The sequence below is a fragment of the Caballeronia sp. PC1 genome, assembly GCF_021353155.1.
GTDB classification, from domain to species: domain Bacteria; phylum Pseudomonadota; class Gammaproteobacteria; order Burkholderiales; family Burkholderiaceae; genus Caballeronia; species Caballeronia cordobensis.
This window is the reverse complement of sequence record NZ_JAJUBH010000003.1, coordinates 1,373,794-1,429,159: the sequence shown is the minus strand read 5'-3', so window position 1 is coordinate 1,429,159 and position 55,366 is coordinate 1,373,794. Positions and strand designations below refer to the sequence as shown.

Genomic DNA, 55,366 nt, shown 5'->3' with positions numbered 1-55,366 from the left:
CTCTATATTCCCGGCGGCGGCGTGGGCGGCGTCATTCGCGCGTTGCGCGAGGAAGCCGCGGGACGGCGCATCGTCACCGTCTGCAGCGATCTCATGCCCGACCGGTACGAGGCGCTCGTCGAAGGCGTCATCGATCTGGTGATCGACACGCCGCTTCAGCGCATCGCCGAAACGGCCATTCAGGCGATGCTGCGCGCCCTGCAAGCGCTGCCGGGCGAAAGCGCGCAGGCGAGCCAGTATCCGCTGCCGGCGCAACTCTATACGCCGGAGAACGTGTGAGCGCCGCAAAAGCTCACGCTCGTCTAATTCTTCGGGCCTAGTCTCCTTATCGAGTTCCACGCTCGTTCAAAGGAGAACCATCATGAAGAAGCTCATTGCCAGCCTGCTTGCTGCCGCCGTCATGTTGCCGATGCTGTCCTACGCGCAGTCTGACCCGAACCGTGCTTCACAACCCTCCGGAAACCGCGCGTACGACCACGTGTACGATCGCGACTACGGCGCAAGCGGCGAAGGTTCGGTGCAAAGCGGCTGGACGACACAGCCTTCTCCCCAGGCGCTGGGGCAATCGCTGTACAAGCACCATTGAACAAGCGTTCATTGGGTGTGGCACCCTGTGTCATCAGCGCGTTTTTTTGAGGCGCTAAGATAGAGGCGCTGGGAACCCCCGCCGCGAAATCGGCTCTTAGCGGTTGATCCACCGTCGACATGCAAGTCAGGCCGGACGACCGGGACCGGCCTTATGACTGGCATGCTCCAACAATAAGCGGGCGATCGAGCCTGCACATCCATCAGACCAATTGCATGACGGCTCTTCGCGGTCAATGTGCGAAGAGAGACAGACCCAATCATCCGACCGGAGCGTCATCCATGCCGTTTGAGAGTGACTCCTTGAGAGACACGAGCCCGCTGCTCAGCATCGTCGTGGCGGCGTACAACATCGAGGGATACATCGAGGAAGCGCTCGAATCCCTGCTTTCGCAGCCGCATATCGACGCGATCAAGATCATCGTGGTCGATGACGGCTCGCGCGACCAGACCTATGCCGCCGCGCGCGCGATCGTCGAACGCGACCGGGGCGTGCATATCGAGTTGCTGCGCCAGGAAAACGCGGGCCTGAGCGCCGCGCGCAATACGGGTCTTGCCGCCGTGCGCACGCCTTATGTCGGGTTTCTCGACGGCGACGACATCTATCTGAACGGCTTCACCGAAGCAGTCGTGCCCGTGCTCGCCGAGGGCAAGTGGGATCTGGTCGAATACAACGTCAGGATCATCGACGACGACGGGCGCGAGCTCGAAGAAATCGCGCTCGTCGAGCAGGGCGAACGCGGCGGGCATCCCATGAATCGCGCAACGCTGCAGCAATTCGCCGACAAGTTCCATACCTTCGCGTGGGCGCGCGTGTATCGCACCAGCCTCTTCGATGCCGCTTCGTTCCCCGTGGGACGGCATTACGAAGACGCGGCCGTGGTGCCCTCGATCTACCTTCGCGCGAGCAGTATCTATCGCATTCCAACGCCATTGATCGGTTATCGCAGGCGCTTTGGCAGCATCACGCAGACGGCGTCGCTGCGCGACGTGCGCGATCTGCGCGCAAACGGCCAGGAAGCGCTCGCGCGCTGCGAAGGCAACGAGATGGACGAGTTCTGGCTCACCGTCTTCGACAAGACGTTCCGACGGGCATGCCACGTCTGTGCGCGCGTGGATCGGGCGTCCTTCAAACAGGCATCCGAGACGCTCGAAGGGATGGCCCTCGATCATCGGCAGACGCGCGAGAAACTCGCCGGGCGCGGCGGGCGCGAAGTCGTCGCACTCGCGCCGTTCGATCTGAACGTGCGCGCGGACCGCTCGATCCACTTCCTCAAAGGCCTCGTCAAGAAGATGTTGCGGCGCAGTCTCGATCATCATCAGCGCGAGCGGCGCACAAGCGCGTCGAATCAGTTGAGCGGCTGAGCAAGCGCGCTTTTCAGGCCTCTTCGATGGCCCGCAAGCTCATCCGCTTGTAGGCGTCGACGAGGAGCGCGCCCTCGCCTCGCTTATGCGCGACGGCGAGGCGCATCGTTTCCTCCCCCATCTGCCAGATCAGGAACGCGAGCGCATTGACGCGCTTGCTGTCCGCGCCCGGCGTCACGCGCCGGATCGCCGCCGCGAGCAGCGCGCCGCACGCCTTGCTCTCCGCAATCTCGATGCTCGTCAGTTCCTTGTCCGACCGCAGCGCCGAAGAAATGTCGCGCATCACGGGCTTGTCCAGCACGATCTCGTAGTACTGGTCGACGAGCGACGCGAAGGCGTCGAGCAATTGCGCCCTGTTCTGCACGGCTTCGAGCGCTTCGCGCACGCAACGGCGGCTCTCGGCCGCGTATAGCCCGGCGAGTGTCCGCACGATCGCGCGCTTGTCGGGGAAATACTGATAGAGCGAGCCGATCGATATCTCCGCGAGTTCGGCGATCTCGCTCATCCTGACGTGCTCGCTGCCCTTCTCCGCAATCAATTGCTGCGCAACCTCCAGGATGCGATCGAGACGTTCGCGGCTGCGCTGCTGCGCGGGCTGCCTGCGCACCGCGCTCTTTTCTCCCTTCCCGGACGGCGGCTTCTCTTGCATATCGATTCCTTTGTGCCCTGAAAGCACGCTCAAAAAAACTTGACAGTCAAATGTGAGTATCTATCATGTTTAAAACGTGAGCAACTCTCACGTTTTAAACTTCGGAGACGGTCATGACTCGATTGGATTTCGACAAGGCGCCCATTCTCGTTCTGGGGGCAAATGGCAAGACGGGGCGGCGCGTGGCCAAGCGGCTCGATGCAGCAGGATTTAGCGTGCGTGCGTGTGCGCGCTCGACGCAACCGCGCTTCGACTGGAACGATCGCTCGACATGGGAGACGGTACTCGCGGGGGTGCAGCGCGTCTATGTCACCTATCAGCCCGATCTCGCGATTCCCGGCGCGCTCGATACGGTCAGCGCATTTTTCGACACGGCGCTTGCAAACGGCACGGAGCGAATCGTGCTGCTCTCGGGACGCGGTGAAGAAGAGGCGCAAGCCGCCGAAAACGCATTGCAGCGCTCGGGCGCGACGTGGACCATCCTGCGTTGCAGTTGGTTCATGCAGAACTTCAGCGAAAGCTTCCTGCTCGACCCCATTCGCGAAGGCACGCTTGCCTTGCCCGTCGGCGATATTGCAGAGCCGTTCATCGACGCCGAAGATATAGCCGATGCAGCCGTCGCGGCGCTCACGCAACCGGGTCATGAAAACAGGCTGTACGAGCTCACCGGCCCTCGCGCGATCTCGTTCGCCGAAGCGCTCGCGTGCATCGCGCACGCATCGCGGCGCGATCTGCATCTTGCACCCGTGCCCGCCGATGCGTTTCGCGTGGGTCTGATCGAAGCGGGCGTGTCGAAGCCGGAAACCGATCTGATTCTTTACCTGTTCACGACCGTACTCGACGGCCGCAACGAAAAGCCCGCCGATGGCGTGCGTCTCGCCCTGCATCGCGAAGCGCGCTCGTTCGAAGACTATGCGCGGCGAACCGCGCAAAGCGGCGTCTGGAACGCTTGATGCAGGCGAGCGCCGCCAACGTTTCGCGGTAGACTCTGGGAATGGAACAATGTCCCTACTGTGATCGAATCCGTGACGAATGGGATTGTCACGGTCAGGAATGCCGCACCCACATCGCCCGCGCGCTGCGCAGACAGCGCATGGGACTGCCGATGGTGCCGAAGGTCATTCGCAATGAGATTCCGCCGGGCGCATCGACCGGCGAAGTGATCGCCCAGCTATCGCGTCAGCGATTGCGCGCGCGCCGCGCTAACGAAGAACGCCGCGCGCGCAAGGCCGAAGACGAGCTCGATCTATAACTTCCGCACGCCGCATCAGACGCGCGCGGGCGGATCGGCATTCGATTCCTCGCGCCATGCGCGCCGCGATTCGCGCATCTTCGCGAGCGCCATGCGCGTCACCTTCAACCAGCCATAAGGCCGCGGGTCGGCGACCATGCTGAGCGAACGCGCATAGTCGAGCGTGAGGCCAGGCGTCCATGCCATCGTCACGGCGCGCTTGCGCACTTGCGCGGCGACCCATAATTCCGGCGTCGCGATCATTCGAAAGAGCGCGCCCCAGCCCGCGCGTGCGCCATACAAGCGCCCCGCCGCGCCTTCGAGCGCCGCATCGAGCGCGCGCGACACGCTGCTCGAACAATTGCGGTGCGTGAGGTTATACGTCGTGTCCTCGCGATAGCTGCGCCAGAAGCTATCCAGGCGAACGGGATCGTAATTGCGGATGCGCACGCGCGTCGTCGACGGGCACCACGCCTTCGACTCGATCGCATAGCTCGGTTGAAACATGCCGGGCACGTCGTTCTCGCGCGTGGCGCGCAAGAGGCGCGCGAAGTCGTCCGGTGAGCGGTCGATCTCGACGGCCGGATAAAGACTCAAGTAAATGCCTTCCGGCGATTCGAGCGCGGCGTGTCCCGTCGAGATCACGCCATTGCGATCGACGGCCGCGATATAGCGATCGACGATCGGATGCCATTGCGTCTCCGCCTTCGACGATCCCACCGGCGTCCATACGTGCACGGTCAGCGCGGGTTCATCGTCGGCGGGCGGGCCGTCCCATTCGCGCGTGCGCGGTTCCAGATGCGCGCCTGTTTCGCTCGCGGCTTCCGCGCTCCTGTCGCCCCATACGGCCGGATTGCTCGTCAGCTTGCGCACGCGCGTCGCGATCAGCATCAGGTTCCATCCGGCGAAGATGAAGAATGCGCCGATGCAATAAGGCACCGTGCCTTTGTAGTGCGTCGGATACGGCTGGATCATGAAGATGCCGATGAGCATTTCGAAGATCGCAAAGCCGAGCGCCACGCGATAGCGCCGGTATCGCACGACGAGCGCCGAGGTCGCCTGCAAGAGACCATCGAACAGAAACGCGAGGCCGATCAGTATCGAAAGAACGAAGTGACCGTGATGATTCCCTTCGAAGATCAGCGCCGCCGTGAGCACGAACGCGATGCCTTTCGCGTAGCGCAGCCTGCGCTGTCCGCCAACGCCGGCCCACGCGACGGCAAGCGTGAGCGCGCCCTCGATCAGCAGCAGCCAGCCGACGAAGGCGATTGGAAAGCCGAGCGCACCGTCGAGCGCATCCGCAAACACGCCGATGCCGACGACCAGAAGCAGGCAGCCCGCCACCATGAGGCTGCGCCAGCGACTGCGCAAGTAGTCCACGCCCAGCAGGATCATCATCAGCTTGACCATCGTGCTTCCTTTTCGCGAAAGGACGATACATGGTAGTGCAGCGGCGCATCGAGATTTTCGTACGATCATCGCATGAACTCGCTATGACATACTTGCCCTGCCCCTCACGCGACGGAGACACCATGTTCGATCAATGCCAGTGGATCAACGAGCCCGCGCAATGGCGCGTCGAACATGACACGCTCTTCGTCGCCACCGACGCGAACACGGACTTCTGGCGCAAGACGCACTACGGCTTCGTGCGCGACAGCGGACACGTCTTCGCGGCGAGCGTGAATGGCGATTTCACCGCCGAAGTGACGGTCGATGGCGATTTCTCCGCGCTCTACGATCAGGCCGGCCTGATGGTGCGTGAAAGCGAGGCACGCTGGGTCAAGGCCGGCGCCGAATACAACGACGGCGCGCTGACCTTCAGCACCGTCCTGACAAACGAGCTCTCCGACTGGTCGCTCGGATCGCGCGCCGGCGCGAACCGCTTTCGTGTGCGCATGACGATCGCGGAGGGCTTGCTGAAAGTGCAATGCAGCGCCGATGAACACACCTGGACGCTCATGCGCCTCGCGCCATTCGCCGCAAGCCGCGACGACGCGCGCTGGCTCGTCGGCCCGATGTGCTGCACGCCCGAGCGCGGCGGCCTCGACGTGCGCTTCTCGGACTTCAGGATGGGGCCGCCCATCGTCGGGGACTTGCACGATATCTCGATGTAAGGCGGCGCGTCCGGGTCGATCTGGCGCACTTTTATTCGGCTTCCTAACCAATACTTGCAGCAGACGGATATGGGAAAGCGAGGGGTGGATCAGGCGCATCCTTCCCCGCAAGTAATCACGCTTCGAACGCGATTCCGCGCGCGCGCAACTGCCGCATCCCGCTCTCCAGATGCGCCCGCGCGCTTTCGGCATCGCCCGCGCGCATCTGTTCATAGGTCCGCTGCGCGATTTCGTGCGGCACCGGCTTGAGCGGCCGGTTCGCGCTCATTGCGCGCAATTGCACTTCCGCCGCGCGCTCCAGATAGTAGAGATCGTCCCATGCTTCGGCGATGCTCCCGCCCGCGACCATCACGCCGTGATTCTTGAGGAAGAGGATATCGGCATCGCCCATCGCGCTGGCGATGCGGTCGCCTTCGGCGTCGTCGAGCGCGAGGCCGTTGTACTGCTCGTCCACCGCGGTGCGGCCATAAAACTTCAATGCGGTCTGCCCGAGCCACAAGAGCGGCGGACCTTCGAAGAGGCATAGCGCGGTCGCGTTCGGCATATGCGTGTGAAAAGCCGCTTTTACGCGAGGCATCAGCTTGTGCAGGCGCGCGTGAATATAGAACGCGGTCGCTTCGGGCTTGCCTTCGCCCTCGATGACATTGCCGTCGAAATCGCAGATCAAAAGACGCGACGCCGTAATCTCGCTGAACGCATAACCATAGGGATTCACGAGAAAGAGATCGTCATGGCCCGGCACTACGGCCGAGAAATGATTGCAGACGCCCTCCTCGTAACCGTAAAGCGACGCGAGCCGAAAACAGGCCGTAAGTTCGCGGCGCGCTTGCGCGATCTCCGGCGCGTCGAGCCGCACGGGTTCGGATGTCATGCGTTGCCGGGCGCTGGAAAGCGTATGTGCCATGTTAGGATGCCTTTTGTCGTTTGGCTGACCGATTTGTCGAGGATAATCGATCGGCCAGGCGAAGTAAGTCCGATCAAAAAACATTCCGCGCGGTCGGGCATTCGAGCTCGCGAGTATGACGTGCTTATGTCTCGTCTCTTAGCAAAAACGCTTATTTGAACTCGGCGTTCTGGCATGGTAAAACTCTATGCCGCTCGACAATTCGAAGCGCAACTTCAACGAAATTCGGCTCAAAGGGTTTGGAAAAAATGGCAACAGGTACGGTCAAGTGGTTCAACGATGCAAAGGGTTTTGGTTTCATCACGCCGGACGACGGCGGTGAAGACCTGTTTGCACATTTCTCCGAAATCCAGTCCAAGGGTTTTAAGTCGCTCCAGGAGAACCAGAAGGTGAGCTTCGAAGTCAAGCAAGGCCCGAAGGGCAAGCAAGCTTCGACGATCCAGCCGCTGTAAGTCAGGCGCACTCGCCAATGGCACGAAACGGCCCGAATGGGCCGTTTTGCATTGCTGCGATAAAAAGGCAAAACGTGAATCCGTTTTTCCGATAGCTTTTTTGCCTCGGATCGGCGTTTTAAGTAATCGATACACTTCAGAGCTTATTCAATGCCGCTCTGTTTGCGCACGCAAATATTTCCTCTTATTCGTGTGAACCCGGCTAGCAATCGGAAAAAATGCCGCGCATTGGTCCGGCAGAAAACAAAAGCATTGCTCGTCTCGCTCTGGTTCCTCAGTTGCGATGCGCATGCGCAATCGTTTGCGGTCAACGCCAAAGCGGCGCGCTTCGTCACCGACGTCGTCATGAACGACTTTCACACGGCGCAGGCCGGTGGAGGCTATGTCTTTTCCTACGACAGCCACGAAACCGAAGCGTCCCTCTCGAACAAGCTCGGACGCTGGTTTTCCGGCACCGATCCGCAGGCGCTCGTCATGGAAGCCGCCGAGAAACAGGTGCTCTTCGGCTTTTACTGGGCGGCGAGCATGATGCCCGCCAGTTCGCCGTGCTTCCACGACATCGGCGATCCGGCTTGCGGCGAAGATCTGTCGAAGTGGATGGCGCGTGAAATCGACGACGACCCGCGCTTCATCCGTGCTTACGAGTCCGCGCGAAAACCCCTCGGCCTGCCGCCGCTCGAGCGCACCGCGCACTGAACGCCGCGCGCACGCGACGCTCGCGATGCACGCATCGGCGAAAACACGCCGCGCGCCCGGGCGCGACAGGCGCATCCTCCGCGCCAGTCTCGTGCGGCTCGCGCAAGAGCATGATCTTCGCCACGACGCTTGCGAGCAACGACAGCGCGCCAAGGGTTTCGAGCAAGGCCGGAAACATGAGGGTCTCCCAGAACGTCGATGTGCGCGTCATCGATGCGACAGCATCGGCCCGTAAGTCTTCACAAAAAAAGCGATCGTAATGCCGGCGCTGACGACCAACGTGCCCGCGCGTATCCACTGCGGCGGCGCGCGCCGGCCGATTTGCGCCCCGCCATAGCCACCCGCGATGGCCGCGACGAGCATCGCGATCGTTTCCGGCCAGCGCACCGCCTGCGCCGCCGCGAAGGTCAACACCGCGACCGAGTTGGCCGCGCTCACGAGCAGCGTGCGTGGCGCGTTCAGGCTTTTCAAGTCGCGCGCGTCGAGCAGGCCCCAGACGGCCATCATCATGATGCCCACCGCGCCGCCGAAGTAGCCGCCGTACACGCCGAGCGCGAACTGGATCGACAGGACGGCTCCCGCGCCGATACGCCAGCGCCGTCGCAGCGCCTCGCCCAGTTTGCGGCCGAATGCGAGGGTGAAACTCGCGCACAGCAGCAGCCACGGCAGCACGAAAGAGAATGTTTTCGACGACGTAGACAGCAAGAGCGCCGCGCCGACGAACCCGCCGACGAGCGTCGTAACGAGCATCTTGCGGATCGGCACGGAGCCGACCGGACCGAGCCCGTCGCGATACGCCCACGCGCTCACCACGCCGCCCGGAAACAGGGCGACGGTGCTCGAAGCGTTCGCCTGAACCGGTGGCAAGCCGGCGGCGATCATCGCGGGCAGGCTCACGAACGAGCCACCGCCCGCCAGCGCGTTCATCGCGCCCGCGAGAAATCCCGCGCCTGTGACCAGAATAAGGGGTTCCATGCGACAGATGCTAACGACGCGGCCTGCCGCTTACAATCTGGCATTTCCAATGCGAGGCTTCGGGAAAACCGAAAGAAGCGGCATGCGATTCGATCTCACCGACATGCGCCTCTTCCTGACCGTGGTCGAGCGCGGCAGCATCACGGCGGGCGCGCAGGCGATGCATCTCGCGCTGGCCTCCGCGAGCGAGCGCATTGCGGGGATGGAAGCCGCGCTCGGCGCGCCGCTCCTGGAGCGCAACCGGCGCGGCGTGCAGGCGACCGCAGCAGGCGACGCCTTCGTGCGCCACGCGCGCGCGATACTCGGCCAGGTCGAGCAGATGCGCGGCGAACTGCGCTCCTTCGCGACCGGCCTCAAAGGCCGCATCCGGCTGATGTCGAACACGGCCGCGCTCGCCGCCTTTCTGCCGCCGAGACTCACGCAATTTCTCGCGGCTTTTCCGGATCTTTCGATCGATCTCGACGAGCGCCCGAGCGTGGAGATCGTGCAGGCGATCGCCGAGGGCCGCGCCGATCTGGGCGTGGTGTCGGACACGGCGGACCTCGGACGGCTTCAGACGCATTTGCTCGCCCAGGATCAGCTCGTGGTCATCGCGAACCGCGCGCACCGGATCGCGGGGCAAAGCGCGGTCGCGTTCGCGGATATTCTGGGCGAGGCGTTCGTCGGGTTATCGGATGCCGCGCTCGAAATGCATCTGGCCGAGCGCGCGTCGCGGCTTGGCAGGCAGATCGGCTATCGCATCCGCATGCGCAGCATCGACAATCTCGGCATGCTCGTGGAGGCCGGCATCGGGCTCGTGATCTTGTCGGAAGCGTCGGCGCGCATGCTCGAACGGCCGGAGCTTGCGATCCTGCCGCTCTCCGAGCCGTGGGCGATGCGCCGTCTGCATCTGTGCGCACGCGATTTCGACGCGCTGACGCCGCACGCGCGCCTGCTTGCTCACGCGTTGACCGAAGGCGTGAGCGCCGCCTAAAACGGCCGTCCGACGATAAACGGATCGACCGCGCCGACCGACTTCAGATCGCGATTCGCGTAGGGCAGCCGGTGCAGTACGTAGCGCATGGCGTTCAGACGCGCGCGCTTCTTGCAATCGGAGCGCACGACGGTCCAGGGCGTGTCGGCGCTGTCGGTATGCGCGAACATCGCTTCCTTGGCTTCGGTATAGGCGTCCCACTTGTCGAGCGAGGCCAGATCGACCGGACTCAGCTTCCACTGCTTGAGCGGATGAATCTCGCGCTCCTTGAAGCGGCGCCGCTGTTCGGCGCGGCTCACCGAGAACCATAGCTTGATGACGTGCGTGCCGCTCGTCGACAGATGCCGTTCGAACGCGGGCACCTGCTGCATGAAATGGTCGTACTCGCCCGGGGTGCAGAAGCCCATCACGCGCTCCACACCGGCGCGGTTGTACCACGAGCGATCGAAGAGAACGATCTCGCCCGCGGTCGGCAGGTGTTCGACGTAGCGCTGGAAATACCACTGGCCGCGCTCGCGCTCGCTCGGCTTTTCGAGCGCGACCACGCGCGCGCCACGCGGATTCAGGTGCTCCATGAAGCGTTTGATGGCGCCGCCCTTGCCCGCCGCGTCGCGTCCTTCGAAAACAATCACGACACGCTGGCCGGTGTCTCTCACCCAAGCCTGCAACTTCAGCAACTCGACCTGAAGACGATATTTTTGTTTTTCATACGCGCGCCGCGACATCAGATGACGATACGGATAGCCGCCTTCGCGCCAGGACGGCGATAGCTCGTCGTCGGGGTCGAGCGCGCCGCTGGCCGAGCGCAGCACGGTGTCGCCATCGAAAAGATGGGCGCGCAGCACGGCGATTTCGTCTGGCGACATACCGCCGATCAGCGTTTTCACGCTATCGACGAGCGAATCCGTGCCTTCCTGCTCCCGCGCGTCGAGCCGGCCGAGTATGTGATCGACGCTGTTCGTCAGCAGCCCGTGCGCCGCCTCGAACGCGCGACGCGTTTCTTCACGTTCGATGTCGGCCGCCGCCGTGCGAGCGGCGAGGTTGTCATCTTTGGCTTCGGCGGCATCGTCCGGTGTTATCAACTTCATCGGTTCCTCTTGGTTGTTGCGCGTGCGGCTACCTGTGCGCTCATTCTGCTCAGGCGGCTTCGTGCGCTTTTTTCAGAACCGCGTAAAGCTTGTCTTTAAGCAACAGCTTTTCCTTTTTCAATGCTTCGATGGCGAACGTGTCGGCAGGCGTCACGCCCGTCTCCATGTTGTGAATCTGATGATCGAGCTCGTTGTGACGCTCGAACAGACGCGAAAAATGGCCGTCTTCGGTCTTGAGGCGCGAGATCAGGTCGCGATATTCGGGAAACATGCGGGTGGTCCTCCAGGCGATTGATATTTGGCAGTTCGAATTACATGTTACCGGCCGAAACCACCTTTTTGTTAGACGAATATCAAAGATTCGTAAGGTGATAACGCCGGATCGCGCTGAGCGAACCTAGGCTAAACCCTGCTCCACGCGGGCATCGTCGTTGCACACAATGTAAGTGCTGGGCGCGCATCCGCGCGGGCCGGCACGACCAAGGAGGCCGTCATGAAGAAAATCCGCAATCGCACGCAACGGCGCGTCATGCACATTGCGTTGATCGCCGGCGCGGCCGGCCTGTGCTTTGCCACGGCGGCCAGCGCGGACAGTCAGGCGGCGAAGAAACTGGGGCAAATGGGCGTCATCAATCAGACGTTGCAGCCGAAGCCGCTGCCGAATCCCGCGGCGCCCGCCCCCAGCTATTCGAACACGCCGAACGCCACCACGCCGAACCCGAGCTATAACGTCAGCCCGAACTACAACGCCGCGCCCACCTACAACGCGAACGCGGTCAACGCGGCGAATGCCGCCAACGCTGCGAATGCCGCGCGCGTCAACGCGATTCCCGGCGCGCCGCCGCCGAAAAAGTAACGCTTGATCTGTTCGCGCCTTTTACGCCGCTGCTCGACACCACGAGTAGCGGCGTCGCTTTCTTTGCAGACTTTGGGGGATTCGCCGCGCGCATGCGCACATTCGCGCACGTGCGATCTTTTATACTTGGAACCAGGCACAGCGCGCAGGCGCACACTTCTGAGTCCATGAAAAAGATCAAGCCCGGTCTCGTGCTCGAACTCGCCGCGAATCTGCTGCTTCCCTGGCTCGCGTACCGGTTGGCGCTGCCCTATTGGGGCGATGTCGGCGCGCTCTATGCGTCGGCCGCGCCGCCGCTCGTGTGGAGCATCGCCGAGTTCGCGCGCTCGCGGCGCGTGGATGCGCTTTCCGCGCTCGTGCTGTTCGGCATCGCGTTGTCCATCGTGATGCTCGCCATGGGCGGCAGCCCGCGCATTCTTCTCGTGCGCGAATCGCTCGCGGCGGGCGCAACGGGCATCGTTTTTCTCGTTTCGCTCCTGTTCGAGCGCCCGCTCATCTTCTATCTGGCACGTGCGACCGTCACGCGCGAGCAGGAAAACGGCGCCGAGCGCTTCGAGGCGTACTGGCGCGACAGCGCGATGCTGCGCGCGTCGTTGCGCCTCATGACGCTCGTGTGGGGCGTCGGGCTTTCGGTCGAAACGATGCTGCGCTTCTGGTTCGCGTGGACGTGGCCGGTGGAGCGCTATCTCGTCGTGTCGCCGGTCGTGAGCTACGTGATTTACGGCGGCTTGCTCGCATGGACCTTCTGGTTTCGCGCGCGGCTCATCGAGCGTCAGGGCGAAAGCGCCCCGTCGCGCGATGGACTACTCGGCTAGGCATGCCGTGCGCGCGTCGCATTCGGCGATATGGCGCGCAATCGCCGCATTCACCGCCTGCGCGTGCGTGAGCGGGCCCATGTGCCCGGCCTCGGGCACGACGATCAGCTTCGCGGCCGGCAGCAAATCAGGCAGCGTTTCCGCGATCAGGCGCGTCGGCGCGGGCGCGTGCTCGCCGCGCATCACGAGCGTGGGAATGCGCAGGTTCGCGTAGGCGCTCATCGGCGTCGGCTCGTGAATCAGCGCGCGAAAATCGAGCGGCGCTTTCGGCACCCAGCGTGTGAGCATCGCCTGCACGGAAGGCCGCAACGCGGACCACGCGCCACGCCCGCTCCAGTAATCGACAAAAGAACTCGCCGCGCCGCGCAGGTCGCCCGCGACGACGCCCTCCGCCGTGCGCGCCGCAATCGCCTGAATCTCGGCGAATTCGGCGGCGCCACGCGCGCCCATGCGCTTGAGCAGATGAAACGCCGACGGCTCATAGAGCGTGATGCTCGCGACGCCGTGCGGCCGTTCGAGCGCCGCGCGCAATGCGACGCCGCCGCCATACGAATGACCGACGAGGTGCACCTTGCCGCGCTGGCGATCGATGATCTCGACGGTTCTCGCCGCTTCGTCCGCGAGCGTGAATGCGTGCGCGCCGCTCCAGGGACCGACGCTGTCGCAGCCGTAATGCTCCGGCGCGATCAGCGTGTAGCGCGACGTTGGCGTGTCGAGCGCGGCGAGCATGTCGCCGAGCGTGCGCCATTGATTCGCGCCCGCGCCCGAACAATGCAGCGCGATGACCGGCGCGTCGGCGTGTTCGTCGTTCAGAGTGATCATGTTTGTTTTCCGATTCGTGAGCATCAGGCTTCGGTATCGCACTCGCGCATGCGGCGTTCGAGCTCGCCGATATCGGCGGACGACGCGAGATACGTATCGCGGCGGCCATGCTCGGCGCGATCCAGCAGCGTCTCGGTCCGGTCCATCAGGATCGGCAGCACGAGGTCTCTTGCGATATTGATTAGGTATCCCAACATGATTCGCTCCTTCTTCACCAACGGGTCGTTCGATGACATTGCCGGCTGAGCGATCGTGCAGCGAGATTGAGTCCGGGGTTCGCTGAGGCGGCGGTGCGGGCTTCTAATGCAGACACCGTGCCAGTTATTCAAATCCCTTATGCAGCAAGGAAGAGCGCGCATTCACCCCGCGCCGGACGACATTGAAGTCGGGCGCATACCAACGCTTTCGGCGCGGAACGGTGGCGCGGCGCAAACACCTGCCTGAGCTTCACCGCGAACGATCTCCGCCTTCTATACGGGCGAAACATCGAAAATATTCCCGCCGCCGGGCTCAAGTCCACACGCCAGCGTGCCGTTAATGTGTCTGATCGCCCGCGCCTTCCCTTCGGCGGCTGCTTCCGGACGGCGCGATAAGATACGGCAGCGTTGAATCTCGACTTCGCCCATTCGGAGACCCGGCGTGCTCAATCGCCATTCGCTCACTTTCAGGATGACGGTGTTCATCGTCGTCGTCTGCCTGCTTCTGGTCGCAACCGACGTATGGCGCAGCCTCGCCGCGCGCCGCGTGCAGCTCGACGAAATGACGACGGCGACCTACAACCTCGCGCGCGCGATGGCGCAGCACGCGAACGACACGTTCAAGGAAGCTGACACCACGCTCATCGGCATGGTGGAGCGCGTCGAAGAGGACGGCATGTCGCCGGACTCGCTTGCGCGCATTCATCGCGCGATGGTCTCGCGCGTGCAGCACTTGCCGCAGCTGAACGGCCTTTTCATCTACGACAAGAACGGCGCCTGGATCGTCAACTCGCAGCCGAAGCTCGACTCGCGCTTCAACAACTCCGACCGCGAGTATTTCGAATATCACCGCACGCATACCGATCAGGGCACGCACATCGGCCCGCCGGTGCAAAGCCGCTCGACAGGCAAATGGATCGTGCCGGTGTCGCGCCGCATCGACGCGCCCGATGGCAGTTTCGCGGGCGTCGCGCTCGCGACCATCGACGTCGGTTTCTTCTCGCGCTTCTATGACAGCCTCGACCTCGGGCAATCGGGCGCGGCGGTGCTCGTGCTGAACTCGGGCGTGATGGTCGTGCGCCGCCCTTTCGAAGACCGTTTCGTCGGCAAGAACGTGATCGACACGGCGCTGTATCGCGCGCATCTCGAACAGCACAGTTCGGGCGTGTTCACGACGAGTTCGTCGCAGGACGGCGTGACGCGGCTCAATAGCCTGCGCGAACTGCAGGACTATCCGCTCTTCGTCGCGGCGGCGCTCGCGCGCGATGAAATCCTCGCGCCGTGGTGGCGCGACACGCTCTGGCACGCATGCGTGACGGCCGTGCTCGCGTTCGTGCTGGCGATGTTCGGCTCGACGCTCGTGCGCCAGATCAACGCGCGCAATCGAATCGAACAGGAACTGGAGCGCAGTCTCGCGACGACACAGACCGTGCTCGACACCGTGCTCAGCCCGATCATCACCGTGGACGAGCGCGGCGCGATCCGCTCGTTCAATTCGGCGGGCGAGAAAGTGTTCGGCTACAAGGCAAGCGAAGTCATCGGCCAGAACATCCGCATGCTGGTGCCGCCGCCCTATCAAAATGCGTATGACGAATACGTCATGCAGTTCAAGTGGCCGAATGGCACTGCGACCACCGACTTCGAACTCGCGGGCCAGCGTAAAGACGGCACGTCTTTCCCGGCGCATGTGACCACGGGCGCAATGCGTCTGGATGGCCTCTCGCATTTCGTCTCCGTCATCACGGACATCTCGCGGCAAAGAAAGGAGCGCAGCGAGTTGGCCCACGCGCGCGATCAGTTGCTGCTCGCCGCCGATATCGCCGAACTGGGCATCTGGTCGTGGGATCTCGCCACGGGCAAGCTGCACTGGAACGCGCGCATGTTCGAGCTGTATCAGTACCCGCCCGCGTTGCTGGACAACGGCCTGCATATCGAGCACTGGCGCAGGCGCATTCATCCCGACGATCACGACGAGATTATGGCGCGCCTGCGCGCCGCGGCCGCGGGCGAAACCGAGGCGTTGCCGCCGTTTCGCATCGTCCTGCCCGACGGCACGACGCGGCGCATCCAGAGCGGCCAGCGCACGCAGCGCAACGCGCAAGGCACGCCCGTCGCGATGACCGGCGTGAACTACGACGTCACGGATCAATACGAGCTCGAATACCATCTGCGCAATGCGAAGGAACAGGCCGACGCGGCGAGCGCGGCGAAATCGACGTTTCTCGCGAACATGAGCCACGAAATCCGCACGCCGATGAACGCCGTGCTCGGCATGCTGCATCTCGTGCAGATGACGTCGCTCGATCATCGGCAGCATGACTACGTGAGCAAGGCCGTGACCGCCGCGAAGTCGCTGCTCAGCCTGCTCAACGACATCCTCGACTATTCGAAGATCGAGGCGGGCAAGCTGCAACTCGACAGCCATCCCTTCGAGCCGGAAAAACTGATGGAAGAGCTCGGCATCGTGCTGTCGGGCAATCAGGGTGCGAAAGACGTCGAGGTGCTTTTCGATCTCGATCCGTCGTTGCCGGCCGTGCTCGTCGGCGATAGCTTCCGCCTTCAGCAGGTGCTCATCAATCTCGCGGGCAACGCGCTCAAGTTCACCTCCGCGGGGCAGATCGTCGTGAGCGTGCATCGGCTCGACACCGTGAGCGCCGCGCCGGAAGAAACGGTGCGCGTGCGCATCGCGGTGAGTGACAGCGGCATCGGCATCAGCGAGGAACAGCTCGGGCGCATCTTCGAGGGCTTCACGCAAGCCGAGGCGTCGACGTCGCGCCGCTATGGCGGCTCCGGCCTTGGGCTCGTGATCAGCAAACGGCTCGTCGCGATGATGGGCAGCCAGCTCGAAGTCGAAAGCCGGCTAGGTGAAGGAAGCCGCTTCTGGTTCGATATCACGCTCGGCGTGGACACAGCGGACGCGCCCGCGCGGAACCAGCGCGCGTTCCCCGATCATGGCGCGCGCATTCTCATCGCCGACGACAACGCCATCGCGGGCGAAATCCTCTCGCGCACGGTGCGCTCGCTCGGCTGGCACGCGGACGTCGTCACGAGCGGCACCGAGGCGGTCGCGCGCATCGCCGACGCCGCCCACAGCGCAGCGCCCTACGATATCGCCCTGCTCGACTGGCGCATGCCCGGCCTCGACGGCCTCAACGCCGCGAAACAGGTCAGCGCGATGAACGGACGCGTCGCGCCGCCGCTCGTGCTGCTCGTCACCGCATTCGGACGCGAGGTGTTGCGAGAGTCGCAGGAACACGGCGCCGCGCCTTTTGCGGGCTTCCTGACGAAACCCGTGACGCCGAAGCAGCTCGTCGCGGCGATCCGCGCCGCGCTGCCGTCTCAGACCGCACCCGCGCCGCACGAGACGCAGCCGGTTACAGCCCGCGCGCAGCGCCTCGAAGGGCTCGCCCTGCTCGTGGTGGAAGACAACGCGCTCAACCGGCAAGTCGCCGAAGGCGTGCTTCGCGCGGAAGGCGCGAACGTGACGCTCGCCGAGAGCGGGCGCGAAGGCGTCGATCGCATCATGGCCGCGCAGGGTTCGTTCGACGCGGTGCTGATGGACGTGCAGATGCCCGATCTCGACGGGCTCGAAGCCACACGCCTCATTCGCGCGGATAGCCACTTCGACGCACTGCCGATCATCGCCATGACGGCCAATGCTTCGGGCGCGGATCGCGATGCGTGTTTGCAGGCGGGCATGAACGATCATGTCGGCAAGCCGATCGACGTCGAGCGTCTCGTTGCCGTGCTGCGCGCGCAAATCGAACGCGCGCCGATGAAAGCGCAGCCACCGGGCGCGAACGCGATGTCGATAATCGAGCCGCGCGATTCGATCATCGCGCGCTTCGGCGGCAACATCGATCTGATTCGGCGCACGGCCGATGGATTCGGCGGGCAGGCGCACAAGCACCTGAACGGCCTCGTCGAAAGACTCGCGGCGCAGGACGCGCAAGGCGCGGCCTCGGTGCTGCATTCGATCAAGGGCAGCGCGGCCACGGTCGGCGCGGCGGCGCTCGCGCAACTCGCGGGCGCACTGGAGAAAGAACTACTCGATCGCGGCCACGATGCGCATGCGCTCGATGAAACGCGCGCGCAATTGCCGCGCATGGAGCAGTTGCTGGCAGCGAGCGTCGAGCGGCTCGTCGATACGTTCGGGCCGCCGGCCTCTTCCGCAAGGCAGGAGACGAGCGCACAGCCGCTTCGAAACGAAGACTGGCGCGCGCGTCTCAACGCGATCGTCGAATTGCTCGATGCCTCGAATCTGCAAGCGATCGCGCTATCCGAAAGCCTTTCGCCGCACGCACCGAATGGCTATCGCGAGGACTTCGAGCACTTCCTCGCGCGTGTGCGCGCGCTCGATTTCGCGCGCGCCTCGAAGATGGCGCGCGAGATGCTCGAACAGGCTTGAAACGAAGCGGCCGATCAGCCGGTGCGCACGTCTCGAGCGGACACGGGAAACGGATGAACGCTCGCGCCGCCAGATGCTTCCAGCCATGCGCGCACTTCCTCGCGCGCCTTGCGCGCGGAATCGAGCGCGCCCTGCACGCGCGCCTCCAGCACGACGGACTTGGCCGGCTTCGCGATGACATCCGCGGCGCCGGCATCGAGCGTGCATTGCTCGGTTTCGACATCGCGCCCGTCTGCAAGCACGACAATCGGCACGTGACCGTACTGCGCCAGCAATGAACGCACGCTCGCGCATGGGTTATCGCAGCACGCGGTATCGAGCACGATGACGTCCGGCTCCTTGCGCTCGGCAACGCCCAGCGCGGCTTCGCAATCGGCGGCGACATCCACCGCGCCGATCGCGGCGAGCGCATGACGGTGCGCCTCGGCGGTATCGCTCGCGAGAATGCCGAGCACGCGCACGCCCGTAGGTTTCGACACGGGCTTCACGCCTTCGCGATGCAGGCGCGCCTGCGTTTCCATCACTCGGCGCCGCAAGCGAAGCTGTGCACGCACGCGCGCTTGCAGGCGCGGCGCGACGAGCGGCTTGATGACGTAATCGGCCGCGCCCATGCGAAACGCATCGACTTCGAGGGCGGGCGCGTCGTGACTGGTGACGAAGATCACCGGCACGCGCGCGAGCTTCGCATCTTTCTTGAGAATCTCGCAGACATCGAAGCCCGTCATGTTGGGCAGGTTGGCGTCGAGAAGAATGAGATCGGGCGTCGCTTCACGCGCCAGCGCGAGCGCGGCCTCGCCGGTGGTGGCAAAGCGCTGATCGGGGAATTCCGCGAGCATTTCGCCGATGACGCGGATCATGGCCGGATCGTCGTCGACGAGAAGCAGTCGTGGCTGATGCGTTGAAGTGGAGTTCTCTGCTTTATCCATGTTCGAACGGGGTATTCGTCAGACGAGACGCACGCACAAACTCTACCCTTGCTGCGCGCGCGTCGCAATTCGGTTTCGCGAGGTATTTATTATCTGATATTTCAGCGTGCTCCAATTTAGATCACGCAGATAATTCGCGACAAAAACATATTCATAAGCAGATAAGTAAATTGTGCTGGGTTTGTTTTGACGTTCGAGCGCGCCTGCCAAAGCGTCTGCGCGATTAAAGCACGCGCGTGCATCAAATTATGCACGTTCGTTTCGCAAAAAATGCTCTGACATTTTCAATCGATTCCGCCGATCAATGTAAACATTCAAAATCGGCTTATCGTTTGCGAGGCTTTTAGCACTGACAGTTCCGGGCGCATACTTGTCGCTAACATTAAAAAAGCCGGGAAAGAGCCATGTACGGGGAAGCCAGAACACTCTATTTCGCTGGGCGCGCGGTTTCCGAGGATCTCTCCGAGCGCCTGCATGCGCGCGGATGGACGATCGAGCGCATCGATCCAGCCAAGCCGCCGAAATCCAGCAAGCACGGCAAGCGTGCTGCCGCAGGCATCGTCGATCTGACGAGTCGAGGTTTCGCCAAGGAAGCCGCGACGCTCACGGAAATGCTGGCGAGCTATCAGATCGGCTGGGTTGCGGCAGTGGATGCCGAGCATGTCGATAGCCCCGAGATATGCCGCCTGATTCGCGACTTCTGCTTCGACTTCGTGACCGTGCCCTCTTCGGCGGACCGTCTCGTCGATGCGGTTGGGCATGCCTACGGCATGGTGTCGCTGCACGATGCGGCCAGCAACGATCCGCGCAAGGACGACTGCAAGGAAGACGGCATGGTCGGCTCATGCGATGCGATGCAGGCGCTCTACCGCTCGATCCGCAAAGTCGCGATGACCGATGCGCCCGTGTTCATCTCCGGCGAATCGGGCACGGGCAAAGAGCTTACCGCGGTAGCGATCCACGAGCGCTCGGTGCGGCGCGATCATCCGTTCGTCGCGATCAACTGCGGCGCGATTCCCCCGCACCTGCTGCAATCCGAACTCTTCGGCTATGAGCGTGGCGCGTTCACCGGCGCGAATCAACGCAAGATCGGCCGCGTGGAAGCCGCCGACGGCGGCACGCTCTTTCTCGATGAAATCGGCGATTTGCCGCTCGAAAGCCAGGCGAGCCTGCTGCGCTTCCTGCAGGAACGAAAGATCGAACGTCTCGGCGGACAAGGCCCGACGCCCGTCGATGTGCGCATCATCTCGGCGACTCACGTCGACATGCAGACGGCGATGCTCGAAGGACGCTTTCGCGCGGACTTGTACCATCGGCTGTGCGTCTTGCAGATCGACGAGCCGCCGCTGCGCGTGCGCGGCAAGGATATCGAACTGCTCGCGAATCACATGCTCGAACGCTTCAGGAAGGATGCAAGCCGCCGGCTGCGCGGCTTCGCGCCCTGTGCGATCGCGGCGATTCATAACTATGGCTGGCCCGGCAATGTGCGCGAGCTGATCAATCGCGTGCGCCGCGCCATCGTCATGTCGGAAGGACGCCAGATTCTCGCGGCCGATCTCGAACTCGGCGAATATGCCGAAGCCGCGCCGATGACGCTCGCGCAAGCGCGCGAAGCGGCCGAGCGGCAGGCGATCGAAGTCGCACTGTTGCGGCATCGCGGACGCCTCGGCGAAGCGGCGGAAGAACTGGGCGTATCGCGCGTGACGCTGTATCGGATGCTGACGGCGTATGGATTGCGGGCGAAGGCCGACAGGCCGCTGGAGGCGTCGGGGGCATAGCGGTTCGTCGCATCGCGTGTGAATCATGATTCGCTTAAAAGCCTGGCGAGGAACCTTGTATCGCGTTCGCCACTCCAACCTCCGCATCGCAATCGATGCATCGTGAAAGCCTGAAGCGGCATTCGCGCTTCGCGCGCCGTTAGCCCCGTCACGCCTTCCCTCTCGTAGCCCGCTGGCGTATTCTCGCGCCGCCAGACCGCGCGCTACGCAGTCTCGTTTCAATCTTATGCGGCTCGCCCGAGTGTCTTCCGGTGCGCCCATACCGCGCTTTTGCGCCATGCTATCGCTTTGCTCGCGCATCGAAAGATGTCGTGTGATGCGCGCTGGCGTGCCTTGCGAGTAACGTCGAGTTGTCCGTCATGATTTCGAATAACAATACTTCTCTCGTTCGTCGATTCTCGAACTACGCCGTGCCCACCGTGCTTGCCGCATGGGTCTACTGCATGCATTCCGTGATCAGCGGCATCTTCATCGGACGCTATATCGGCGCCGATGCGCTCGCCGCCTTGAATCTGCTCGTGCCGCTGCTCTATCTGCCTTATGCGTTCAGCGTGATGATCGGCGTCGGCGGCTCGACGCTCGTGTCGCGCCTGCTCGGCGAGCGCCGCGAACGCGATGCCGCCGAAGCCTTCACACAAGCGCTATGGCTGCTCGGCGCGTGCGGCGTGGCCTTCGCGCTCGCAATCTATCTTTATGCCGACACCTTCGTGCACTGGACCGGCGCGCGTGGCGAACTGGCGTCGCTCGCCGTAACGTTCCTGCATGCCTATGCGCCGTTCGTCCTGTTCCCGACCGCATGTTATGCACTCGAACTCTTCTTGCGCATCGAAGGCGCGGCGAAGTTCGGACTCGTCTGTCTGATCGCGGGCGGTATCGTCGATGTCGCCTTGACGTGGTGGATGGTGAGCCATATGCAATGGGGCATGCGTGGCGCGGCGCTCGCATCGGGCATCAGTCAGGCGCTTGCGTGCATGCCGATGCTGGCTTATCACTTCGTCAAGGCGCAACGCGTTCGCCCCGTTGCGCGTGCATTCGCGCGGCTCGATCATGCATGGCGCATGGCGTATAACGGCGCTTCGGAGTTTTTAGGCGAGATCGCGCCGAGCGTCACGCTCTTCGCCTTCAATCATGCGGTGCTGCGCTGGCTCGGCGATACCGGGCTCGTCGCGTTCGCGGTCGTCGAATACATGACGATGATCGCCTCCGTCACGATGGTGGCGCTCGTGCAAAGCATGCAGCCGATCGTGAGCTTCGAACGCGGGGCGCGCAACGGGCACGCCGTGACGCGCGCGTTTTCGATCGGCATGACGGTGACGGCCGGTTTCGCGCTGGCCGCCGCCTTCGCGATTCTTACGCTCGCAGCGCCGCTCGGTTCGCTCTTCGTGCCGGACAGTCCCGCGGCTCAGGCGCTTTTGCGCGACGCATTGCCGTGGTGCGCGCTCGCGTTCCTGCCCGCCGCGATCAATGTCGCGATCAGCGGCTATCTCACCGCCATCGAAGCGCCGCTTGCTTCGATGATCGTCGCACTGCTGCGAAGCTGGTTGCTGCTATTGGCGATGCTCTGGTTCCTGACCGAGTGGCTCGGCCCGCGCGGGCTCTGGATGACCGTCGCCGTGACGGAAATGGCGACGCTCGTCGCGAGCATCGTGTTGTATCGCACGCGGGGCCGGCGTCTCGCTCTGCCTGTTGCCGCGACCCCGAATGCGACCTGACACTACGCGTCGCGCGTCAGACGAAAGCGCCGATCGACCGATGCAAGCAGGCGCCTCGACAAGCGCGTCGCGCGTCCCTGAATGAGCCGGTCGGAGACGCGCGAAAGCCCATAAGAAACGACGAGCACGGCGATCAGCGTCGCGCCGAACAGCGCCAGCGACGTTTCGCCATTCTTCTCGCCGAACGAGCGATCGAAGAAATGGAACGTCGCATAGACGCAGATGAAGTGCCAGAGATATATGCCATAACTTTCGCGGCCGAGCGCGGCGGCGCAGCGCCGGATGAACGTGTTGCGCGGCGTCGCGCGGACATCGTCGCGATGCTTGCGGGCATGCCGCGAACAGACGAACAGCAGAAACGCGACGGCGCTGCACGCGGCGAACACCGGCGCGAGCGCATGGGCTTTGTCGAGCCATACGCCGAGCGCGCCTGTCATCAACGCGAAACCCAATGCAAGCGAGAAATAAAGCAACGAGACGCGCTTCGTCACGGACGCACCGAGCAAATGCGAGCGGAACGCATACCAAGCCCACATGCCGACGATGAAGCAAGGCCCTTGCACGGGCGGCCAGAAATAGCTGAACGTGTTGTTGGCGACATTGCATTCAAGCGTGCCGTTGCAATCGCTCATCGACATCACGGCGAACGATATACCGAGCAACAGCACAGTCGCCAGCAGCAGACGCGCGCGGTTCATCGCGAGAAAGAACAGCAGCGGCGCGATCATGTAGAAAAGCATTTCCACGCCGATCGACCATCCGCCGGGCACGACGTTGTTGATCGCCGTGGGCGAAAGCGCGTGCAGGAAGACCATGTTGAGCAGAATGTCCATCGGCCCGTGCGCGCCGAGCACCCATGCGCGCTCGACGCCGGAGCGCATCGCCCCGTAACTGATGAGGCCATAGATCGCAATCGCGGCGTAGTACATCGGTGCGATGCGAAAAAAACGCTTGATATAGAAGCGCAACGTGACATGACGGGCATCCGCGCAGCGCGCATGATCCATTTCGAGCGTCATGAATATCGTGATCGCGCTGATCACGAAGAATAGCTGCACGCCGTATTGGCCCATGCGCGCCACGAGCGTCACGGCGCCCGGCAGATTGGGAAACTGAAACGACAGGTGTACTGCGACCACCCCGACGATCGCGAGCGCCCGGCCTGCGTCGAGCGCGGCAACACGTCCTCTTTCCATCGATACTCTCCTCGCGGTTGATGCCGACCTTCGAAGGCCGCGAGGCCCGTGGACAAGCGCGCTTCGCGCGAAGTTCCGTCATAGGCGCGATTGCGAGACAACTCTTACATCAGGAAACGTATGGATACATTTCCTGGCACGGCGATCAGACCGCGGGCGCGTCCTGCCGCAGAAAGCGCAAGATGCGGCTCGCCACCGTGCTCGGCTGCTCCTGTTGCACCCAGTGCCCTGCCCCTTCGATCAAATGCGTGGCGCGAAAGTCGGTGCATGTGAGAACGCGCATGGCTTCGAAATCGCCGGGACGCTGGTAATAGCCCCAATCGCTCGCGCCCGCGATGAAGCACGACGGCACGTCGATTGTGCGCCCCGACCACAGGCGCAACGCCTCCGCGTAACGCGGGTCGGTGCCGCAGCGATACCAGTTCAATCCGCCCTGAAATCCGGTACGCGCGTATTCGCCCGCATAGATATCCAGTTCGCGATCCGGGAGCCACGCGCATGCATCGTCAGTCGGCATGTGTTCGCCGACGGTCTGCGGCATGGTCGCATCGGCGTGCATCACGTAGTACGTGGGCAGCATCGCGAGCTGATCCGCCGTGACCGACGCCAGCGGATGAGGATGATTCCCCGCCCAGTCCGCGCTCTTCACGTAGTAATACGCGCGCAGAAACGCGGCGAGCCCTTGCGGTGCGTGCCGCATGTCGTCGTTGGCCTGCGCGCCCGAGTAATACCATTGATAGTGCTTGCGCGGCGGATCGAGCGAAGCGAGCCCGGCCACCGCTTCCGCCATCACCGACGGCGCCGTTTCGACGCGCGCAAGCTTCGCATCGTTCTTCGCGGTGTTGAAGGCAAACGCGGGCGGCCCGGCGAACGGCGCGCTCATCATCACGACGGACGCGAATACGTCGGGACGGATCAATGCGCACCACGCGGCCACGGGCGAACCGAAGTCGTGACCGATCACCGATGCGATCCTGCGATAACCCAGCGCCGCAACCAGGCCCAGCACGTCGCGCACGAGATTGGGAAAGGTGAATTCGTTCAGGTCGGCGTCGAACGAAGCATTGCCGCCGAGGGTGCGCCCATAGCCGCGCTGGTCCGGCGCAACGACATGAAAACCCGCATCCGCAAGGGGTTTCATGATCTTGCGCCAGCTATAGGCAAGCTCGGGAAAGCCATGCAGAAGCACGATGCAGGGCCGGCCGGGCGCATCGAATCCGGCTTCGAGCACATGCATCGAAAGGCCGTTGCCGTTGTCGATCATGCGCGCGCGGATGCCCTCGGGTAAGGGCAGATCGTTCAACGGTGCATTCATGTTCGTCTCCGGTTGAGCCATGACAGCATCATGCGATGCGCTCATGCTTCGAGCAAGGCCGCGAAGCGATCCGCGAGCGTCGGGCGCGAACGCGTCGGCCAGATCGCACTGAGTTCGAATGGCGGAAGGTTATCGCCGTCGCGCACGTCGCAGAAACGCACGCCGGCGAATTGCAGCGCCGTGACCGATTGCGGCAGCAGCGATGCGCCGCATCCCGCCGCAACGCACGCAAGAACCGTCAACGAACGATTCGCATCCTGCACGACATTGGCCTCGCATCCTGCTTTGCGAAAAGCACTCAGAATGCCCGCGCGAACCACGGGCAATTGATCGCTCGGAAACCAGACGAGGCCCGCATCCGAAAGATCTTTCAGGCCGACCTTGCCATCCTCGCCGATAGCAAACGACACAGGCAGCACGGCAAGCAAGCGCTCTCTCACGATCAGCTTTTCGCGCATGCGGCCGCCCACGGCAACCGGCGTATGCAGCAAGCCGATATCGATGACGCCTTTCTCCAGCGCGCTCGCCTGCTCCGCATTGCTCATTTCCCTGAGCATGAGTTCGACATTGGGCACTTCCTCGCGCAGCGCAGCAATCGCGCGCGGGAGCAAACTGAAGAGCGCCGCCGATGCGAAGCCGATGGTCAGCCGCCCGCCGCGCTGCGCGCCGATTTCGCGGGCGCGATGCGATGCGGCGTCGATGCGCGCCACGCTCAGCCGGATATCCTCGACGATCGCCTCGCCCGCTGCCGTCAGTTGTGCGCCGCGCCGCGTGCGCTCGAAGAGCTTCACGCCGAGATCGCGTTCCATGCGCGACAGCGCCTGACTCAGCGCGGGCTGCGCGATATCGAGCACTTCGGCCGCGCGCGTGACGCTGCCTGCATCGACCACGGCGAGAAAGTATTTGAGGTTGCGCGTCTCCATGGCGCGAGCATATCAAAATGCTATGAAAAACGAACGTATCCATAGTATGCGAGGCGCACTTTCGTTTCTAGAATGCACTCACACATCGAACGACAATCGGTTCGGGGCCCGTACAGGAGACGCAAGAATGAATTGGTACCGTGAGATTTCCACGGCGGAAAAACGCACGCTATGGGGATGTTTTGCAGGCTGGGCGCTCGATGGCGTCGATACCCAGCTATTCAGTCTCGTCATTCCAACGCTCATCGCGACGTGGGGCATCGGCAAGGGACAAGCGGGTCTGATCGGCGGCGCGACACTCGTCGCCGGCGCATTGGGCGGCCTGTTTGCCGGCGTGCTTTCCGATCGCATCGGTCGCGTCAAGGCTTTGCAAGTGACGGTTCTGTGGTTTTCGCTGTTCACGTTTCTTAGCGCCTTCGCGCAGAATTTCGAGCAATTGCTCGTGCTCAAAGCGATGCAGGGACTCGGCTTCGGCGGCGAATGGACCGCGGGCGCGGTCTTGCTCAGCGAGACCATCCGCGCCAAACATCGCGGCAAAGCCATGGGGATCGTGCAAAGCGCATGGGGCTTCGGCTGGGCCGGCGCGGTGCTGCTTTATACCGTGGTGTTCTCGTGGGTGTCGCCCGACTGGGCCTGGCGCGTGTTGTTCGCGGTCGGCCTGATTCCCGCGCTGCTGGTCGTTTATATGCGGCGAAATATCGAAGAGCCGCCGCGCGAAACGAAAGGCATCGAATCCAGCGATCAGACAGAGCGTCCGGGCGCGCTCGCCATTCTCGCAGGCATCTTTCATCCGTCGGTCTTGCGCACGACCATCGTCGGCGGTCTGATCGGACTCGGCGCGCATGGCGGTTATCACGCCATCACCACCTGGCTGCCGACTTACCTCAAAACCGAACGTCACTTGTCGGTGCTCGGCACGGGCGGCTATCTGGCCGTCGTGATTACGGCGTTCATCGTGGGCTGCTTCGTCAGCGCCTGGCTGCAAGACAAGATCGGCCGTCGCAAGAACGTGATTCTGTTCGCGATCTGCTGCGCCGTCACGGTCAATGTCTACGTGTTCCTGCCTGTCAGCGATATCGCGATGCTGATCCTCAGCTTCCCGCTCGGCCTCTTTTCTGCAGGCATTCCCGCGACGCTCGGTGCGCTTTTCAACGAGCTTTATCCGCAAGGCGTGCGTGGTACGGGCGTGGGCTTCTGCTACAACTTCGGGCGCGTCGTCTCCGCTGTGTTTCCGGTGCTGGTCGGGCATATGGGCAATTCGATGCCGCTCGGACAGGCGCTCGGCATCGATGCAGGCATTGCGTACGGTCTCGTCGTCGTGGCCGCGTTGCTGCTGCCCGAGACCAAGGGGCGCCGCATGGCGGCCGCGCCCGCGCAAGCCGCATCGAGCGAGCACTCGCCCAAGCACATTGGATAACCCATGACGCAATCACTTCAACCCGGCCTTGCCGACGCGGCCGATTCGCTTTCGCCCGCCAACGAGCAATGGCTCGAAGCGACGCCCGCATCGATCGAGGCAATCGACAGTCACGCGCATGTCTTCGTGCGCGGCCTTCCGCTCGCATCGCATCGGCGTCACGCGCCGGACTACGATGCGACGCTCGATGCTTATGCCGGTCACTTGCGCGCGAAAGGCGTATCGCACGCCGTGCTCGTGCAGCCCAGTTTTCTCGGCACGGACAACGCCTTCTTTCTCGATGTATTGCAGCGCTATCCACGGCGCTTTCGCGGCGTGGCGGTCATCGATCCATCCATTAGCGACGACGAATTGCAGCGGCTCGCGGCATGCGGCGTCGTCGGCATGCGGCTGAATCTTATCGGTCTCGCGCTGCCCGATCTGCGCGCGGCGCAATGGCGCGATCTCTTCGCCCGCATCAACGCGCTCGGCTGGCATGTCGAGATTCATCGCGATGCGGTAGATCTGCCGATGCTCGTCACGCCGCTCGTCGAGCAGGACTGCGCGGTCGTGATCGATCATTTCGGCCGGCCTGATCCTGAATTCGGCGCGAACGATCCGGGCTTTCGCTATCTGCTGACGACGGCACAGAGCGGCCGCGTCTGGGTGAAGTTATCGGCTGCTTATCGGTGCGTCATTGGCGAAAGCGGCGTTTCGCTCGGCACTACGCTGACTGAATCCTTGCTGGATTCATTCGGCGCGGCGCGGCTCGTGTGGGGAAGCGACTGGCCGCATACGCAGCATCGCAGCGTGATCGACTATGACGCCTCGCGCGATGCGCTTGGGCGCTGGATTCCGGATGCATCGCTGCGAACCATCGTATTGCGCGATTCGCCGCGTGCGTTGTTCGGCTTTGCGTGAAAAGTGCATGAACGCTGCATGATCGTTGCATGAGCGCCGAAGAACGGCCCGCGCTAACATGGCACACGTCAACGACGAACACGAACCCTTTTCCGGAACCGAAGCCATGACCACTTCTTCCTCCCGCCGCCGCGCCGCCTTTCGCGAACGGGTCAACGCGCGCCGCGCGCTGCTGTTGCCCGGCGCGTTCAACGCCATGAGCGCGCGCATCGTCGCCGATCTGGGTTTCGAGGCGCTCTATATCACCGGCGCGGGTGTGACGAACATGTCGCTCGGCATGCCGGATCTCGGCTTCGTCGGTCTTGCGGAAATCGCGGAACATACGTCGCGCATTCGCGATGCCGTAGACCTGCCGCTCATCGTCGATGCGGATACGGGCTTCGGCAATGCGCTCAACGTGCGTCACACGGTGCGCACGCTGGAGCGCGCGGGCGCCGATGCGATTCAGCTCGAAGATCAGGTCATGCCGAAGAAATGCGGCCATTTCGCCGGCAAGGCCGTGATCTCGACCAACGAAATGGTGGGCAAGATTCGCGCGGCCGTGGATGCGCGCGAAGACGAGAACTTCCAGATCATCGCGCGCACCGATGCCTGCGCGGTGGAAGGATTCGATGCGGCGATCGAGCGCGCGCGTGCATTCGTGGAAGCCGGCGCGGACATTCTCTTCGTCGAAGCGATCGAAACGCCGGAGCAAATCGCAGCGTTGCCGGGGCTGCTCGACGCGCCGCAACTCATCAACATCGTGATCGGCGGCAAGACGCCCGTCACCGATCGCGCCGATCTCGAACGCCTCGGCTTCAGTCTCGTGCTGTATGCGAATGCCGCGTTGCAAAGCGCCGTGCGCGGCATGCAAACGGCGCTCGGCGCGTTGAAGTCGCAAGGCCGGCTCGATGAAGATCCCGCTGTCGTCGCGCCGTTCAACGAACGTCAACGGCTCGTCAACAAGCCGCTTTTCGACGAACTCGACCGGAAATACGCGGCCGATTGATCACGCTTTAACGCGTGTACATCGCGTTCCAGTCGGATTGCGAGACGCGCGCTCCGCCCGATTGCGAAGCGCCGTCCGACGCGCCGCCATAAGCCGTTGCGCCATTGCGCGCGGCGAGCTTGGCTTCGGCGGCCTGAATCGCTTCGGGATAATGCGCCTGATCGCCGTCGCCGACGTGATAGCCGACGCTCGACAGTTCCGCGAGCTCCGCACGCACTTGGGCGCGCGTGATCTGGCTTTGCGCGAACGAAGCGACGGGAATGACGAGAGCGGTTGCGACGACTGCGGCGCGGATGATCGACTTCATGATGAAACTCCAGTGTTATGAGGTGCCTGGCTACGAACGCAATGCCGTTCGAATCAGTGACCGAAGTCTATGACGCCAATTCTTTCGGGTTAACCCCGAGCGCCGGAAAGCACCTTTCACGGAAATGCGAGGAATCGCCGCACCTTCGCCGCGCAAAAGAATTTGCTATGCTGGCCGCCGGACACATCACGGCGCACCGCGCCCGTCAAACACTGGAGATACAGATGGCAAAAGGATACTGGGTCAGCGTGTACAAGAAAATCATGAAGCCCGAGCAGGCGGCGGAATACGCGAAGATCGCGACGCAGGTCATTGCGGAAGCCGGCGGCCGCCCGCTCGTTCGCGGCGTCGCTTCGTTGACGCAAGACGAAGGCGTCATCGAGCGCACCGTCGTGATCGAATTCGACTCGCTCGACGCGGCTGTCGCGGCGTATAACAGCGCGACGTATCAGCATGCGCTGGAAGTGCTCGGCGATTCCGTGGTGCGCGATTTCCGCGTCGTCGAAGGCGTCGCATAAAGATTGATCCGGCCGATGTGAACGGCGCTCAGGCGCCTACCGCATCGGCCAGTTCGTTCATGTCGTTCGCGATCACATCCCAGTCGCTTTCGGCTTTCAGATCGACCGTTTGCGCAGGACCGCGCTCATACGGACGCGCGACGAACGCAGTGCGCAAGCCGCACTTTCTCGCAGCGGCGAGATCGTCGTTATGCGCGGCGACGAGGCACACTTCTTCCGGCTTCAGCATCAGTACATCGGCGGTGCGCAGATAAGCCTGCGGATCGGGCTTGTAGATCTGTGCGATCTCCGCGCCGAGAATCGCATCCCAGGGCAAGCCGGCGCGCTTGGCCATATCCACCATCAGCCGGACATTGCCGTTCGAAAGCGGCGCGATGATATGGCGCGCCTTCAGTCTTTGCAGACCCGATATCGAATCCGGCCACGGATCGAGGCGATGCCACGCGAGATTCAATTCGTCGAGTTCCTCCGCAGCAATCTTTTTCGGGTCGACGCCGAATTCCGGCAGCATCGCGACAAGATTCTCGCGGTGCAGCACGTCGAGCCGCACGAAAGGCCGCTCGCCGCCGATCACCTTGCGCATGGCGGGCACATAGCGGCTGCGCCATGCATCGGCGAAGGCCTCGGGCCGTGTGCCTGCCGCGCCATGCCGTTGCAGGAACGGCGCCGCCTCGCGCGCGACGCCGCCGCGCCAGTCCACCACGGTGCCGAATACGTCGAATACGAATGCTTTCACTTGAATCAAGGCCAAGAGTGTTCTCCGTTCATCTGATGAAACCGAATTCGCGCGATCCGCTTGCGCGGCACGCATTTGTTCCTCGCACGCAAGACTGATAGTCCACCGCGTGTGTACGCAACGCACCTCGAAAGGCCTAGATTACGACCCATCGGAGCCGTCGGTCCGATCCGCAACAGGCCCAAAACATCATTTATCGAGGTTCATCATGAGCAACGCAAACAAAGTCGCTATCGTGACCGGTGCATCGCAAGGCATCGGCGCGGCAATCGTCGCTGCATTTCGCGCACAAGGTTATCGCATCGTCGCGACCGCCCGTTCCATTCAGCAAACCGACGATCCGAATGTGATCGCCGTGGCGGGCGATATCGGCGATCGCGCCACCGCGCAGCGCGTCGTGGAAGCGGCGATCGCCAAGTTCGGCCGCATCGATACGCTTGTCAACAACGCCGGCATCTTCGTCGCGAAGCCTTTCACACAATACACGCAGGAGGACTACGCCGCGGTGCTGAACGTGAATGTGAACGGCTTCTTCCATATCACGCAATTGGCCATCGAGCAGATGGAAAAGAACGGCAGCGGTCATATCGTCAGCATCACGACGAGTCTCGTGGATCATGCGGTGAGCGGCGTGCCTTCCGTGCTGGCATCGCTCACGAAGGGCGGCCTGAATGCCGCGACGAAATCGCTTGCGATCGAATATGCGAAGGCCGGCATTCGCGCGAACGCCGTGTCGCCCGGCATCATCAAGTCGCCGATGCACGCGCCCGAAACGCACGAAGCACTCGGCGCCCTGCATCCGGTCGGACACATGGGCGAAATGAGCGACATCGCCAATGCAGTGCTGTATCTCGACGCCGCGCCGTTCGTCACGGGCGAGATCCTGCACGTCGATGGCGGCCAAAGCGCGGGACATTGATCGATTGTTTGCCGTGTGCGAGCGCGCCCTTCGCGGGGCGCATCGCCGTATCCGCATCCAAGGAGATCGTCATGCCGATCGTTACCATCCAGGTGACACGCGAAGGCAACACGCCCGGCACGAATGCCGTCACCGCCGATGAAAAAGCGCAGCTCATCAAAGGCGTGAGCGAGTTGTTGCGCGATGTATTGAACAAGCCGCTCGATTCGACATTCGTCGTCATTCAGGAAGTGGAACTGGAGAACTGGGGCTGGGGCGGCCTGCCCGTGCCGGAATACCGGCGGCAAAAGCAGGCGAAGGACAGTTAGCGCAATGCGGGTATCAACGACATCGCCGCGTGGCACAGCGGCGATGTCGAAGCCTCATTGGCCGGGCGCGTAGAGATCCAGCAGCTTCAGCGTCACGCCGTTCGTCCATCCGAAACCATCCTGCAAGGGATATTCGCCGCCCCCGCCGCCGCCCGTTCCCTCGCCTTCCACGATGTACTTCTCCACGAGCTTTTGCTGCGTCTTGTAGACGTTGTTCACGTCGGCAAGAAAGCGCGTGCCGATCTGCTGCGCGAGATCGCCTCGACCGTATCGCCGCAAGCCCTGCACCGCGATCCAGTGCAGCGGCGCCCAGCCATTGGGTGCGTCCCATTGCTGCGTCGTGTTGTAGGTGGTCGTCGTGAGACCGCCCGGTTTCAGTAGCAATGCCTCGACGGTCTCAGCGGTCTTGTGCGCGCGCTCCGGCCACGCAACATTCGCAAAGAGCGGATAAAGCATCGCCGCCGACGGGTTGTTGCGCGGCTGCCCGAGCTTCCAGTCGTAATCGCCGTAATAGCCGTTCTTGTTCCACAGATAGCGGTTGATGCCAATAGCCCGCTTCGCCGCGCGTCCGACATACTCGCCGACACAACGGAAATCGCGCGCCTCGCCGCAGCCGATTGCAATCGTCGTTTCGAGGTGGAACATCAGGCTGTTCAGATCGACGGGAATGATCGATGTCGTGCGTATCGTCGCGAGCGTCATGTTGTCGCCGAACCACCGCGAGCTGAAATCCCAGCCGCTTTCGGCAGCCGCGCGCAGATCGCGATAGACCTCGTTCGCCGGACGGTTCGCGACCTGCTTCGCCGTGTTCACGTCTTCGAGATACGACTCGTCGCGCGGCGTGTCGCGCGCATCCCAATAGCGGTTCAGCACCGTTTTATCCGGCAGCATCACGACGTTGCGCACCGCATCGCCCGGTTGCAGCGTGTTTTCACCCTGCATCCAGTAATCGTGTTCACGCCTCAATTGCGGCAAATACTTCTGATACACGCGGCCGCCTTCCTTATGCGCGGCAAGCTCGACCATATAAGAAAAGAACGGCGGCTGCGAACGGCTCACGTAATAGGTGCGATTGCCGTTTGGAATATGCCCGATCGTGTCGATCAGATACGCGAAATTATCGAGCATGTCGTCGACGAGATCTTCGCGGCCCGCTTCCTGAAGGCCCAGCATCGTGAAATAGGTGTCCCAGTAGTAACCTTCGCGAAAGCGTCCGCCCGGTACGACGTATTGCTTCGGCATTGGAATCAGCGAACTGTTGGGCGGTACGTTCGCGGTCGTGGTCAGGCGCGTGAGTTCCGGCCACAGCCAGTCGATATGCTCGCGCAAGCTCTGATTCGGTGGCGGCGTGATGCTCTGATCCGTCGGTGGCGTGAAATATTGCGCGACGAAATTCTTGAGCACGAAGCCCGGCACAAGCTTCTGCTGCTGATAAGCCTGCACGATCTGCGCGGGATCGATCTTGGGCACCGCATCGACGAACGTCTTCTGGTCGGGATAGACGCCACCTGTCTGCACGGCTACGAAAAGATCGCCGTATAACTCGCTGGGCGGCGGCGGCAGCGTATAACCCGATTGCGTATCGGCATGCGCCAGATGAACGGCCGCGCTCAACACGAGCCACGCGCTCAGCATTCGGTGTGCCTTGAACCGGAAACGCCGCGACGCCTCGTGCGCCGCGCGATGCGATGACAGTGCGATCATGCTCCCTCCTCGGAAGGGTGATTGAACCGGACTGGTCTCGCTCGGGCGCGTTCGATCTTCTTGTTCTGACAGCACGGCGAAGCTTCGCACGCCTGCAGGCGCATGGCAACCCTGGATTGGCGCGCGCGTGTGCTATTGAATCGCCAGCGCCTTATGCGCTTGCGCCTGAAACTGCGTCGGCGTAACGCCGGTCTGCTTGCGGAAATAGCGGCTGAAATACGCGATATCGGCAAAGCCGAGTCCGTGCGCGATCTGCTTGACCGACATCGTCGAATAGACGAGATCGCGTTGCGCTTCGCGCACCAGATGTTCGTTGATCATCGCAAGCGGCGAGCTCGATAGTTCCTCGCGGCACACACGCCCGAGTTGCGTGACGGTCACGCCGAGCTTGTGCGCATAGAACTCGACAGGACGATGCTCGCGAAAGTGCGCGGCCACCAGTTGCCTGAAGCGCTTGATCTGCTGCGCGTGCCTTTCCGTCGAGGCGACGCTCGGCGCCGACGCGCTCTCGCACATGCGCGCCACCTGCACGAAAAGTGCAACGAGCAGCGACATGCCAGCCGCCATGTGGCCGCGGTCCGTCGCGCGAAACTCCTTCTCCAGCAATTCGAGTATCGGCGTGAACGCGCTCTCTTTGACAGACTGCGCGCTCACACGGAACACGCCCGCGCGCTGCAAGACGGCGATGAGTCCGGGCGCGGCGACAGACGCAAGCGCTTCGATGGATCGCTGCGCGACCGTCACGACGAGACCGTCCACGCCCGGCGCGAAATTGAATCCATGCACCGTTTGCGCGGGCAGCATGATGACGCATGGCGGTGCGATCTCGATCATGCCGTTCTCGATCAGCACCTCTCCGCCACCGCCGCGAATGTACAGAAACTGCAAGAGCGCGTCATGCCGGTGCGCGTCGATATGCCAGTCGTTCGGCGCGCTGCGCTCGACGATCCATTCGAAGTTGAACGCGTCGTACCACGGCGGACGCGCCGATTCTCCATATAAGTTGTAGTTAGGGATTTTCCTCATGTCGCGCATCTCCTGATGCACAAATTGTCCTGTCGTCTGCCGCCTTTGTCCAATCTTTCATGCATGGCCGTGAATATACTTTTTTCACGGCGCAAGGTTATCGCGCCTTCGCATCGAACTGAATCAGGAGACAAGGATGACTAAACAGATCGCGCGGGATCACACCGCGCCGCATTGGCTCGGCCTCGAATCGAGCACGTGCGTCGTCACGGGCGCGGCGGGCGGCATCGGCCGCGCCATTGCCACGACATTCGCCGATGCGGGCGCACGCCTCGCCTTGCTGGATCGCGACGAAGCGGGTTGTCATGCAGCCGCCGATGCGCTGCGCGCAAACGGAGCGGACGTGATAGCCGTGGCCTGCGATATCGCCGATCCTGCGAGCGTGAATCGCGCCCGCGATCAGGTCGAACGCCGATTCGGCCATGCCGACGTGCTCGTGAATAACGCAGGCCTGCTGAGAGCGGGCGGCATCGAGGATATCGGACTCGATGCGTGGAACGCGATGCTCGCCGTCAATCTCACGGGCTATATGTTATGCGCGCAGGCATTCGGGCGCGGCATGCTCGCTCGCGGCGCGGGCAGCATCGTGCATATCGCATCGGTCGCGGCGCATCATCCGCAGACATGGAGCGGCGCCTATAGCCCGAGCAAGGCCGGCATCGCCATGCTTTCGCGTCAGATTGCCGCCGAATGGGGTGCACGCGGCGTACGCAGCAACGCGGTATGCCCCGGCATGATCCGCACGCCGCTCTCGAAAGCGTTCTATGAACAAGGCGATGTCGAAGCGCGCCGCAGCGCAATGACCGCGAGCCGGCGCATCGGCGAACCGCGCGATATCGCGGAAGTCGTCGCGTTTCTCGCGAGCCATCGCGCGGCTTATGTGAACGGCGCGGAGCTTGCCGTGGACGGCGGCTTCGAATGCATGCTGATGGATCTCGTTCCGCGTCCGGGCTTCGAAGCCGCGCGCACTGTCTGAATCAACAGAGGACAACATCATGACTACCGTAACGCGGTCGTCCGATCTCGCTTGCGACGTGCTCGTAATCGGCTCGGGCGCAGGCGGCCTCTCGACGGCCATTACAGCGAAGAAGCAAGGGCTCGACGTGATCGTCGTCGAGAAAGAGGACTACTTCGGCGGCACGACCGCGTTCTCGGGCGGCGTGCTGTGGATACCCGGCAATCGCCACGCAAAGGCAGCGGGCGTTCACGATACCCGCGAGGCGGCCGCGCGCTATCTGCGCGGTGAAACCGGCGCGATGTACGACGCGGCCGCCGTCGATGCATTTCTCGACAACGGCCCGCGCATGATCGATTTCTTCGAGCGCGAGACATCCGTGAAGTTCTTGCCGACGCTCTATCCCGACTATCATCCCGATGCGCCGGGTGGTGTCGACGTGGGGCGCTCCGTCGTCGCGAAGCCGTTCGATGCGCGTGAACTGGGCCGCGATATCGCGCGGTTGCGCCCGCCGCTCAAGACGATCACGTTCATCGGCATGATGTTCAATTCGTCGAGCGCCGATCTCAAGCATTTCTTCAACGCGACGAAATCGCTCGCGTCCGCGTGGTATGTCGCCAGGCGTCTTGCAAGTCACATCGGCGAACTCGCGCTTTATCGACGCGGCGTGCAGATCACGAGCGGCAACGCGCTTGCGGCGCGTCTCGCCAAGTCCGCGCTCGATCTCGCCATTCCGATCCACACGCGAACCGGCGCGAAGGAACTCGTCACGGTGAAGGGCCGCGTGACCGGGGCCATCGTGATCGCCGATGGCCGCGAGATGCGCATCGCCGCGCGGCGCGGCGTCGTCCTCGCTTGCGGCGGCTTCTCTCACGATATCGCGCGCGTTGCGAAAGCTTATCCCCATGTGCGGCGCGGCGGCGAACACGTATCGCCCGTGCCCGCGGGCAATACCGGCGATGGCGCGCGCATGGCCGAACGCGTGGGCGGACGCGTCGATATTCGCTATCCGCAGGCCGCCGCGTGGATGCCGGTCTCGCGCGTGCCATTGAAAGACAGCCAGTACGGCGTGTTTCCTCATTTGCTCGATCGCTACAAGCCCGGCGTGATCGGCGTAACACGCGGCGGCGTGCGCTTCACGAACGAATCGAATTCTTATCACGATGTCGGCGCGGCGATGATCGAAGCCTGCCGCGATGAAAAAGAAACGGCCATGTGGCTGATCTGCGATCACGCGACGATCCGCAAGTACGGTCTCGGCTTTGCGAAGCCCGCGCCGATGCCGCTCGGGCCGCATCTGAAAAGCGGCTATCTCGTCAAAGGCCGCACGCTGACGGAACTCGCGATGCGCACGGGCATCGACGCCAACGCGCTGGAAGCCACCGTGCGCGAATACAACCGCGATGCGGCTCAAGGCAAGGACACCGCATTCGGCCGCGGCGCGACCTCGTTCAATCGCTATCTCGGCGATCCCGCGCACGAGCCAAATCCTTGCGTCGCACCGCTTGGCGAAGGCCCCTATTACGCCCTCAAACTCGTGATGGGTGATCTCGGCACCTTCGACGGCATCGCGACGAATCCGTACGGGCAGGTTCTGCAAGGCAGCGAGCCGATTGCTGGCCTCTATGCCGTCGGCAACGATCGCGCGAGCGTCATGGGCGGCAACTATCCAGGAGCTGGCATTACGCTCGGCCCGATCATGACATTCGGCTATCTCACCGGATTGCATCTCGCAGGCCGAAGCGATGCCCGCGTCACCACGAACGAACTGAGGAGCGCGGCATGAGCAAGCCTTTCATCGATCACCGCATCTATACGATCAAGCCGCGCGGCATGGCCGAATTCATCGATGTATTCGATCGTCTCGCCATGCCGATCCAGCTCAAGTATCTCGGCGCGCCCGTGGGCTTTTATATGAGCGACATCGGCGCGTTGAATCAGGTCGTGCATCTCTGGGGCTACGAAAGCATCGCGGATTACGACCAGCGTCGCACCGCGCGCGACAACGATGCTGAATGGCCCGCTTATCTGCACGCCTCGGCGCATCTCATCGTCGCGCAGGAGAGCCGCATCATCCGGCGCGTGGAGTTCAGAAGCCTTTCGCCTGCCGTGCGTTGAAGCGCAGGGCATAGCGGCACGAAGAATGCCGCCATCGTTCTTATCAATCAATGGAGACATACCGGCATGGAGAAGACCATACGGACCATCGAGGTCCAGAGCTTCATCGACGGCGAGCGCTTCTCGCCATATCAATGGATCATCCTGATCCTGTGCTTCCTGGTCGTGGCCGCCGATGGCTTCGATACCGCGGCGATCGGCTTCATCGCGCCATCGCTGACTAGCGACTGGGGCATCGCGCGCGCCGCATTGGGACCGGTGATGAGCGCGGCGCTCGTCGGGCTCGGTATCGGTGCGCTCGCGGCGGGACCGGCCGCCGATCGCATCGGACGTAAAGCCGTGCTCGTGCTTTCCGTGTTCTTTTTCGGCGTGTGGAGTCTCGCCTCGGCGCAGGCAACATCGGTCGAAGCGCTGACCGCGTGGCGCTTTCTCACCGGCTTGGGGCTGGGCGCCGCGATGCCCAATGCGGTCACGCTGATGTCGGAATACGCGCCCGCGCGCAGCCGCGCGGTCGCCGTCAACACGATGTTCTGCGGCTTTTCCGTAGGCCTTTCGCTCGGCGGCTTATGCGCGGCATGGCTCATTCCGCATTTCGGCTGGCAGAGCGTGCTCGTCGCGGGCGGCGTCGGTCCGATCGTGCTGACGGCGCTGCTGATCTTCATGCTGCCCGAGTCCGCGCAATTCATGGTCGTGAGAAAGCGCCCCGCGGAAAAAATCGCGCGTGTCTTGCGGCGCATCTCGAACGACGCGCGTCTCGCGCAAGGTGCATCCATCGCGTTCACGACGGCCGATACGCGCTCGGAAGGTGCGGAGACATCTTCGCTTGCTCTCATCGTTTCGCGGCCCTATCGCTTCGGCACGTCGATGTTATGGCTCGCCTATTTCATGGGCCTGATGATCTTCTATCTGCTGACGAACTGGCTGCCGACGCTGTTCAAGGACGCGGGCTTTTCCGCCGAACGTGCGGCGCTCACGACATCGCTCTTTCCGCTTGGCGGCATTCTGGGCAACCTGTGTCTCGGCTGGGTGATGGACAAGGCCAACCCGCGGCGCGTGAATGCCTGCGCCTACGTGCTCGCCGCGGCGCTCGTGCTCACGATCGGACGCGGCGTGGCGGATCAGTTCTGGCTCGCCGTGCTGATCTTCCTGACGGGCACCGCGGTAACGAGCGCAGTCACGTCGATGTCGTCGCTCGCCGCATCGTTCTATCCCACGCAAAGCCGCGCGACGGGCGTCGCCTGGATGCTCGGCATCGGGCGCATGGGCGCGGTCGCGGGCGCGATGACGGGCGGCCTGCTCATGAGCATGGGCATGCAGTTCGGCGCGGTCTTCACGCTGCTCGCGATTCCCGCGTTCGTCGCCGCGTGTGCGCTCGGCGCATTGAGCCGGCGCGATGCATCGGCGCAGGCGCACGCGCTCGATGGGGCCGCGCGCGTGCCGATCGAATGATCAGGGCATGTCGAGCGCGACGATGTTGACGATGCCCTTGCGCGTCATCTTCGTGTACGGGCAGAAGCGTTCCGTGTTGCGCACGAGTTCCTCCGCCACCGCGCGTTCGACGCCTTGCATCTGCACGCGCGTGTGCGCGGTGAGCAGGAAGAGACCATCCATCGGATCGCGCGCGAATTCGATCGTGACGGAGACGCTCGCCGCCTCCACAGCGATCCCCGCGCGCGCCGCCAGCAACACCAGCGCGCCATGAAAACACGCGGCATAGCCCGCCGCGAACAACTGCTCCGGATTGGTGCCGCCGCCAGGGCCGCCGAGCGCCTGAGGCATGCGCAGTTCGAGATCGAGGTTGCCGTCGTCGGAGCGGGCCACGCCCGAGGCGCGGCCATGCCCCGCATCGCCGCCCGTGACGGTGACGGTCGTCGCATACAGCGGTTGGACCTCGTTGCCTCGATAGGCGTCGAGCAGGCTGACGGGCGGCGGTTCGAGTGGCTCCATGACGACCTCTTGTGCGAGCGATGACAGCGATGATCGCTCAGTGCGTCGCTCGTGTCTGCTCGTGGCTTCGCGTCTGTCCGCCGATGAACACGATTCGCTGCGCGAATCACATCGCTTCCATGTCCGCTCGTATGCATCGTAGGCGTGCGCGCATGCCTGCGGTAGCGTCACGGCCGGACACGCCGTGTTGCCTTCGATGCATCAATCAACCGACCGGCGTCAGCGCCGGCGCGCTGGCGTTCGTGATCGTCGTGGTGAAGCAATGCAGATCGAGTGCGCGCGTCTCTTCCGTCATGTAATCGACGAAAACGCGCACGCGCGCGGGCAACTGCTTGCGGCTGAGGTAGCAGAGAAAGTGGCCGCCGTCCTCGGGCGCATATTGCGCGAGACACATCGCGAGCCGCCCCGCCTTCACGGCATCGCACACGAGATACGCGGGCAGTTGCGCGATGCCCTGCCCGTCGAGCACCGCTTGCAGCATCAGATCGATATCGTTGAACGTTTGCCGCGCGGCGGGCGAGCGCGTCTGCACCAGGCCATCGACCTTGAATTCCCACTCGGCGACGCGCCCGCTCGACGTGCGCAGATTGATGCAGCGATGCCCGTCCAGATCGTCGATACGGCGCGGCAGGCCATGCTCGCGCGCATAACGCGGCGAGGCGCACACGATCATCTGCATCGGGATCAATTGCTTCGCGACGACTTCGCTGTCTTCCATATGACCGTCGCGAAACGCGACATCGACGCGCTCTGCCGTGAAATCGCACGCCCGGTCGCTCAGCAGCAGTTCGAGCGCGATGTCGGGATACTTCGCGTTGAAGGCCGAGAGCAGCGGCGCGACGACCTTGCGGCCGAAGCCTGGCGTCGACGCGATGCGCAAGTGTCCGCGCGGCGGCCCGTGGCGCAACTCGCGCATATCTTCGAGCGCCTGCACGATGCGTTCCACGCCCGGCTGGCAATTCTTGTAGAAGAGCTCGCCCTCGCGCGTCAGCGACGTGCTGCGCGTGGTGCGGAGAAAAAGCCGTGCGTCGAGTTGCGCTTCGAGCTTCTGCACGTTGCGGCTGACGGCGGAACGGCCGATGCCGAGGCGGTCGCTCGCTTTCGCGAAGCTGCCTTCGTTGGCGACGGCCAGGAACGACACCACGCCCGCATAGCTGGTCGCGAAGCTATAGGCGAGCGAATCGTCGGAATGGAACGCAAGGTCTGATGGCATGGCGGCACGAAACGTAGTGGCTCTGATCCACTAGACGTTCGTGCCGCACGGTTTGTGACGCGCCACGCGCGATTTATTGTTGCACCGGCTTCAGCACGGGCGCGCCCGTGTCCTTCAGAAGCAGCACGATGAACTTCGCGCGTTTCGTCTTGCTCGCGTTGCGGCCCACCGTGTGAACATCGTCAGGGCCTTCGTAGAAGGTGTCGCCCGGCTTGAGCGTCACGGTCTTGCCGCCGTTGAGCTGCATGATGATGGTGCCTTCGAGCACGTAGACATAGGTGTGCGCGTCGTGACGATGCACAGGGTCCACCGCGCCCGGCGGATATTCCACGCTGATCATCAGCGCTTCCTTGCCGGGGTACTCGGGAAGCGGCTTCGTCATGAGCTCCTTGACGATGGCCTCCGGCGCGGCATGCGCCGTATTCGCGACGAATGCCGCACATCCGACGACGAGCGCCAGTCCCACGCGTTTGATGCTGTGCATGATCGGTCCTCCGTTGAGCGAATGACGGCGCGAAGGCGCTTACGACAGATTGGCCTTGTCCAGCCCGAAGACCTTGTCGGACGAGCCCGGCACCGTCTGGAACGCGACATTCGCGCGATTCCATCCGTTGATTTCGATGATGATGTAAGTCAGGTCCGACAACTCCTTCTCCTGAAACTGCTCGCGCACGCGTGCGTACAGTTCGTCGGGCACGCCGTGCTCGGGCAAGCGCGTCAGCACTTCGGTCCACGCCAGCGCGGCGCGCTCGCGCGGCGAGAACAGCGTCGATTCACGCCAGATCGCGACATGATGCGTGCGCAACTCGCGCTCGCCGTGGATCTTCGCTTCCTTCACGTGCATATCGACGCAGAAGGCGCAGCCATTCATTTGCGACGCACGCAGCGTCACGAGGTCGCGTGTCGACTGCTCGATCGAGCACTCCTTCACCGCCAGGCTGAATTCGTAGAACTTCTTGAACAGTTCGGGCGATTGTTGAACATAGTTGATTCGCTGCGTCATGATGGCTCCATGCGTGGTGGGTGTTCGGCATGGATGTCATCGTAGGTTTGGATGCGTTCTCCCGGTAGCCTCGCGAACGTGCGCACGCTGTTGCCTCGCACGCATCAATCGCGGGCGATTCATGATCCGCCGCCATTAATGGCCGCGATGCGCCGGAGCTTGTCCGGGTTGCGCTGCACCTGAACGCGCACGATGCGCTCGTCTTCGATATCGAACGTCTGCGCGGATTCGAGCTTGTCCTCGATGAAGCGCAACAGCGCCCACTGATCATTGAGCATGACGAGCTCGAAGCGCACGCCCTTTCCGTAGCGCAGGAACGCCGCGTAGAAAAGCTGCGCGATGCGCCTGCCGCCGAGAAGCGGTTTCGGGAAGCTGGACACGCGCCCGCCGCCGTCGCCCACGAGCGTCGCTTCATCCGCGAGCATCGCGTTGATCGCGGCGAAATCGCCGGCCTCGATCGCGCGCGCGAAGGTGTGCAACAAGCGCCGGCAGACCTCGCGCGGCACCGGGCGCTGCGGACGTTGCTCGCGCAATTGCGCTTTCGCGCGGCTCACGAGCTGGCGGCACGCGGCCTCCGACTTGCCGATGATATCGGCGACTTCCGGATAATCCGCATCGAAGACTTCGCGCAGCAGAAACGCCGCGCGCGCCTCGGGCGTCAGGCGTTCGAGCAGCATCAGAAACGCGACGGAGACATCGTCCGCATGCTCGGTGACTTCCTCGGGCGTGGCGGGCGGCTCGGTGATCTGCGGCTCGGGCAGCCAGATGCCTGCGTAGTGTTCGCGCTGCGTTTTCGCGGCGCGCAGGCGGTCGATCGAATGGCGCGTGGTCACGGCGACGAGCCACGCCTCGGCGTTTTCGATCGCATCGCGCGCCGCCGCATGCCAGCGCAGCCAGACGTCCTGCACGATGTCTTCGGCTTCCGCAACCGAACCGAGCATGCGATACGCGATGCCCTGCAAGCGCGGGCGCAAACGGTCGAATTCGCGCGTGGCGTCATCCATGAAGACGAGTCCTCGTTCGTATGCGGGTTGATAAGCCATCGATCCGAAGGGTCCACGAAAGGTGAACGTATGTTACGCGCGCACGCGCGCGCGCGTATCGGTGGATGATCGCGACGAAACGCCAAAAGATCTGCACAATGCGGCCGTTAATATCGATGGCCAGGTTCGAATGCTTCAATCCTCGTTCATTCATGACTAAAAGTGATCCTCGAAACGCGTCGCCGAATCTGACGCGCATCATCGTGGCGACGGTCATCAGCAACGGCTTCGTCGCTTACGACTTCACCGTGTACGGCTTTTCCGCGGCGATCATCGGCCGGCTGTTTTTCCCCGCGCACGACGCCGCTTCGTCGCTGCTGCTTTCGCTCGCGACATTCGGCGCGGGTTTCGTGATGCGGCCGCTCGGCGCGGTGCTGATCGGCCGATACGCCGACCGGCGCGGTCGCGAGGCCGGCATGCGGCTGTCCATCACCGCGATGGCCGCGAGCACCTGGCTGATCGCGTGTCTGCCCACGCATGCGCAGATCGGCGCGAGCGCCACCGTGCTGATCGTGCTGGCGCGGCTGCTGCAAGGGCTCGCGGCGGGCGGCGAGATCGGCCCGGCGTCGGCGTTGCTGATGGAGTCGGTGCCTTACGAGCGGCGTTGCTTCATCGTCAGCTGGCGCGGCGCGAGCCAGGGCGCGGCGGCCTGCGTGGCGGCGCTCGTCGGCGCATGCACGGCCGCGCTGCTCTCGCCCGCCGAACTCGCGCAATGGGGATGGCGCGTGCCCTTCGTCATCGGCGGCTTGATCGCGCCGCTCGGCTGGTTCCTGCGGCGCATGCCCGGCGAAGCGCAGGCTTCGAAAGCGCGCCCCCCACGCGCGCCGCTTGCCATCGTGCTGCGCGAGCACGCGCGGCCCCTCGTCTGCGGCATTCTGATGATGGCCGCGCCTTCGTCGAGCATCTACATCGCCGTGCTCTACATGCCGAGCTACCTGACGCACACGCTGCATCGGCCCGCGACGATCAGCCTGACGATCGCGTCGCTCTCCGGTCTCGTGATTCTCGTCGTCACGCCGCTCGTCGCGCTGGCGGCAGACCGGCTGAAGAGCCGCAAGACGCTGCAATACGCGTCGCTCGCGGCGGCGCTCGCAACGGTCTATCCCGCCTTTCACGCGCTGACGCAAGGCGCGCCCGACGACCTCGCGCTCGTCATCATCCTGCTCTATGTCGCGCTCGCGCTGAACAATGCGGGCGCGGGCTCGGTGCTCATGCTCGAAGCCTTTCCGAAGCACCGGCGCGCGGCGAGCCTCGCCGTGATCTACACATTCGGCGTCGTTATTTTCGGGGGCTTTTCTCCGCTCGCGGTCGCATGGCTCATCGGCGCGACCGGCGACGCGATGACGCCCGCGTGGTATCTGCTGGCCGCCAACTGCGTCACGCTCCTCGCGCTCAGCCGCTTTCCCGAACGCCCCGCGAGTGCGCGGCGCGCGAGCGCGTGAGCGGATCGTCCTGCGCGGCGCGCAGCAGTTCGAGCGCGCGCAGACGCATTTCCAGCGGACTTACGTCGAAGGCGCGGCGAAACGCGCGCGTGAAATCCGACGCGCTCTTGAAGCCGAGACCGAACGCGATATCCGCGATCTGCAGATTCGGAAAGCGCGCGATTTCATCGGCGGCCTCACGCAGACGGCAATGCCGGATGTAAGCGGCGAGGCCGCCCTCCTGCTCGAACCATCGATAGATCGTCGCGCGCTTCAGGGCGAGCGCTTCGACGATCTTCGTCGGCGTGAGATCGGTCTCGTGAAGATGCGTCTCGACATATCGCTTCACCTGCCCCTTCACCGCGGTCTGTAACGCCGCGCGCGATTCGTGCAAGGCGTGCGGCCGGTCCGCGAACGCGGCGAGCAGGAGTTGCGCGCCGGCATCGAACGCATCGATCGCATCGGGGCGTGCGAGCGCGGGCAAGGCGCGCGCGGTCGCATCGAAATGCTCGAACAGGAATCGCGCGAGCGGCGCGTCCTCAGGCACGACGCGCCCGTGCAACGCATCGCAATCGTCGATATGCGCGGCGACGATCGCGCGCGGCACGAACATCGTCAACACGTGGCACGCCGGGCGCTCCACGACGAAGCGCTGATTCAGATCGAACGCGATGATGCCCCGCACCGAACCGCGCGCACTGCGCTTGACGTTCAGCCCGCCGACATGGCCGGTCTCGCCTTGCATGTAGAGGTGAAACGCGAAATCGCGGCGCGTATCGGTCGAAACGCGCGCGATCGACCTTTCGAGCACGAGCGCTTCGGTGCGCGCCTCGGTGAATACGAGCCCGCCCGCCGCATAGAGGTCGATGCTGCCCGCAAAGCCCCGCGCGATCTGATCCTTCGCCGGCAGGACATCCACGACATGCCCGACCCGGTCGCGCCATGCGAGCAGTTGCCGCTCGCGGGCAAACGCTTGCGTCGAAAAGCGCGTGAACAGAACAGGCGGGTCGGAATCGGCGGGCATGGCGTCGGCGATGTATCGGTTCGTCCTTCGGGTGGATCGCGGCGCACGATATGTGCCGGCAAATGAGACGCATGGTAAAGCGTATTCGGCATGCCGGTATATCTTGGAGACAGGGAGCAGCGCGTGCCGCGCGGCGGACGTCAGGTCGGCGATTCCTGCCGTCAGGCTGCCGGCACGGCGCTGCCTCCTGCTTTTCTGTGGTTTACGGCCGCTTCACATCAAGAGCACAGCCACAGGCAACGCAAAAAAACACGACGTCGGGGCGTCACACATGGGAAAGTCGAAAGTCTTGCAAGTCGCGCGCACCGCGCAGGCGGCGCTCAAGCCGGCCCGCATGGCCGATGCGCAACTGGATCATCTCGAGCACATGATCCGCTCGCTCGCGCTATCGGGCGCGCCGGGAACGTTCGCGTATCTGGATCGCGGTTACTGGAAAAAGCGGCTTGCCGCGCTTGGCGACGAAAGCGATCTCGTATCGACACAGCGCGCGCGGGTGCTGCGCTTGCTTGACCTTCTCGCGCAGGACCACGCGGACGCGAGCCCGAACAAGGCCGCCGCGTAATCCCGTACGGCCTGCATGCGAAATGCAAAACACAAAGCGGCATTCTGCATGCTGTATTTTGCATTCAAGCCAATCCCGACCGAGGGCAGCCTGAGAGAGCACGATCGGCCGTGCGGTTTTACGACCGCCGCGCCGAGAAATGCGATTAGACGCGGCTTCGCGTCCCGCACCTGTTTCGCGCGCAACGCGTGAGGCCATGTGCGGGACGCGAAAGCTTCGCGCGCGCCCATCCGCAAGTCCGGTTCAAACGCTCACCGCACGCCGATCTTCCAGACCGTGACTTCGTGAAACTCGTCGCCGGGCCTGAGTTCGGTCGAAGGAAACGCCGGATGATTCGGCGAATCCGGGAAATGCTGGGTTTCGAGCGCGAAGCCATCGGTTTGCCGGTACGCCGTGCCCGACGCGCCGATCACGCTGCCATCGAGACCATTGCCCGTGTAGAACTGCAGGCCGGGCTGCGTCGTGTAGACATCCAGCACGCGTCCGCTCGACGGATCGTAGGCCCGCGCCGCAAAGGTCGCCTCGCCGTTGTGCTGGCCGTTCTTGTTGAGCTTCCAGTTGTGGTCGTAGCCGTGCGCAAAACGCATCTGCTGGCTCGACGACCGCAGCCGCGCGCCGATGGGCGTCAGCGCGCGCAGATCGAGCGGCGTGTTCTCGACACTCGCGATCTCGCCCGTCGGAATCGAATCGGGACGCGTCGGCGTATAGCCCGATCCCGCGATCATCACGAGTTGTCCTTCGACACTGCCGCTGCCCTCGCCCGCGAGATTGAAGTAGCTGTGATTCGTGAGGTTCACGACCGTCGGCTTGTCCGTCTTCGCGCGGTAGTCGATGCGCACTTCGTTGTCGTCCGTGAGCGTGTACGTGACATCGACGGTCAGCGTGCCGGGAAAGCCGTTTTCGCCGTCCTTGCTCACATAACGAAGCTGCACGCCCGCACCCTGTGCGCCCTGAAACGTCCTGACCACGGTCCAGACTTTTTCGTCGAAACCGCGCGGGCCGCCGTGCAGCGTGTTCGGCGGCTCGTTGACGGGCAACTTGTAGGTGTGGCCATCGAGATCGAAGCGTCCGTCGGCGATGCGGTTCGCATAGCGCCCGATCAATCCGCCGAAATGGATCTTGCCGTTGTACTTCTCATAGTCGCCAAGCGAGCCGAAGCCCAGCACGATATCCGCGCGGCGTCCGCGCCGGTCCGGCACATCGAGCCGCGTGATGATGCCGCCATACGTGATGCAGTTCATCGTCACGCCGCGCGCATTCGAGAGCGTGTATTGCACGACGGCCTGCCCTTGCTGCGTCGCGCCATACGGTGCGGAAGCAATCGACGCCGCCGCTGCGCGCAACGGCATCCACATTGCCGAGGCTAAAGCCGCGGAAACGATGAGCGCCTTGTTCGTGTTTGCCATACGCGATTTCAAAAGCTATCCGTCGCAGCATCGATAACATCGGGAAGGCGTTGCAGCATCGGCTATGCCTGATCGCGGACCGGGCACGTCCGATGCGAATCCCTATTTCATCGATGAGACTACCAGGAGCCTTGCCATGAGCGAACCCACCGATCGCGCAACGCCGCCGAAGCAGACGCCCGAGGACCCGAACGTTGCGGACCGGCGTTTATCCGACGAGCAGAAGCGCGCCATGACGGACGAGCCCGCGCCGCCCGAGCGCCAGGACGAAAGCAAGGTGGGCGAGTTGCCTGATCCGAAAGACGTTGGCGAAGCGGGCTGATCGTAGAAGACAAAACAACACGCGCGCAATTCATTAGAGGAATCGCGATTCGCGGCGCACGACGCGAATCGCGATGCCGTATCGCGGTTTTATCGAAGCACTTTTGTTGTATGGTATCCCTAAGCTATCGCAGCCGACGATGCCGCGCCGGGCGACGCGTCTCGCCCGCATAAGGAAGCAAGGACGCTCATGCACGATCCCGCCCATTTCCTGCCATCGTTCGTGTGGCGCGCGGCGCGCGACGGCGTGATTCAGTATGCGAACCCCTGGGCGTGCCGCTATCTCGGCGTCCCCTTTCCCGAGCTCGTTGGCCAGCACTGGAAAGCTTTTGTCCACCCCGACGATATTCAGCCTGTTCTCGACGCATTGCGCCAGATGAGCGGCGGCACGCTGTTGCGCAATGTCGATGTGCGCCTGCTGCGCAACGATGCCGCATTCCGCTGGCATACGCTGCATCTACAGGCACGGCGCGACGAGGAAGGCAATATCGCCGATACGGTCGGCGTCGCGATCGATATCCACGAGTGCCGTCACGCATGGGAGATGTACGAAGCAAGCGAGCGGCGTCTGCAGGCCGCCTTCGCGGGCGCACGCATGGGCGCGTGGGAATGGGACATGAAAACACGCGTCGTGCGCATGACCGCGCAAACCGCCGCGCTCTATTCCTTTGCATCGGGCACCGAAGCCGTGCTGCTTTCGGAGCTATGGGACCGCGTCGCGCCGGAATATCGCGAGCCGTTTCAACGCAAGCTTACCGAGGCATTGCGCGATGGCGGTCCGTTCGAATTCGATTTCGTGCTCGAAGGCGATCAGGGCACACGCCGCTGGCTGCGCATGCGCGGGCATCCCGAGTTCGACCGGCATGGCGTGCTCACGCGCGTCTATGGCGTGAGCTTCGATATCAGCGCGCAACGGGCCGACGAAGAGCGTTTGAGCCTTTCTGAACGGCGTTATCGCGCGCTGGTCGAGACGACGGGCGCGCTCGTCTGGTCCGCCAATGCGAACGGCGAAATCCTTCCTTCGGGCGGCGAATGGGAGCAGTTCACGGGCACGCCGGCCGACGTGTTGTCCGGGTGGGGCTGGCTCGACTACATCCATCCCGACGATCGCGAGCGCACCCATCAGGCATGGCTCGAGGCATTGCGCGAAGGCACTGCGCGCACGCTCACCTTTCGCATGTACCGGCGCGATGGCGTCTATCGCAGGGTCGAGGCACACGCCGCGCCGCTCTACGACGACAAGGGCTGCCTGCAGGAATGGTTCGGCACGACGACCGATGTGACGCCGCGCTATGAAGCCCAGGCCGCGATCGAAGCGCGCAGCCTGCGCCTGACCGTTGCGATGCAGGCCGCGAACATTCATATCGCATCGCTCGAACTCGCTACATGGACGCTCTCGCTCGAAACCGGCGGCGAGCGTCAGATTGCCGAGACGCTCAGCTATGAAGCGGCGCTCGCGCGTGTGCATCCCGATGACAGCGCGACGCTCGACCGCTACGTGCGCAGCCTCGCGCATGGCGACGACCCCGACGGGCACTTCGAATTCCGCGTGCGCAACCGGCATGGCGAGCAGTGGATGCAGGGCAGCGCGCTGCTTCAGCGCAACAAGGAAGGCGAACCGTTGCGCATCATCGGCAGCGTGATCGATATCACCGAGCGCAAGCACATGGAACTCGTGCTGCGCGAAGCGGGACGCCGTAAGGACGAGTTCCTCGCCATGCTCGCGCATGAACTGCGTAATCCGCTCGCGCCGCTGCGCACGGCCATTGCGCTATTGCAGAAGGACCGGGAGCAGAAGGATGGGGACGGCGAGACGCAACTGCGCGAACTGATCGATCTGATGCGCAGGCAAGTGGAGCACATGACGCGCATCGTCGACGACCTGCTCGAAGTGTCGCGCATCACGCAGGGACGCATCGCGCTGCAACTCGAACCGATACTCGTCGGCACGGCGGTCTATCACGCGGTCGAAGCGATCGCGGGCATGGTCGAATCGCGCTCGCAGAACATCCAGGTCGATGTATCCGATGCGACCACCTGGGTCTGCGGCGATCCCACGCGGCTCTCGCAGATCCTCGTGAACGTGCTGAACAACGCGAGCAAGTACACGCCGGAGGAAGGCCGCATCACCGTGAGCGTGCAGGCGGACGACGGATGGGTTTCGATCGTCATCGCCGATACGGGCACCGGCATTTCCGCGGACCTGCTGCCCAAGGTCTTCGAGCTCTTTTCGCAAGGCGAGCGCACGCTCGACCGCTCGAACGGCGGCCTGGGCATCGGGCTTTCGCTCGTGAAAAAGCTCGTGGAAATGCACAAAGGCACGATCACCGTGCAAAGCGCCGGGCCGGGTCTCGGCACGACCGTGACCGTCCGCTTGCCGCGTCTGCATCATCATGAAAGGCATTCGGCGCTTGCGCTGTCGGAGACGAGCCTGCGGGAGGCGCGCACGGCGCTGCGCATTCTCGTCGTCGACGATAACCGCGACGCCGCCGATTCGCTTGCAATGCTGTGCGAGTCGGAAGGCCACGTGGCGCGCGTCGCGTATTCGTCGGCCGAAGCGCTCGAGTCCGCGCCTTTGCTGAAACCGGATGTGGCGCTGCTCGATATCGGCCTGCCGGATATCGACGGCTACGAACTCGCGCGGCGACTGCGCCGCAAGGGCGATACCACGCCGCTATTGATCGCGATCACCGGCTACGGGCAAGCCGAAGACCGCTTGCGCGCGCAATCAGCGGGCTTCGATTATCACTTCGTGAAGCCGGTGAATGTGGACAGCCTGCTCAAGCTCTTATCGTCGCTGACGATCACGCGCTGAACGCCGGCGCTCTACAATGAGCGTTCGATCAACGCCTTCGAGGACGTCATGACGCAACCGCCCATCAGCCGCTATCCCGTTCCCGATCCGCAAGACTGGCCCGACGATATCCGCGCGCGCATTCTCGAGGTGCAGGAAAAGGCGGGCTTCGTGCCGAACGTGTTTCTCACGCTGGCGCATCGGCCCGACGAGTTTCGCGCATTCTTCGCCTATCACGATGCGCTGATGCTGAAGGACGGCGGCCTCTCCAAAGGGGAGCGCGAGATGATCGTCGTCGCGACGAGCGCGGTGAACGATTGTCTCTATTGCGTCGTCGCGCACGGCGCCATTTTGCGGATCTACGAAAAGCATGCGCTGGTCGCGGATCAGGTGGCGGTGAATCATCGCAAGGCGGATATCACGCCGCGTCAGAAGGCCATGCTCGACTTCGCGCTGAAGGTATGCCGCGACTCGGGCGCCGTGAACGACGACGATTTCGCCGCGTTGCATGCGCATGGTTTCAGCGATGAAGACGTGTGGGATATCGCGGCGATCACGGCGTTCTTCGGGCTCTCGAACCGCATGGCGAATGTGATCTCGATGCGGCCGAACGACGAGTTCTTCCTGATGGGGCGCGTGCCGAAGGCGCGGTAATACGCGTCGGCAACAGGCGCAGGACGGAGCTGCAAAAGCGCCGCCTCGCGCTCAATCGCCCATGCTTACGGCGACGCTTGGTCCTGCGGCGAAGCCGACAAAACCTCAGAAGCTGCGATGCCCGGCATCATATGCTGCAGCGAATTTCCCGACAGGCCGATCTCGCCAAGCAAGGAGTCGATCAGCGGCGCATGCGCGCGATATGCCAGCGCCGCCGACACCGCTTGCTCCGCCAGATTCGTACCTCCGCTCACTGTGCTTTCGCTGGTCGCGGAACCATTCGTACGATTCAAACCGTCCACCTGAATGATCTTGATACCGTCGATTGCCTTCATCGGCTCAACAGTTTGCGCGATGATCGACGGCAAGGATTCCAGGAGCGCGAGCCTGAACTTCAGGCTCGTCTGGTCCGATGACAATGCGTTGATCGCATCGTTGAGCGCGCGCTGCGCTTCAGCCTCCGCAAGTCCTTTCTTGCGGGCGGCTTCGGCGAGTTCGACCATCGCCGCGGCCTTCATCTGTGCTGCTTCCCGTTCGGCGCGTGCGTTCGTGGTGATGTGCACGGCATTGGTTTCGGCTTCCTGGGCGGCTTCGATGAGCGCAACCTGTTTCGCGCGGTCCGCTTCCGCCGTCTTCCGTGTCGTCTCGACCAGTTGTTCCGACTTGACCGCCTCCGCGAGAGATTCGTTGGCCCGCGCCTCCGCCTGCGATTGCGCCTCGGACTTTTGCGCGATGACGATAGCCTTCTCCTGCTGCGCGATCTCCGTCACCTTGGACTGATCGATCTCCTTCACGCGAACCTCGCGTTCTGCCTCGACCTTGCGCGTGCGCACGGCCTGCTCGCGCTCGATCTCCGATTCCTGCACCTGACGCTCGGCCACGATCCGGCTTTGCTCGGCTTCCTGACGCCGCTGCGCTTCAAATGTCGCGATGCGCGAGTTTTGCTCAGCGGTGCGAGTCTTCACCTGTTGCTCCTGTTCGAGCGTCAGAAACGCTTCCTGTTGCTCGATTTCAAGCTTCTTAGCGAGCGCATCGCGATTCTTTTCTCTGACCGACACCTCGGTATCCTGCTCCACCTCGTTGCGCTCCTTACGGCGACGCTCGGTTTCCTGAGTAAGTTTCGTCAGACCCTCGGCGTCGAACGCATTGTTCGGATCGAAGTAATCTCTCGACGTCTGGTTGAAGTTCGTGAGTGACACACTTTCCAGTTCAAGACCGTTCTTGGTCAAATCTTCGGCAACCGTGTTCTGCACGCCTTGCACGAACTTCTCGCGCGCATCCTGCAAGTCCTGCATCGTCATCTGTGCCGCGGTGGATCGCAATGCATCGACGAATTTATCGTCTACGAGCGCCCTGAGATTTTCCGGCGCAAGCGTTCGCTGACCCAACGTCTGCGCGGCCGTCGAAACCCCTTCGGCCGTTGGCTTGACACGAACAAAGAATGCGACCACCACATCCACTCGCATGCGGTCCTTGGTGATCAGGCTATCTTTCGTCGCACGACTGACTTCGAGCTTGAGGGTGTTCATGTTGATCGGAATAACTTCATGAAACACCGGCAGCACGACGGCGCCACCGCTCATGATGACTTTCTGGCCGCCCAAACCGGTGCGCACGAAAGCCCTTTCCGCCGATGCGCGTACATAAAGCCGCGCGAAGATCATGCCGATTACGCATAAACCGACGACGACCGCAAAGCCGGATGCGCCCCAAAAAATCAGTGTGTCCATTCCAATGCCTCATGCTTCATGCTTCAATTGAAACGATGACCGCGTCCCGACGTGTATCGGCGTGCGGCACCCATTTTCTCGCATTGGCGCGGTCAAAGCGCCACTGCGAAATACAACGACTCCGAGATCTGCTCGACAAGCACGACCTTCATGCCTTTTGCCAGAGACATGCCTTCGTTTCTCGGCTCTACGCGGACATAGTGCGGCTGGCCATATCGATCGACGAGACGGGCTTGCGTCGGCATGCCTTTGGATGCGATACCTGTGACGATCTGCGCCACCGAGCCGACGAATTCAGCCTCCGACAGCGCGCTCGATTGAACCGCAGGCACGTATTTGCCGATGAGCCCGCCAAAATGACGGGTGATAATCAACGCGCCCGGCATTGCGATTACGGCAGCGACCGACGGCGATAGCATGACGCCGAAGCATGCATGCACCACGTATTGCAGCGATAGCCCGCCAACGGAAAAGCCCAGCAAGATAAGAGTGAGCACGACGAGCATGGGCACGCGGCCTACATGCAACCATGCCAGGCATTGGCCAACAGCGCCGATATCAGCGTCGCTATCGGCATGATCGAGTCCGAAGTGCCCGACCAGCAATCCACCCGCACGTTCCGTCAAGCTGAATCCGATCAGCAGTGCAGCAAGTTCGACTATGCCGAGAGCCACCATCATCGCGATTGCGACGATAAATGGAGCCGTTCCGGGAAGGGGAAGAGAATTCATCATTGGCCGGGTCACATGGCTTTGTTGAGAAGGCACGAAACCCAAATTCGAGAGGCGTTCGGTAACGATAACTGGCTAAATACCTGTCGGTATATTAACGAACCCTCAAGGCTTCAGACGTGCGCTTCATTGTCAAATTGCATTACCTCCATCCTCTGATGCAGACGCCATGTGGCCTGAGCGGACTCCAATCTATCGTTCACGCTAAAATGCCATTGCTTTAATGGTCGATTCAAGCAAGACGCACAATACGCGCATAACCCTGAAACTCAAGTTCGCGACCCATGCGCCTTCCCCCGCTGAAATCCATCATCGCGTTCGAAAGCGTCGCGCGCACCAAGAGCGTCAATCGCGCCGCCGACGAACTCGGCCTCACGCCTTCCGCGGTCAGTCATCAACTGGCGAATCTGGAAAGCATCGTGGGGCGCCCGCTGTTCACGCGGCTCGGCCGCGGCCTGGTCCTCACGCCGACCGGCACGCAATATCTCTCCGATGTCACCGGCGCGCTCGCCGAACTGAATCGCGCGACCGAGCGCGCATCGAGCGAAACGTCGATCGAGATTCTGCGGATTCATTCGAGCCCGAGCTTCGGCCTCATGTGGCTGCTGCCGCGTCTCGCCGCGTTTCAGGAAGCGAACGGCGACATTCAGATGAACCTCGCCTGCTCGTATGAAGACGTGTCGTTCACCTCGGGCTATTACGACATCGACGTGCGTCACGGCTATGCGCACTGGACCGATGTCGAAGTCAAGACGCTGCGCCACGAGACCATTGCGCCGCTTGCCTCGCGCGCGTATCTGGAGCGGTGTCCCGTGTCCGCGCCGGAGGATCTTCTCGAACGCCGCCTGATCTTTTCCGAATCGCCGCTCGTTCAATGGCAGCAATGGTTCGGCAAATTCGGCGTGGCCGTGAAGCGCAAGGCATTCGACTTTGCATTCGACCGCTCGTACATGTCGCTCGAAGCGGCGGCGCTCGGTCACGGCATCGCGCTCGAAAGCACGATGCTGGCCTCGGTGCATCTGGAGCGCGGTTCGCTGGTGCCGGTATTCGGCAAGGACTACGCGGTCGAAGTCGGCGCGCATCATCTGGTTTACCCGAGCCAGAACGCGGGACTGCCGCGCGTGGCGAAGTTTCTCGCGTGGATGGACCGGCAAATCGACCGTCGCGCCGATACCTGAAAATTTCTCAGCAATAGTTGAACCAAACTGCGTTGATCGTCAGGTCAAAGGCGAAGACACTGCCACTACACCAGACACCAACGGAGACAACGATGTTGCTCGAGAATCAGGTAGTGATCGTCACGGGCGCGGCGTCGGCGCGCGGCATCGGCAAGGCAACGGCAAAAGCGCTTGCCGCCCAGGGTGCACGCATCGTCGTGCTGGATCTGAAGGGAGAGGACGCGCAAGCCGCCGCGAACGATCTGGGCGAAGGCCATCTCGGTCTAGCCTGCGACGTGACCGATAAAGCCGCATGCGTCGCCGCCGCGCATGCGACGATCGAACAGTACGGGCGCATCGATGCGCTCATCAACAATGCGGGCATCACGCAGCCCATCAAGACGCTGGAAATCGGCGCGGATAACTTCGATGCCGTCATCGGCGTGAATCTGCTCGGCACGCTATACATGTCGCAAGCGGT

56 protein-coding genes (2 of these 56 running past the window's edge) are annotated in these 55,366 nt (G+C 63.1%); 31 read left to right on the top strand and 25 right to left on the bottom strand.

Features of this window, described 5'->3' with window-relative positions; translation table 11 throughout:
* From LY284_RS31070 to LY284_RS31060, 3 genes are all read left to right on the top strand, one after another.
* Nucleotides 1–279: the 3' portion of a LacI family DNA-binding transcriptional regulator gene (locus LY284_RS31070; RefSeq protein WP_233390075.1), read on the top strand. It extends 774 nt beyond the left edge of the window; only the last 279 of its 1,053 coding nucleotides appear in the window; its start codon lies beyond the left edge, outside the window; its stop codon occupies nucleotides 277–279.
* Between the two features lie 82 nt (nucleotides 280–361).
* Nucleotides 362–586, top strand: a complete 225-nt coding sequence (locus LY284_RS31065) for a hypothetical protein (RefSeq protein WP_233390073.1) — start codon at nucleotides 362–364, stop codon at nucleotides 584–586.
* A 281-nt stretch (nucleotides 587–867) separates the two neighbouring features.
* Entirely contained in the window at nucleotides 868–1,950 is a 1,083-nt protein-coding gene (locus LY284_RS31060; RefSeq protein ID WP_233390071.1) for a glycosyltransferase family 2 protein, read from the top strand.
* Nucleotides 1,951–1,963: 13 nt separating this feature from the next.
* On the opposite strand, the gene LY284_RS31055 is transcribed toward LY284_RS31060, so the two are convergent.
* Nucleotides 1,964–2,599 (bottom strand): TetR/AcrR family transcriptional regulator, encoded by a 636-nt coding sequence (locus LY284_RS31055; RefSeq protein ID WP_233390068.1) that lies wholly within the window; start codon nucleotides 2,597–2,599, stop codon nucleotides 1,964–1,966.
* 113 nt (nucleotides 2,600–2,712) lie between these two features.
* On the opposite strand from LY284_RS31055, the gene LY284_RS31050 reads away from it, so the two are divergent.
* Nucleotides 2,713–3,552: an NAD(P)H-binding protein gene (locus LY284_RS31050; RefSeq protein WP_233390066.1), complete on the top strand. Its 840-nt coding sequence runs from the start codon at nucleotides 2,713–2,715 to the stop codon at nucleotides 3,550–3,552.
* Between the two features lie 41 nt (nucleotides 3,553–3,593).
* Nucleotides 3,594–3,851 (top strand): hypothetical protein, encoded by a 258-nt coding sequence (locus LY284_RS31045; RefSeq protein WP_014252472.1) that lies wholly within the window; start codon nucleotides 3,594–3,596, stop codon nucleotides 3,849–3,851.
* 15 nt (nucleotides 3,852–3,866) lie between these two features.
* Here LY284_RS31045 and LY284_RS31040 read toward each other — a convergent pair whose 3' ends face one another.
* A complete protein-coding gene (locus LY284_RS31040; protein WP_233390065.1) occupies nucleotides 3,867–5,240 on the bottom strand; it encodes an HdeD family acid-resistance protein in 1,374 nt (457 codons plus the stop codon).
* A 122-nt stretch (nucleotides 5,241–5,362) separates the two neighbouring features.
* On the opposite strand from LY284_RS31040, the gene LY284_RS31035 reads away from it, so the two are divergent.
* Nucleotides 5,363–5,947, top strand: coding sequence for a DUF1349 domain-containing protein (locus tag LY284_RS31035; RefSeq protein WP_233390063.1), 585 nt, complete (start codon nucleotides 5,363–5,365; stop codon nucleotides 5,945–5,947).
* A gap of 115 nt (nucleotides 5,948–6,062) precedes the next feature.
* Here LY284_RS31035 and LY284_RS31030 read toward each other — a convergent pair whose 3' ends face one another.
* Nucleotides 6,063–6,851: an aldolase gene (locus LY284_RS31030; protein ID WP_233390060.1), complete on the bottom strand. Its 789-nt coding sequence runs from the start codon at nucleotides 6,849–6,851 to the stop codon at nucleotides 6,063–6,065.
* Between the two features lie 248 nt (nucleotides 6,852–7,099).
* Between LY284_RS31030 and LY284_RS31025 the strand changes: the two genes are divergently transcribed.
* Together LY284_RS31025 and LY284_RS31020 are read left to right on the top strand one after the other, a co-directional pair.
* Nucleotides 7,100–7,303 (top strand): cold-shock protein, encoded by a 204-nt coding sequence (locus tag LY284_RS31025; RefSeq protein WP_008347993.1) that lies wholly within the window; start codon nucleotides 7,100–7,102, stop codon nucleotides 7,301–7,303.
* A 345-nt stretch (nucleotides 7,304–7,648) separates the two neighbouring features.
* The gene (locus tag LY284_RS31020; RefSeq protein WP_233390058.1) at nucleotides 7,649–7,999 is read left to right on the top strand and encodes a hypothetical protein; all 351 of its coding nucleotides are present in this window, start codon (nucleotides 7,649–7,651) and stop codon (nucleotides 7,997–7,999) included.
* Nucleotides 8,000–8,206: 207 nt separating this feature from the next.
* On the opposite strand, the gene LY284_RS31015 is transcribed toward LY284_RS31020, so the two are convergent.
* On the bottom strand, nucleotides 8,207–8,974 hold the full coding sequence (locus LY284_RS31015; RefSeq protein ID WP_045461005.1) for a sulfite exporter TauE/SafE family protein: 768 nt from the start codon (nucleotides 8,972–8,974) through the stop codon (nucleotides 8,207–8,209).
* An 82-nt stretch (nucleotides 8,975–9,056) separates the two neighbouring features.
* Between LY284_RS31015 and LY284_RS31010 the strand changes: the two genes are divergently transcribed.
* Nucleotides 9,057–9,947, top strand: coding sequence for a LysR substrate-binding domain-containing protein (locus tag LY284_RS31010; RefSeq protein WP_233390041.1), 891 nt, complete (start codon nucleotides 9,057–9,059; stop codon nucleotides 9,945–9,947).
* Here LY284_RS31010 and ppk2 read toward each other — a convergent pair.
* Nucleotides 9,944–11,035 carry a polyphosphate kinase 2 gene (gene ppk2, locus LY284_RS31005; protein ID WP_233390038.1) on the bottom strand — a complete coding sequence of 364 codons (1,092 nt, stop codon included), beginning with the start codon at nucleotides 11,033–11,035 and terminating at the stop codon, nucleotides 9,944–9,946. The genes LY284_RS31010 and ppk2 overlap by 4 nt on opposite strands.
* 49 nt (nucleotides 11,036–11,084) lie before the next feature.
* Nucleotides 11,085–11,306, bottom strand: coding sequence for a YdcH family protein (locus LY284_RS31000; RefSeq protein WP_045461011.1), 222 nt, complete (start codon nucleotides 11,304–11,306; stop codon nucleotides 11,085–11,087).
* A 222-nt stretch (nucleotides 11,307–11,528) separates the two neighbouring features.
* On the opposite strand from LY284_RS31000, the gene LY284_RS30995 reads away from it, so the two are divergent.
* A complete protein-coding gene (locus tag LY284_RS30995; protein WP_233390036.1) occupies nucleotides 11,529–11,891 on the top strand; it encodes a hypothetical protein in 363 nt (120 codons plus the stop codon).
* 167 nt (nucleotides 11,892–12,058) lie between these two features.
* On the top strand, nucleotides 12,059–12,706 hold the full coding sequence (locus tag LY284_RS30990) for a VC0807 family protein (protein ID WP_041733419.1): 648 nt from the start codon (nucleotides 12,059–12,061) through the stop codon (nucleotides 12,704–12,706).
* On the opposite strand, the gene LY284_RS30985 is transcribed toward LY284_RS30990, so the two are convergent.
* Nucleotides 12,695–13,528, bottom strand: coding sequence for an alpha/beta fold hydrolase (locus LY284_RS30985; protein WP_233390034.1), 834 nt, complete (start codon nucleotides 13,526–13,528; stop codon nucleotides 12,695–12,697). The two genes, LY284_RS30990 and LY284_RS30985, sit on opposite strands and share 12 nt — an antisense overlap.
* 23 nt (nucleotides 13,529–13,551) lie before the next feature.
* Nucleotides 13,552–13,725 carry a DUF3563 family protein gene (locus LY284_RS30980; RefSeq protein WP_075644308.1) on the bottom strand — a complete coding sequence of 58 codons (174 nt, stop codon included), beginning with the start codon at nucleotides 13,723–13,725 and terminating at the stop codon, nucleotides 13,552–13,554.
* A gap of 442 nt (nucleotides 13,726–14,167) precedes the next feature.
* On the opposite strand from LY284_RS30980, the gene LY284_RS30975 reads away from it, so the two are divergent.
* Nucleotides 14,168–18,133, top strand: a complete 3,966-nt coding sequence (locus LY284_RS30975) for a response regulator (protein ID WP_233390032.1) — start codon at nucleotides 14,168–14,170, stop codon at nucleotides 18,131–18,133.
* Nucleotides 18,134–18,147: 14 nt separating this feature from the next.
* Here LY284_RS30975 and LY284_RS30970 read toward each other — a convergent pair whose 3' ends face one another.
* Nucleotides 18,148–19,059 (bottom strand): response regulator, encoded by a 912-nt coding sequence (locus LY284_RS30970; protein ID WP_255724895.1) that lies wholly within the window; start codon nucleotides 19,057–19,059, stop codon nucleotides 18,148–18,150.
* A 404-nt stretch (nucleotides 19,060–19,463) separates the two neighbouring features.
* Here LY284_RS30970 and LY284_RS30965 point away from each other — a divergent pair, with 404 nt between their 5' ends.
* Nucleotides 19,464–20,837, top strand: coding sequence for a sigma-54 dependent transcriptional regulator (locus LY284_RS30965; protein WP_233390027.1), 1,374 nt, complete (start codon nucleotides 19,464–19,466; stop codon nucleotides 20,835–20,837).
* Nucleotides 20,838–21,196: 359 nt separating this feature from the next.
* On the top strand, nucleotides 21,197–22,549 hold the full coding sequence (locus LY284_RS30960; protein WP_233390025.1) for an MATE family efflux transporter: 1,353 nt from the start codon (nucleotides 21,197–21,199) through the stop codon (nucleotides 22,547–22,549).
* Between the two features lie 2 nt (nucleotides 22,550–22,551).
* Here the strand turns inward: LY284_RS30960 and LY284_RS30955 are convergent, their stop codons facing one another.
* The 3 genes from LY284_RS30955 to LY284_RS30945 all read right to left on the bottom strand — a co-directional run bounded on the left by LY284_RS30955 (nucleotide 22,552) and on the right by LY284_RS30945 (nucleotide 25,983).
* On the bottom strand, nucleotides 22,552–23,745 hold the full coding sequence (locus tag LY284_RS30955; RefSeq protein ID WP_233390023.1) for an acyltransferase: 1,194 nt from the start codon (nucleotides 23,743–23,745) through the stop codon (nucleotides 22,552–22,554).
* Between the two features lie 145 nt (nucleotides 23,746–23,890).
* Nucleotides 23,891–25,060: an alpha/beta fold hydrolase gene (locus tag LY284_RS30950; RefSeq protein WP_233390021.1), complete on the bottom strand. Its 1,170-nt coding sequence runs from the start codon at nucleotides 25,058–25,060 to the stop codon at nucleotides 23,891–23,893.
* Nucleotides 25,061–25,101: 41 nt separating this feature from the next.
* On the bottom strand, nucleotides 25,102–25,983 hold the full coding sequence (locus LY284_RS30945; RefSeq protein WP_233390019.1) for a LysR family transcriptional regulator: 882 nt from the start codon (nucleotides 25,981–25,983) through the stop codon (nucleotides 25,102–25,104).
* Between the two features lie 127 nt (nucleotides 25,984–26,110).
* Between LY284_RS30945 and LY284_RS30940 the strand changes: the two genes are divergently transcribed.
* From LY284_RS30940 to LY284_RS30930, 3 genes are all read left to right on the top strand, one after another.
* Complete coding sequence (locus tag LY284_RS30940) at nucleotides 26,111–27,400, top strand: MFS transporter (RefSeq protein WP_233390017.1); 1,290 nt, start codon at nucleotides 26,111–26,113, stop codon at nucleotides 27,398–27,400.
* 3 nt (nucleotides 27,401–27,403) lie between these two features.
* Nucleotides 27,404–28,300: an amidohydrolase gene (locus LY284_RS30935; protein ID WP_233390015.1), complete on the top strand. Its 897-nt coding sequence runs from the start codon at nucleotides 27,404–27,406 to the stop codon at nucleotides 28,298–28,300.
* A gap of 106 nt (nucleotides 28,301–28,406) precedes the next feature.
* Entirely contained in the window at nucleotides 28,407–29,288 is an 882-nt protein-coding gene (locus LY284_RS30930; protein ID WP_045462304.1) for an oxaloacetate decarboxylase, read from the top strand.
* Between the two features lie 7 nt (nucleotides 29,289–29,295).
* Here the strand turns inward: LY284_RS30930 and LY284_RS30925 are convergent, their stop codons facing one another.
* Nucleotides 29,296–29,595, bottom strand: coding sequence for a DUF4148 domain-containing protein (locus LY284_RS30925; RefSeq protein ID WP_014252494.1), 300 nt, complete (start codon nucleotides 29,593–29,595; stop codon nucleotides 29,296–29,298).
* A 224-nt stretch (nucleotides 29,596–29,819) separates the two neighbouring features.
* On the opposite strand from LY284_RS30925, the gene LY284_RS30920 reads away from it, so the two are divergent.
* Nucleotides 29,820–30,113, top strand: coding sequence for a DUF1330 domain-containing protein (locus LY284_RS30920; protein ID WP_014252495.1), 294 nt, complete (start codon nucleotides 29,820–29,822; stop codon nucleotides 30,111–30,113).
* Nucleotides 30,114–30,141: 28 nt separating this feature from the next.
* Here the strand turns inward: LY284_RS30920 and LY284_RS30915 are convergent, their stop codons facing one another.
* Nucleotides 30,142–30,864, bottom strand: coding sequence for a haloacid dehalogenase type II (locus LY284_RS30915; protein WP_233390013.1), 723 nt, complete (start codon nucleotides 30,862–30,864; stop codon nucleotides 30,142–30,144).
* Nucleotides 30,865–31,057: 193 nt separating this feature from the next.
* On the opposite strand from LY284_RS30915, the gene LY284_RS30910 reads away from it, so the two are divergent.
* Together LY284_RS30910 and LY284_RS30905 are read left to right on the top strand one after the other, a co-directional pair.
* Nucleotides 31,058–31,768: an SDR family NAD(P)-dependent oxidoreductase gene (locus LY284_RS30910; protein WP_233390011.1), complete on the top strand. Its 711-nt coding sequence runs from the start codon at nucleotides 31,058–31,060 to the stop codon at nucleotides 31,766–31,768.
* Between the two features lie 71 nt (nucleotides 31,769–31,839).
* Nucleotides 31,840–32,076 carry a 4-oxalocrotonate tautomerase family protein gene (locus tag LY284_RS30905; protein WP_014252498.1) on the top strand — a complete coding sequence of 79 codons (237 nt, stop codon included), beginning with the start codon at nucleotides 31,840–31,842 and terminating at the stop codon, nucleotides 32,074–32,076.
* A gap of 54 nt (nucleotides 32,077–32,130) precedes the next feature.
* On the opposite strand, the gene treA is transcribed toward LY284_RS30905, so the two are convergent.
* Nucleotides 32,131–33,780 (bottom strand): alpha,alpha-trehalase TreA, encoded by a 1,650-nt coding sequence (gene treA, locus LY284_RS30900; RefSeq protein ID WP_233390009.1) that lies wholly within the window; start codon nucleotides 33,778–33,780, stop codon nucleotides 32,131–32,133.
* Nucleotides 33,781–33,912: 132 nt separating this feature from the next.
* Nucleotides 33,913–34,806 (bottom strand): helix-turn-helix domain-containing protein, encoded by an 894-nt coding sequence (locus LY284_RS30895; RefSeq protein ID WP_233390007.1) that lies wholly within the window; start codon nucleotides 34,804–34,806, stop codon nucleotides 33,913–33,915.
* Between the two features lie 136 nt (nucleotides 34,807–34,942).
* Between LY284_RS30895 and LY284_RS30890 the strand changes: the two genes are divergently transcribed.
* The 4 genes from LY284_RS30890 to LY284_RS30875 all read left to right on the top strand — a co-directional run bounded on the left by LY284_RS30890 (nucleotide 34,943) and on the right by LY284_RS30875 (nucleotide 39,328).
* Nucleotides 34,943–35,782 (top strand): SDR family NAD(P)-dependent oxidoreductase, encoded by an 840-nt coding sequence (locus LY284_RS30890; protein ID WP_233390005.1) that lies wholly within the window; start codon nucleotides 34,943–34,945, stop codon nucleotides 35,780–35,782.
* Nucleotides 35,783–35,801: 19 nt separating this feature from the next.
* Entirely contained in the window at nucleotides 35,802–37,547 is a 1,746-nt protein-coding gene (locus LY284_RS30885; protein ID WP_233390002.1) for an FAD-dependent oxidoreductase, read from the top strand.
* Nucleotides 37,544–37,879: an NIPSNAP family protein gene (locus LY284_RS30880; protein ID WP_233390000.1), complete on the top strand. Its 336-nt coding sequence runs from the start codon at nucleotides 37,544–37,546 to the stop codon at nucleotides 37,877–37,879. Before LY284_RS30885 ends, LY284_RS30880 begins: the two co-directional genes overlap by 4 nt.
* Before the next feature lie 66 nt (nucleotides 37,880–37,945).
* The gene (locus LY284_RS30875) at nucleotides 37,946–39,328 is read left to right on the top strand and encodes an aromatic acid/H+ symport family MFS transporter (RefSeq protein WP_233389998.1); all 1,383 of its coding nucleotides are present in this window, start codon (nucleotides 37,946–37,948) and stop codon (nucleotides 39,326–39,328) included.
* Here LY284_RS30875 and LY284_RS30870 read toward each other — a convergent pair whose 3' ends face one another.
* The 5 genes from LY284_RS30870 to LY284_RS30850 all read right to left on the bottom strand — a co-directional run bounded on the left by LY284_RS30870 (nucleotide 39,329) and on the right by LY284_RS30850 (nucleotide 43,046).
* Nucleotides 39,329–39,826 carry an Ohr family peroxiredoxin gene (locus LY284_RS30870; RefSeq protein ID WP_045461060.1) on the bottom strand — a complete coding sequence of 166 codons (498 nt, stop codon included), beginning with the start codon at nucleotides 39,824–39,826 and terminating at the stop codon, nucleotides 39,329–39,331. It abuts the gene before it with no gap.
* A gap of 205 nt (nucleotides 39,827–40,031) precedes the next feature.
* Nucleotides 40,032–41,039 carry a LysR family transcriptional regulator gene (locus LY284_RS30865; RefSeq protein WP_233389996.1) on the bottom strand — a complete coding sequence of 336 codons (1,008 nt, stop codon included), beginning with the start codon at nucleotides 41,037–41,039 and terminating at the stop codon, nucleotides 40,032–40,034.
* 73 nt (nucleotides 41,040–41,112) lie between these two features.
* Nucleotides 41,113–41,523, bottom strand: coding sequence for a cupin domain-containing protein (locus LY284_RS30860; protein ID WP_014252507.1), 411 nt, complete (start codon nucleotides 41,521–41,523; stop codon nucleotides 41,113–41,115).
* A 39-nt stretch (nucleotides 41,524–41,562) separates the two neighbouring features.
* Nucleotides 41,563–42,042 (bottom strand): carboxymuconolactone decarboxylase family protein, encoded by a 480-nt coding sequence (locus LY284_RS30855; RefSeq protein WP_014252508.1) that lies wholly within the window; start codon nucleotides 42,040–42,042, stop codon nucleotides 41,563–41,565.
* A 119-nt stretch (nucleotides 42,043–42,161) separates the two neighbouring features.
* The gene (locus LY284_RS30850) at nucleotides 42,162–43,046 is read right to left on the bottom strand and encodes an RNA polymerase sigma-70 factor (RefSeq protein ID WP_233389994.1); all 885 of its coding nucleotides are present in this window, start codon (nucleotides 43,044–43,046) and stop codon (nucleotides 42,162–42,164) included.
* Nucleotides 43,047–43,237: 191 nt separating this feature from the next.
* On the opposite strand from LY284_RS30850, the gene LY284_RS30845 reads away from it, so the two are divergent.
* Entirely contained in the window at nucleotides 43,238–44,527 is a 1,290-nt protein-coding gene (locus LY284_RS30845; protein WP_233389992.1) for an MFS transporter, read from the top strand.
* Here the strand turns inward: LY284_RS30845 and LY284_RS30840 are convergent.
* Entirely contained in the window at nucleotides 44,478–45,530 is a 1,053-nt protein-coding gene (locus tag LY284_RS30840; RefSeq protein ID WP_233389990.1) for an AraC family transcriptional regulator, read from the bottom strand. The two genes, LY284_RS30845 and LY284_RS30840, sit on opposite strands and share 50 nt — an antisense overlap.
* Before the next feature lie 271 nt (nucleotides 45,531–45,801).
* Here LY284_RS30840 and LY284_RS30835 point away from each other — a divergent pair, with 271 nt between their 5' ends.
* A complete protein-coding gene (locus tag LY284_RS30835; RefSeq protein ID WP_233389988.1) occupies nucleotides 45,802–46,092 on the top strand; it encodes a hypothetical protein in 291 nt (96 codons plus the stop codon).
* 251 nt (nucleotides 46,093–46,343) lie between these two features.
* Here LY284_RS30835 and LY284_RS30830 read toward each other — a convergent pair whose 3' ends face one another.
* The gene (locus LY284_RS30830) at nucleotides 46,344–47,498 is read right to left on the bottom strand and encodes an aldose epimerase family protein (RefSeq protein WP_375294307.1); all 1,155 of its coding nucleotides are present in this window, start codon (nucleotides 47,496–47,498) and stop codon (nucleotides 46,344–46,346) included.
* A 136-nt stretch (nucleotides 47,499–47,634) separates the two neighbouring features.
* Here LY284_RS30830 and LY284_RS30825 point away from each other — a divergent pair, with 136 nt between their 5' ends.
* The 3 genes from LY284_RS30825 (at nucleotide 47,635) to LY284_RS30815 (ending at nucleotide 51,267) form a co-directional block, all read left to right on the top strand.
* Entirely contained in the window at nucleotides 47,635–47,820 is a 186-nt protein-coding gene (locus LY284_RS30825) for a hypothetical protein (RefSeq protein WP_041733430.1), read from the top strand.
* Between the two features lie 189 nt (nucleotides 47,821–48,009).
* On the top strand, nucleotides 48,010–50,634 hold the full coding sequence (locus tag LY284_RS30820; protein ID WP_233389986.1) for a PAS domain-containing protein: 2,625 nt from the start codon (nucleotides 48,010–48,012) through the stop codon (nucleotides 50,632–50,634).
* 48 nt (nucleotides 50,635–50,682) lie between these two features.
* Entirely contained in the window at nucleotides 50,683–51,267 is a 585-nt protein-coding gene (locus LY284_RS30815; RefSeq protein ID WP_233389983.1) for a peroxidase-related enzyme, read from the top strand.
* 65 nt (nucleotides 51,268–51,332) lie between these two features.
* Here the strand turns inward: LY284_RS30815 and LY284_RS30810 are convergent, their stop codons facing one another.
* Together LY284_RS30810 and LY284_RS30805 are read right to left on the bottom strand one after the other, a co-directional pair.
* Nucleotides 51,333–52,931, bottom strand: a complete 1,599-nt coding sequence (locus LY284_RS30810) for a flotillin family protein (protein WP_233389981.1) — start codon at nucleotides 52,929–52,931, stop codon at nucleotides 51,333–51,335.
* Nucleotides 52,932–53,089: 158 nt separating this feature from the next.
* Nucleotides 53,090–53,731, bottom strand: coding sequence for an OB-fold-containig protein (locus tag LY284_RS30805; RefSeq protein ID WP_233389978.1), 642 nt, complete (start codon nucleotides 53,729–53,731; stop codon nucleotides 53,090–53,092).
* A 281-nt stretch (nucleotides 53,732–54,012) separates the two neighbouring features.
* On the opposite strand from LY284_RS30805, the gene LY284_RS30800 reads away from it, so the two are divergent.
* Both LY284_RS30800 and LY284_RS30795 read left to right on the top strand, forming a co-directional pair.
* Entirely contained in the window at nucleotides 54,013–54,906 is an 894-nt protein-coding gene (locus LY284_RS30800) for a LysR substrate-binding domain-containing protein (protein ID WP_233389976.1), read from the top strand.
* Nucleotides 54,907–54,998: 92 nt separating this feature from the next.
* Nucleotides 54,999–55,366 carry the start of an SDR family NAD(P)-dependent oxidoreductase gene (locus tag LY284_RS30795; protein WP_233389974.1) on the top strand. 382 nt of this gene lie beyond the right edge of the window, so only the first 368 of its 750 coding nucleotides appear in the window; its start codon is at nucleotides 54,999–55,001; the stop codon falls past the right edge of the window.

Bases quoted from the DNA above. Each gene is read 5' to 3' on its own strand.
- LY284_RS31065 (WP_233390073.1), top strand. From the start codon at position 362: ATGAAGAAGCTCATTGCCAGCCTGCTTGCTGCCGCCGTCATGTTGCCG.
- LY284_RS31060 (WP_233390071.1), top strand. From the start codon at position 868: ATGCCGTTTGAGAGTGACTCCTTGAGAGACACGAGCCCGCTGCTCAGC.
- LY284_RS31055 (WP_233390068.1), bottom strand. From the start codon at position 2,599: ATGCAAGAGAAGCCGCCGTCCGGGAAGGGAGAAAAGAGCGCGGTGCGC.
- LY284_RS31050 (WP_233390066.1), top strand. From the start codon at position 2,713: ATGACTCGATTGGATTTCGACAAGGCGCCCATTCTCGTTCTGGGGGCA.
- LY284_RS31045 (WP_014252472.1), top strand. From the start codon at position 3,594: ATGGAACAATGTCCCTACTGTGATCGAATCCGTGACGAATGGGATTGT.
- LY284_RS31040 (WP_233390065.1), bottom strand. From the start codon at position 5,240: ATGGTCAAGCTGATGATGATCCTGCTGGGCGTGGACTACTTGCGCAGT.
- LY284_RS31035 (WP_233390063.1), top strand. From the start codon at position 5,363: ATGTTCGATCAATGCCAGTGGATCAACGAGCCCGCGCAATGGCGCGTC.
- LY284_RS31030 (WP_233390060.1), bottom strand. From the start codon at position 6,851: ATGGCACATACGCTTTCCAGCGCCCGGCAACGCATGACATCCGAACCC.
- LY284_RS31025 (WP_008347993.1), top strand. From the start codon at position 7,100: ATGGCAACAGGTACGGTCAAGTGGTTCAACGATGCAAAGGGTTTTGGT.
- LY284_RS31020 (WP_233390058.1), top strand. From the start codon at position 7,649: ATGAACGACTTTCACACGGCGCAGGCCGGTGGAGGCTATGTCTTTTCC.
- LY284_RS31015 (WP_045461005.1), bottom strand. From the start codon at position 8,974: ATGGAACCCCTTATTCTGGTCACAGGCGCGGGATTTCTCGCGGGCGCG.
- LY284_RS31010 (WP_233390041.1), top strand. From the start codon at position 9,057: ATGCGATTCGATCTCACCGACATGCGCCTCTTCCTGACCGTGGTCGAG.
- ppk2 (WP_233390038.1), bottom strand. From the start codon at position 11,035: ATGAAGTTGATAACACCGGACGATGCCGCCGAAGCCAAAGATGACAAC.
- LY284_RS31000 (WP_045461011.1), bottom strand. From the start codon at position 11,306: ATGTTTCCCGAATATCGCGACCTGATCTCGCGCCTCAAGACCGAAGAC.
- LY284_RS30995 (WP_233390036.1), top strand. From the start codon at position 11,529: ATGAAGAAAATCCGCAATCGCACGCAACGGCGCGTCATGCACATTGCG.
- LY284_RS30990 (WP_041733419.1), top strand. From the start codon at position 12,059: ATGAAAAAGATCAAGCCCGGTCTCGTGCTCGAACTCGCCGCGAATCTG.
- LY284_RS30985 (WP_233390034.1), bottom strand. From the start codon at position 13,528: ATGATCACTCTGAACGACGAACACGCCGACGCGCCGGTCATCGCGCTG.
- LY284_RS30980 (WP_075644308.1), bottom strand. From the start codon at position 13,725: ATGTTGGGATACCTAATCAATATCGCAAGAGACCTCGTGCTGCCGATC.
- LY284_RS30970 (WP_255724895.1), bottom strand. From the start codon at position 19,059: ATGGATAAAGCAGAGAACTCCACTTCAACGCATCAGCCACGACTGCTT.
- LY284_RS30965 (WP_233390027.1), top strand. From the start codon at position 19,464: ATGTACGGGGAAGCCAGAACACTCTATTTCGCTGGGCGCGCGGTTTCC.
- LY284_RS30960 (WP_233390025.1), top strand. From the start codon at position 21,197: ATGATTTCGAATAACAATACTTCTCTCGTTCGTCGATTCTCGAACTAC.
- LY284_RS30955 (WP_233390023.1), bottom strand. From the start codon at position 23,745: ATGGAAAGAGGACGTGTTGCCGCGCTCGACGCAGGCCGGGCGCTCGCG.
- LY284_RS30950 (WP_233390021.1), bottom strand. From the start codon at position 25,060: ATGAATGCACCGTTGAACGATCTGCCCTTACCCGAGGGCATCCGCGCG.
- LY284_RS30945 (WP_233390019.1), bottom strand. From the start codon at position 25,983: ATGGAGACGCGCAACCTCAAATACTTTCTCGCCGTGGTCGATGCAGGC.
- LY284_RS30940 (WP_233390017.1), top strand. From the start codon at position 26,111: ATGAATTGGTACCGTGAGATTTCCACGGCGGAAAAACGCACGCTATGG.
- LY284_RS30935 (WP_233390015.1), top strand. From the start codon at position 27,404: ATGACGCAATCACTTCAACCCGGCCTTGCCGACGCGGCCGATTCGCTT.
- LY284_RS30930 (WP_045462304.1), top strand. From the start codon at position 28,407: ATGACCACTTCTTCCTCCCGCCGCCGCGCCGCCTTTCGCGAACGGGTC.
- LY284_RS30925 (WP_014252494.1), bottom strand. From the start codon at position 29,595: ATGAAGTCGATCATCCGCGCCGCAGTCGTCGCAACCGCTCTCGTCATT.
- LY284_RS30920 (WP_014252495.1), top strand. From the start codon at position 29,820: ATGGCAAAAGGATACTGGGTCAGCGTGTACAAGAAAATCATGAAGCCC.
- LY284_RS30910 (WP_233390011.1), top strand. From the start codon at position 31,058: ATGAGCAACGCAAACAAAGTCGCTATCGTGACCGGTGCATCGCAAGGC.
- LY284_RS30905 (WP_014252498.1), top strand. From the start codon at position 31,840: ATGCCGATCGTTACCATCCAGGTGACACGCGAAGGCAACACGCCCGGC.
- treA (WP_233390009.1), bottom strand. From the start codon at position 33,780: ATGATCGCACTGTCATCGCATCGCGCGGCGCACGAGGCGTCGCGGCGT.
- LY284_RS30895 (WP_233390007.1), bottom strand. From the start codon at position 34,806: ATGAGGAAAATCCCTAACTACAACTTATATGGAGAATCGGCGCGTCCG.
- LY284_RS30890 (WP_233390005.1), top strand. From the start codon at position 34,943: ATGACTAAACAGATCGCGCGGGATCACACCGCGCCGCATTGGCTCGGC.
- LY284_RS30885 (WP_233390002.1), top strand. From the start codon at position 35,802: ATGACTACCGTAACGCGGTCGTCCGATCTCGCTTGCGACGTGCTCGTA.
- LY284_RS30880 (WP_233390000.1), top strand. From the start codon at position 37,544: ATGAGCAAGCCTTTCATCGATCACCGCATCTATACGATCAAGCCGCGC.
- LY284_RS30875 (WP_233389998.1), top strand. From the start codon at position 37,946: ATGGAGAAGACCATACGGACCATCGAGGTCCAGAGCTTCATCGACGGC.
- LY284_RS30870 (WP_045461060.1), bottom strand. From the start codon at position 39,826: ATGGAGCCACTCGAACCGCCGCCCGTCAGCCTGCTCGACGCCTATCGA.
- LY284_RS30865 (WP_233389996.1), bottom strand. From the start codon at position 41,039: ATGCCATCAGACCTTGCGTTCCATTCCGACGATTCGCTCGCCTATAGC.
- LY284_RS30860 (WP_014252507.1), bottom strand. From the start codon at position 41,523: ATGCACAGCATCAAACGCGTGGGACTGGCGCTCGTCGTCGGATGTGCG.
- LY284_RS30855 (WP_014252508.1), bottom strand. From the start codon at position 42,042: ATGACGCAGCGAATCAACTATGTTCAACAATCGCCCGAACTGTTCAAG.
- LY284_RS30850 (WP_233389994.1), bottom strand. From the start codon at position 43,046: ATGGATGACGCCACGCGCGAATTCGACCGTTTGCGCCCGCGCTTGCAG.
- LY284_RS30845 (WP_233389992.1), top strand. From the start codon at position 43,238: ATGACTAAAAGTGATCCTCGAAACGCGTCGCCGAATCTGACGCGCATC.
- LY284_RS30840 (WP_233389990.1), bottom strand. From the start codon at position 45,530: ATGCCCGCCGATTCCGACCCGCCTGTTCTGTTCACGCGCTTTTCGACG.
- LY284_RS30835 (WP_233389988.1), top strand. From the start codon at position 45,802: ATGGGAAAGTCGAAAGTCTTGCAAGTCGCGCGCACCGCGCAGGCGGCG.
- LY284_RS30830 (WP_375294307.1), bottom strand. From the start codon at position 47,498: ATGGCAAACACGAACAAGGCGCTCATCGTTTCCGCGGCTTTAGCCTCG.
- LY284_RS30825 (WP_041733430.1), top strand. From the start codon at position 47,635: ATGAGCGAACCCACCGATCGCGCAACGCCGCCGAAGCAGACGCCCGAG.
- LY284_RS30820 (WP_233389986.1), top strand. From the start codon at position 48,010: ATGCACGATCCCGCCCATTTCCTGCCATCGTTCGTGTGGCGCGCGGCG.
- LY284_RS30815 (WP_233389983.1), top strand. From the start codon at position 50,683: ATGACGCAACCGCCCATCAGCCGCTATCCCGTTCCCGATCCGCAAGAC.
- LY284_RS30810 (WP_233389981.1), bottom strand. From the start codon at position 52,931: ATGATCTTCGCGCGGCTTTATGTACGCGCATCGGCGGAAAGGGCTTTC.
- LY284_RS30805 (WP_233389978.1), bottom strand. From the start codon at position 53,731: ATGATGAATTCTCTTCCCCTTCCCGGAACGGCTCCATTTATCGTCGCA.
- LY284_RS30800 (WP_233389976.1), top strand. From the start codon at position 54,013: ATGCGCCTTCCCCCGCTGAAATCCATCATCGCGTTCGAAAGCGTCGCG.